This window comes from Flavobacterium frigoris PS1 (assembly GCF_000252125.1).
In the GTDB taxonomy this organism is placed as follows: domain Bacteria; phylum Bacteroidota; class Bacteroidia; order Flavobacteriales; family Flavobacteriaceae; genus Flavobacterium; species Flavobacterium frigoris_A.
The window spans coordinates 57,672-102,198 of record NZ_AHKF01000019.1 but is presented as its reverse complement, the minus strand read 5'-3'; the positions used below and the strand labels follow the sequence as shown (position 1 = coordinate 102,198).

43 protein-coding genes (1 of these 43 running past the window's edge) are annotated in these 44,527 nt (G+C 34.0%); 32 read left to right on the top strand and 11 right to left on the bottom strand.

What is annotated here, in order from left to right; all coding sequences use genetic code 11:
- Positions 1-137: 137 nt before the first annotated feature.
- The 4 genes from HJ01_RS12580 (at position 138) to HJ01_RS12565 (ending at position 3,626) form a co-directional block, all read left to right on the top strand.
- Positions 138-674 (top strand): hypothetical protein, encoded by a 537-nt coding sequence (locus tag HJ01_RS12580; RefSeq protein WP_007138821.1) that lies wholly within the window; start codon positions 138-140, stop codon positions 672-674.
- 242 nt (positions 675-916) lie between these two features.
- Positions 917-2,440, top strand: coding sequence for a carboxypeptidase-like regulatory domain-containing protein (locus tag HJ01_RS12575; RefSeq protein WP_007138820.1), 1,524 nt, complete (start codon positions 917-919; stop codon positions 2,438-2,440).
- A gap of 5 nt (positions 2,441-2,445) precedes the next feature.
- Entirely contained in the window at positions 2,446-3,081 is a 636-nt protein-coding gene (locus tag HJ01_RS12570; RefSeq protein ID WP_007138819.1) for a hypothetical protein, read from the top strand.
- Between the two features lie 95 nt (positions 3,082-3,176).
- On the top strand, positions 3,177-3,626 hold the full coding sequence (locus HJ01_RS12565; protein WP_007138818.1) for a hypothetical protein: 450 nt from the start codon (positions 3,177-3,179) through the stop codon (positions 3,624-3,626).
- A 37-nt stretch (positions 3,627-3,663) separates the two neighbouring features.
- Here the strand turns inward: HJ01_RS12565 and HJ01_RS12560 are convergent, their stop codons facing one another.
- Positions 3,664-4,143, bottom strand: coding sequence for a hypothetical protein (locus HJ01_RS12560; protein ID WP_007138817.1), 480 nt, complete (start codon positions 4,141-4,143; stop codon positions 3,664-3,666).
- A 335-nt stretch (positions 4,144-4,478) separates the two neighbouring features.
- Here HJ01_RS12560 and rlmD point away from each other — a divergent pair, with 335 nt between their 5' ends.
- From rlmD to HJ01_RS12545, 3 genes are all read left to right on the top strand, one after another.
- The gene (gene rlmD / locus HJ01_RS12555) at positions 4,479-5,894 is read left to right on the top strand and encodes a 23S rRNA (uracil(1939)-C(5))-methyltransferase RlmD (RefSeq protein WP_007138816.1); all 1,416 of its coding nucleotides are present in this window, start codon (positions 4,479-4,481) and stop codon (positions 5,892-5,894) included.
- An 80-nt stretch (positions 5,895-5,974) separates the two neighbouring features.
- Positions 5,975-6,496: a DUF6452 family protein gene (locus tag HJ01_RS12550; protein WP_007138815.1), complete on the top strand. Its 522-nt coding sequence runs from the start codon at positions 5,975-5,977 to the stop codon at positions 6,494-6,496.
- Positions 6,480-7,304 (top strand): DUF6048 family protein, encoded by an 825-nt coding sequence (locus HJ01_RS12545; protein ID WP_007138814.1) that lies wholly within the window; start codon positions 6,480-6,482, stop codon positions 7,302-7,304. Before HJ01_RS12550 ends, HJ01_RS12545 begins: the two co-directional genes overlap by 17 nt.
- Before the next feature lie 80 nt (positions 7,305-7,384).
- On the opposite strand, the gene HJ01_RS12540 is transcribed toward HJ01_RS12545, so the two are convergent.
- Together HJ01_RS12540 and HJ01_RS12535 are read right to left on the bottom strand one after the other, a co-directional pair.
- A complete protein-coding gene (locus HJ01_RS12540; protein WP_007138813.1) occupies positions 7,385-7,621 on the bottom strand; it encodes a hypothetical protein in 237 nt (78 codons plus the stop codon).
- Between the two features lie 120 nt (positions 7,622-7,741).
- Positions 7,742-8,941, bottom strand: a complete 1,200-nt coding sequence (locus HJ01_RS12535) for a class I SAM-dependent RNA methyltransferase (RefSeq protein WP_007138812.1) — start codon at positions 8,939-8,941, stop codon at positions 7,742-7,744.
- A 160-nt stretch (positions 8,942-9,101) separates the two neighbouring features.
- Between HJ01_RS12535 and HJ01_RS12530 the strand changes: the two genes are divergently transcribed.
- The 8 genes from HJ01_RS12530 (at position 9,102) to HJ01_RS12495 (ending at position 14,532) form a co-directional block, all read left to right on the top strand.
- The gene (locus HJ01_RS12530; RefSeq protein ID WP_007138811.1) at positions 9,102-9,866 is read left to right on the top strand and encodes a class I SAM-dependent methyltransferase; all 765 of its coding nucleotides are present in this window, start codon (positions 9,102-9,104) and stop codon (positions 9,864-9,866) included.
- 81 nt (positions 9,867-9,947) lie between these two features.
- Positions 9,948-10,619, top strand: coding sequence for a ZIP family metal transporter (locus tag HJ01_RS12525; RefSeq protein ID WP_007138810.1), 672 nt, complete (start codon positions 9,948-9,950; stop codon positions 10,617-10,619).
- A gap of 355 nt (positions 10,620-10,974) precedes the next feature.
- Complete coding sequence (gene murQ / locus HJ01_RS12520) at positions 10,975-11,793, top strand: N-acetylmuramic acid 6-phosphate etherase (RefSeq protein WP_040473941.1); 819 nt, start codon at positions 10,975-10,977, stop codon at positions 11,791-11,793.
- A 53-nt stretch (positions 11,794-11,846) separates the two neighbouring features.
- Positions 11,847-12,068: a DUF6095 family protein gene (locus tag HJ01_RS12515; RefSeq protein ID WP_007138808.1), complete on the top strand. Its 222-nt coding sequence runs from the start codon at positions 11,847-11,849 to the stop codon at positions 12,066-12,068.
- The gene (locus HJ01_RS12510) at positions 12,068-12,640 is read left to right on the top strand and encodes a pentapeptide repeat-containing protein (RefSeq protein ID WP_007138807.1); all 573 of its coding nucleotides are present in this window, start codon (positions 12,068-12,070) and stop codon (positions 12,638-12,640) included. The genes HJ01_RS12515 and HJ01_RS12510 overlap by 1 nt, the downstream gene beginning before the upstream one ends.
- A 2-nt stretch (positions 12,641-12,642) precedes the next feature.
- Positions 12,643-13,221, top strand: a complete 579-nt coding sequence (locus tag HJ01_RS12505; RefSeq protein WP_007138806.1) for a DUF1572 family protein — start codon at positions 12,643-12,645, stop codon at positions 13,219-13,221.
- A gap of 109 nt (positions 13,222-13,330) precedes the next feature.
- Positions 13,331-13,705 (top strand): hypothetical protein, encoded by a 375-nt coding sequence (locus tag HJ01_RS12500; protein ID WP_007138805.1) that lies wholly within the window; start codon positions 13,331-13,333, stop codon positions 13,703-13,705.
- A gap of 53 nt (positions 13,706-13,758) precedes the next feature.
- Complete coding sequence (locus HJ01_RS12495) at positions 13,759-14,532, top strand: TerC family protein (RefSeq protein WP_007138804.1); 774 nt, start codon at positions 13,759-13,761, stop codon at positions 14,530-14,532.
- Positions 14,533-14,586: 54 nt separating this feature from the next.
- Here the strand turns inward: HJ01_RS12495 and HJ01_RS12490 are convergent, their stop codons facing one another.
- From HJ01_RS12490 to ychF, 5 genes are all read right to left on the bottom strand, one after another.
- On the bottom strand, positions 14,587-17,226 hold the full coding sequence (locus HJ01_RS12490) for a DNA gyrase/topoisomerase IV subunit A (protein ID WP_007138803.1): 2,640 nt from the start codon (positions 17,224-17,226) through the stop codon (positions 14,587-14,589).
- Positions 17,227-17,277: 51 nt separating this feature from the next.
- Positions 17,278-19,140: a DNA topoisomerase IV subunit B gene (locus HJ01_RS12485; RefSeq protein WP_007138802.1), complete on the bottom strand. Its 1,863-nt coding sequence runs from the start codon at positions 19,138-19,140 to the stop codon at positions 17,278-17,280.
- Between the two features lie 192 nt (positions 19,141-19,332).
- The gene (locus HJ01_RS12480) at positions 19,333-19,854 is read right to left on the bottom strand and encodes an NADPH-dependent FMN reductase (RefSeq protein WP_007138801.1); all 522 of its coding nucleotides are present in this window, start codon (positions 19,852-19,854) and stop codon (positions 19,333-19,335) included.
- 173 nt (positions 19,855-20,027) lie between these two features.
- The gene (locus tag HJ01_RS12475) at positions 20,028-21,062 is read right to left on the bottom strand and encodes an MBL fold metallo-hydrolase (protein ID WP_007138800.1); all 1,035 of its coding nucleotides are present in this window, start codon (positions 21,060-21,062) and stop codon (positions 20,028-20,030) included.
- Positions 21,063-21,240: 178 nt separating this feature from the next.
- A complete protein-coding gene (gene ychF, locus HJ01_RS12470; RefSeq protein WP_007138799.1) occupies positions 21,241-22,335 on the bottom strand; it encodes a redox-regulated ATPase YchF in 1,095 nt (364 codons plus the stop codon).
- 407 nt (positions 22,336-22,742) lie between these two features.
- Between ychF and HJ01_RS12465 the strand changes: the two genes are divergently transcribed.
- The 4 genes from HJ01_RS12465 to HJ01_RS12450 all read left to right on the top strand — a co-directional run bounded on the left by HJ01_RS12465 (position 22,743) and on the right by HJ01_RS12450 (position 30,085).
- Positions 22,743-25,376 carry a TonB-dependent receptor domain-containing protein gene (locus HJ01_RS12465; protein ID WP_007138798.1) on the top strand — a complete coding sequence of 878 codons (2,634 nt, stop codon included), beginning with the start codon at positions 22,743-22,745 and terminating at the stop codon, positions 25,374-25,376.
- 382 nt (positions 25,377-25,758) lie between these two features.
- Positions 25,759-28,518 carry a TonB-dependent receptor gene (locus HJ01_RS12460; protein WP_007138797.1) on the top strand — a complete coding sequence of 920 codons (2,760 nt, stop codon included), beginning with the start codon at positions 25,759-25,761 and terminating at the stop codon, positions 28,516-28,518.
- Between the two features lie 168 nt (positions 28,519-28,686).
- Positions 28,687-29,433, top strand: a complete 747-nt coding sequence (locus HJ01_RS12455; protein WP_007138796.1) for a class I SAM-dependent DNA methyltransferase — start codon at positions 28,687-28,689, stop codon at positions 29,431-29,433.
- Positions 29,434-29,551: 118 nt separating this feature from the next.
- A complete protein-coding gene (locus tag HJ01_RS12450; protein WP_007138795.1) occupies positions 29,552-30,085 on the top strand; it encodes a hypothetical protein in 534 nt (177 codons plus the stop codon).
- A 72-nt stretch (positions 30,086-30,157) separates the two neighbouring features.
- Here HJ01_RS12450 and HJ01_RS12445 read toward each other — a convergent pair whose 3' ends face one another.
- Positions 30,158-30,508: a 4Fe-4S dicluster domain-containing protein gene (locus tag HJ01_RS12445; protein WP_007138794.1), complete on the bottom strand. Its 351-nt coding sequence runs from the start codon at positions 30,506-30,508 to the stop codon at positions 30,158-30,160.
- Between the two features lie 134 nt (positions 30,509-30,642).
- Here HJ01_RS12445 and HJ01_RS12440 point away from each other — a divergent pair, with 134 nt between their 5' ends.
- The 6 genes from HJ01_RS12440 (at position 30,643) to HJ01_RS12415 (ending at position 35,246) form a co-directional block, all read left to right on the top strand.
- Positions 30,643-31,701 carry an acyl-CoA reductase gene (locus tag HJ01_RS12440; protein WP_007138793.1) on the top strand — a complete coding sequence of 353 codons (1,059 nt, stop codon included), beginning with the start codon at positions 30,643-30,645 and terminating at the stop codon, positions 31,699-31,701.
- A 93-nt stretch (positions 31,702-31,794) separates the two neighbouring features.
- The gene (gene serC, locus HJ01_RS12435; RefSeq protein WP_007138792.1) at positions 31,795-32,865 is read left to right on the top strand and encodes a 3-phosphoserine/phosphohydroxythreonine transaminase; all 1,071 of its coding nucleotides are present in this window, start codon (positions 31,795-31,797) and stop codon (positions 32,863-32,865) included.
- Positions 32,866-32,983: 118 nt separating this feature from the next.
- Positions 32,984-33,934, top strand: coding sequence for a D-2-hydroxyacid dehydrogenase (locus HJ01_RS12430; RefSeq protein ID WP_007138791.1), 951 nt, complete (start codon positions 32,984-32,986; stop codon positions 33,932-33,934).
- 99 nt (positions 33,935-34,033) lie between these two features.
- Entirely contained in the window at positions 34,034-34,189 is a 156-nt protein-coding gene (locus tag HJ01_RS17665) for a hypothetical protein (RefSeq protein WP_007138790.1), read from the top strand.
- 281 nt (positions 34,190-34,470) lie between these two features.
- Positions 34,471-34,905 carry a DUF6146 family protein gene (locus HJ01_RS12420; protein WP_007138789.1) on the top strand — a complete coding sequence of 145 codons (435 nt, stop codon included), beginning with the start codon at positions 34,471-34,473 and terminating at the stop codon, positions 34,903-34,905.
- 32 nt (positions 34,906-34,937) lie between these two features.
- On the top strand, positions 34,938-35,246 hold the full coding sequence (locus tag HJ01_RS12415) for a DUF6787 family protein (RefSeq protein WP_007138788.1): 309 nt from the start codon (positions 34,938-34,940) through the stop codon (positions 35,244-35,246).
- A gap of 5 nt (positions 35,247-35,251) precedes the next feature.
- Here the strand turns inward: HJ01_RS12415 and HJ01_RS12410 are convergent, their stop codons facing one another.
- Both HJ01_RS12410 and msrA read right to left on the bottom strand, forming a co-directional pair.
- The gene (locus tag HJ01_RS12410) at positions 35,252-35,545 is read right to left on the bottom strand and encodes a hypothetical protein (RefSeq protein ID WP_007138787.1); all 294 of its coding nucleotides are present in this window, start codon (positions 35,543-35,545) and stop codon (positions 35,252-35,254) included.
- A 46-nt stretch (positions 35,546-35,591) separates the two neighbouring features.
- Positions 35,592-36,140: a peptide-methionine (S)-S-oxide reductase MsrA gene (gene msrA, locus HJ01_RS12405; protein ID WP_007138786.1), complete on the bottom strand. Its 549-nt coding sequence runs from the start codon at positions 36,138-36,140 to the stop codon at positions 35,592-35,594.
- A gap of 147 nt (positions 36,141-36,287) precedes the next feature.
- On the opposite strand from msrA, the gene HJ01_RS12400 reads away from it, so the two are divergent.
- From HJ01_RS12400 to HJ01_RS12365, 7 genes are all read left to right on the top strand, one after another.
- Positions 36,288-36,950, top strand: coding sequence for an ABC transporter ATP-binding protein (locus HJ01_RS12400; RefSeq protein WP_007138785.1), 663 nt, complete (start codon positions 36,288-36,290; stop codon positions 36,948-36,950).
- Between the two features lie 58 nt (positions 36,951-37,008).
- Positions 37,009-37,773 carry a TIGR02757 family protein gene (locus tag HJ01_RS12395; RefSeq protein WP_007138784.1) on the top strand — a complete coding sequence of 255 codons (765 nt, stop codon included), beginning with the start codon at positions 37,009-37,011 and terminating at the stop codon, positions 37,771-37,773.
- Positions 37,774-38,526: 753 nt separating this feature from the next.
- Positions 38,527-38,895 carry a response regulator transcription factor gene (locus HJ01_RS12385; protein WP_007138782.1) on the top strand — a complete coding sequence of 123 codons (369 nt, stop codon included), beginning with the start codon at positions 38,527-38,529 and terminating at the stop codon, positions 38,893-38,895.
- Between the two features lie 30 nt (positions 38,896-38,925).
- The gene (locus HJ01_RS12380; protein ID WP_007138781.1) at positions 38,926-40,029 is read left to right on the top strand and encodes a HEAT repeat domain-containing protein; all 1,104 of its coding nucleotides are present in this window, start codon (positions 38,926-38,928) and stop codon (positions 40,027-40,029) included.
- Position 40,030: 1 nt separating this feature from the next.
- Complete coding sequence (locus tag HJ01_RS12375) at positions 40,031-41,467, top strand: glycosyltransferase family 2 protein (RefSeq protein ID WP_007138780.1); 1,437 nt, start codon at positions 40,031-40,033, stop codon at positions 41,465-41,467.
- Between the two features lie 25 nt (positions 41,468-41,492).
- A complete protein-coding gene (locus HJ01_RS12370) occupies positions 41,493-43,931 on the top strand; it encodes a sulfatase-like hydrolase/transferase (RefSeq protein WP_007138779.1) in 2,439 nt (812 codons plus the stop codon).
- Positions 43,928-44,527, top strand: the start of a protein-coding gene (locus HJ01_RS12365; RefSeq protein WP_007138778.1) for a YaiO family outer membrane beta-barrel protein. Its footprint extends 666 nt past the window's final position; only the first 600 of its 1,266 coding nucleotides appear in the window; the start codon lies at positions 43,928-43,930; the stop codon falls past the right edge of the window. Before HJ01_RS12370 ends, HJ01_RS12365 begins: the two co-directional genes overlap by 4 nt.

Below are 44,527 nucleotides of genomic sequence, written 5' to 3'. Positions count from 1 at the left end.
CAGCTGTTTTGATATAGCTGGAGTTTAGTGGAATTGCCGTTTCGCATCAAGTTTCCGTTAATCCGAAAATTGAGCGGTTACGAACTTCCAGCCATCTCAAAGCAGCGAAACGTTAGCAAACATTTCAACGTATTAATATGAAAAAAAAACTATTTTTTCTTATCTCTATTTTGGCACTAAGTTGTACCAAAGATGAAACTAATAATTCAACTGATAAGGCTGCCTTAAATTTAGTGACTGGAATTAATTGTAGACAAACACTAGATCAAAACGAGATCGTATTAAAACTTGGAAACCCGAATATTTTAGTAAATAACAAGTTTAAAATTTACCCTAATCCAGCTAACGAATCAGTTTACATTTTAGCACAAGAAAATGTTACTGATGTATGGTTTGTTTCAGCAAAACCAGAAAAAATTCATCAAGAATTAAATTTTAGCAGCATTTTGAATACAAATCTGTATAGTGAACAGACAATTAGTTCAAATTCTAATTTTTCACTTAATGGACAATCCTCTAGTAATATTGGAGTGAACATAGGAACTCTTACAAAAGGATATTATAAAGTATTCGTTAAAATCGGTGGAGAAATATATTGGGATAATTTATACAAATATGAAAATCAAGCTAATAACGAGGAACAATTTAACAAAATAAATGATTTTTGGAATTAAATTATAAAAACTTTTGCTAACAGCCTTTTGGCGAGATTGCGGTTTTAGGCTGAATTTAAAGATGGTTTTGTACTTGGAAAAGTAGTATTTAACTAATAAAATCCCCGCTACCGCAGAAATATTTTCGTGTCTAAGTAGTCAATGACAGATAAATTGTCATTCACTTATATACTATTCTTTAATCAAAAACTTTGTAACAAAACCCACTTCTCTTCGTCTTGTTTATAATAAACATCCCCTCTATGAAACCTAACTTACTATATACTTTTTTTATCCTGATTTTATTCCACACAGGTTTTGCCCAAAACATTAGGGGAAAAATTATCGATTCTAAAACTGGGGAAAGTATTCCCTATGCAAACATTCGAGTAAACGAATCGGAAAACTTAGTTTCTAATGGGGAAGGTTATTTTACCTTATCTGAGAGCAACAGTCAGGAAGAAACAATGCTTGTAGTTTCCTATTTGGGTTTTGTTAATCAGCAATTAACTGTAGGCGAATTGAAAAAGCTCGATTTTACGATTAAACTTATAGCTGGTATTTACGAGCTTGATAATGTTGCGGTGTCTAACCTAAAACCAAATCCTTACGAGATTATGGCAAATGTAAAAGCCAACTTAAGCCGTAATTATACAACTGGCGAAAAAGGATCAAAGGAAATGTTCTTTTTTAGAAAATCAAATTATTTCAATCCTTCCATAATTGATGTCGAAATTAACGAATCAACTGGCTTTAGCAAACAAGCATTATTAAAAGTCAACAACGATTTGCAGTCTTTTTCTACTAAATTAATTTCGAAGCCGCCTGTGTCATTTACTGATGTTCTTTGTAATTACTATTCCGTTAAAACAAAAAAAGCAGAGAAGTTTGTGTTTACCTCCAAACTAGATGTTTTAAAAGCTACTATTTTAAAAAATGAAGGAGAATCGACATCCTTAGACGATCTCGAGAAAACAGCTAAAAATTTAATGCTACAACATCTAGACACTACTAAATATTACCGCTTCAAAAGTGGACTTGTAGGATCACGCGATACAATATCATTACGTAAAGACTTTAATACAAAACCAGGGAAAGACAAAGAAGTAAAGAATCAATTAACAGCGACAAAAATTAATTTGAACAGCTTCATGTATGAAAACAACTTTTTAAAGAACAAGAGATTCGATTTTATACAAAAACCGGAGCTCTATGACTATACTTATGAAGGGACGACTTACACCAGTCAAAATGAATTTGCTTATGTCCTTACTTTTAAACCTAGAAAAAGAAAAGCGATGTATGTAGGTAAACTATATATTTCTGAAACTGATTATGCTGTCCTAAGAGCAGATTATGTCCTTGACGACGGCGAAAAGCTGAGTAATTTTAATATGAAATTTCTTTTAGGAATTAAAGTGTCCGAGAATGTGAGTAAAGGAACCATCATTTATAAAAAAAGAGCGGAAGACGATAACTATTATATGCAGTATGCCGCTACAGAAAGTGGAAATTACTTTTATCTCAATCGCCCATTGAAACTGATAGAATTAGCCAAGGGAGAAAAAGATGTTTTAGCACTTGATTTTAAAATAGAAGCCAATATGCGCAATAAAACAGAGTTTCTAAATATCTCCCGCTCTGAAACAACAGCAGCAGCAATTGCAAAAGTTAAGGAAGAAGATTTTAAATATATAAATATCAAATCCTATAATCCTAAGATATGGAAGGATTACAATGCCATAGAACCGTTGCAAGAAATGAAGCAATTCAAAGCCATTAATTAAACAAAATGAGAAAAAGCAATCTGTTTTTAATTCTATTTATTACCGTTAGCATTTCGTTTCTTTCTGCGCAAAAAAAAGAAGTGTATGTAAACGATGATTTAGAGTATATCAGTAAACAAGAATACGACCGCAATTCGGGGGATGATTATCTGAATTTAAAATTTGATGCAGATTCTGTTTACTTAAATGTGAGCGCTAAAAGAATTAAAAAAGGAAAAATAAGTAACAGTCAACTTAATGCACTAAAGTCAGATTTAGCCATTACAGCCTATTTTCATAAAGAAGATAAAATAGTTATCTATTATTATCCTGGTCAGGATGCCTGTAATAGCAGTGGAGACAAGGAAATGACGAGAATAAATTATCAAGAGTACTTACAAAAGCTTAAAAAGCACCAAAATATCAAACAGTTTTTTGTCTATAAATCACCCGAAGGAACAGCAGCTTACGGCAATATTAACTGGATTAAGGATAAAAACAAATTAATAGAATCCCTTTTTTTTCCTGTGCATTATCCTTGTAATAGCATCGTTATAATAGATGCTTATGGTAATTATTATTCGCATCGCGGAGAAAACAACATTAGTCAAGTTTTTAAAATTTTGAAAGACAAAAAAACATTTACAAATAAGGCAAACTAAATTATAACCCCTTCCTTTAAACAAGTCGGTTTTTCATCTTCCTATCCCCCAAATTAGTCTAATTTTGCTTTTCCTAAAAACAGCAACATACTATTATGCTTTCCAAAGTACAGTTTAAAGAATGGTTTGATCGTTATAAATATGCCGAGTTAGCTGCTACGACTGCGGCTTTGTTGGGCTCGCAATTTAGCAGGGTTTTTGATGGTTTGACAACGGCCTACTTGATTACGTTTATGGAGTATTTTGCCTTTTATGGGGTCATTATCAGCATGGCTTACCTTCAACTTGCCAAAAAAAACAAAACTCTAAAACAAAAGACTTCTTTAAATGATCTTTTAAGAATTGTCAAAAACTTAGTATTGGAGTTTGGCTACCCTGCCCTTTTAGACATTTTATTGGTGCGTCCTTTTTGTATGTACTGGTTGCCTATTTTGACGGGAAATGCAGTAACGGGAATCATGGCGGGAAAACTCTGCGCTGATTTCCTTTTTTACTTTCTATCGATCGTAAACTACGAATGGATGAAGCGCAAAAATCATTTTTGAATACAACTACAATTGAAAGTGATAACAAGAATTGCAATTATGCTTTTGTATTTTTTATAAAATCTCCATCATTAGAGAAAACTTGTACCACATATTGGTTATCAATATAAATTCCTATTTCATAAGTAACCACTTTTTCATTATCAGTAACCATTAAGGCTTCAATAATTGGAAAAGAAGGATACATTTCTTTCATATAATTACGGGCTCCTTCAGGCAATTCATTGTAGTCCACCGTAGCCGCAAAAACAATTTGATTGCCATTGAAATCATATACTGATTTACAATATCTGTTTCCCAATATAAATTTAGCTACATAAACTAATTCTTGATTATCCTTGCCCTGATATCTAGTAAACCAGACTGGGTCTTTGGCAGAGAAAACAGCATTAAATGATTCGATTACAACTAACGGGACATTTCTTTCAATTCTTGAAGCGCCATCATTTTGTGCTTGAGTAGCAAATCCATAAATGAATAAAACGAATAGAAGTGTTCTTTTTAAAGTAGTTTTCATAATTATCATTTTATTAAAATTACGTCCTTTATCTGGAAATCAAAAATATTCTCTTTGGTTTAGCTAAATATTATGATTTTATTTTTTTATCCAATCGCAATTATAACCGAAAATCCCCTGCCCCAGATTGCAGCAAAAAACCCGCAGTTGCAACAGCCTACAAAGCCGTGCAAGAAAAGAGCCACCGTAGCAAGCTCCTTTTATGGCCGGATATGGGCTGTCGAAACGAGGATTTGTAGCAGAAAGCGGGATTTGGCCTAAATAAAAAACACTTCTTTTTGAAAATATTTGCCAAATTGAATTTATAAAAGTTTACAAACGCTTATTTTTGCGCCATGGCTAAGAAAAATACAGACAAAGTTGTCTTTCATCAGATAAAAGTCCTTGATGCAGGTGCAAAAGGCGTATCAGTTGCAAAAGCTCCTGATGGGAAAGTAGTGTTTATCCCAAACGTGGTTCCGGGTGATGTGGTTGACGTGCAAACGTTTAAAAAACGCAAGTCCTTTTACGAAGGAAAAGCAGTACATTTTCACGAATACTCAGAACATCGTACTGAACCTGTTTGCGAGCACTTTGGTGTTTGTGGAGGTTGTAAATGGCAAAATATGAAGTACAGCCAACAGTTGTATTACAAGCAAAATGAGGTTTTGAACCACTTGCAACGCATAGGAAAAGTAGAACTTCCTGAATTTGAACCAATCTTAGGTTCTGAAAAACAGTTTTTTTACAGAAACAAAATGGAATTTTCATTTTCTAACAGCCGTTGGTTGACCGAAGCAGAAATAGGAAGCACTGAAGATTTAGGAAACAGAAATGCACTTGGTTTTCATATTCCGAAAATGTGGGATAAAATCCTGGACATCAATAAATGTCACCTTCAAGAAGATCCTTCAAATGCGATCAGAAATGAAGTGAGAGATTTTGCTAATGCAAACGGTCTGACTTTCTTTAACCCAAGAGAACATTCTGGTTTATTGAGAACATTGATGTTACGTACGTCTTCAACTGGTGAAATCATGGTTTTGATTCAGTTTTTTGAAAATGACAAAGCAAACAGAGAGTTAATCCTAGATCATTTATACGAGAAATTCCCTCAGATTACTTCATTACAATATGTGGTGAACGCTAAGGCGAATGATACCTTATATGATACAGACATTAAACTGTACAAAGGTCGTGACTATATCCTGGAAGAAATGGAAGGTTTGAAATTTAGCATTAATGCCAAATCTTTTTACCAAACCAACTCTGATCAAGCATACGAATTATACAAAATAACACGTGATTTCGCCGGATTGACTGGAAACGAAATCGTGTATGATTTATACACTGGAACAGGTACTATTGCTCAGTTTGTTTCTAAAAAAGCAAAAAAAGTAATAGGTGTAGAAAGTGTTCCTGATGCCATTAAAGATGCTAAAGCGAATGCGGTACGCAATGAAATCACAAATTGTGAGTTCTTTGTAGGAGACATGAAAGTAGTGTTTAATGATAGTTTCATTGCGCAACACGGACATCCTGATGTAATTATTACTGATCCACCAAGAGACGGAATGCACAAAGACGTGATTGAACAAATCATGAAAATTGCTCCAGACAAAGTGGTGTATGTAAGCTGTAACTCAGCGACACAAGCCCGTGATTTAGCCTTGATGGACGAGAAATACAAAGTAACACGAGTGCGTCCTGTAGATATGTTTCCGCAAACGCATCATGTGGAAAATGTAGTGCTGCTTGAAAAAAGAAAATAGTAGTCAGTTTGCCCTTTTTAGTATTCAGAACATCTATTTCTGAATACTAAAAAGGAACACTGAACACTGAATATTATTATATGAAAAAGACATTTTTGTTGTTATTGGTTCTTGCCTTCACTTTCTCCAGTTGTGAGAAAGATGATATTTGTGATGCCAATACCATCACTACTTCGCGATTGGTCATTTCCTTTTATGACATAAACAATTCATCTGTTTTAAAAAACGTGACTGATCTAACCATAATTGGAGAAGGAAAGACTGAAGGAATCACTTTTAACGGAAGTACTTTAATTAATGCTAGTACCGTTTCGATTCCGCTAAAAACGGATGCTGATGTAACAAGTTTTCGTTTTATTTTAAATTATGGAAATACAAATCCAGCGGTAGTCTATGAAGACATTTTAAAATTTAATTATTCTAGGACTGATGTTTTTGTATCTAGAGCCTGTGGATTTAAAACCGAATATACTTTAGATCCTCTAACGCCTTATGTCAATACAGCTTCAGATGTAGCTGTTGAAAAATGGATTCAATACATCGCAGTTAAAAACAGTATTATAGCTAACGAAAACGAAACACATCTTGAAATATATTTTTAGTATTTGCCTAGTTTTATCTTTATTTTTAGCTCAGGCGCAAGAAACCACTACTCTGAAAAATGTAGCTGACAGCACAAGTTCTAAAGCTATCATTCCTGACAATGGTAATTTAAAGACCGTGAAATTGCCCGATGAGAAACAAGAAGCAGTGGTTCCTGCCAAAACTAATCGATACGGATTGCGTGTAGGTGTTGATTTATATAAACTGACTCGCGGTTTGTATGATAGTGACTATAAAGGAATCGAATTTGTGGGAGATTACAGGTTGACCAAAAAATATTTCTTAGCTGCCGAATTAGGTAATGAAAATAAAACCACTGATGACACTCGATTGAATTTTACCACCAAAGGCTCTTACCTAAAAGCAGGTTTTGATTACAATGCCTACGAAAACTGGTTAGACATGGAGAACATTATCTCTATTGGTTTGCGATATGGTTTCAGTACTTTTAACCAAGAGCTTAACAGTTACAAAATTTATAATGCCAATCCTTATTTTGGAGAAATACCGGCAATTGCATCTGGAGAAAAATTCAACGGATTAACAGCAAGCTGGATCGAAGTTGTGGCGGGTGTTAAAGCAAAAGTATTTGACAACGTATTTATGGGTTTCAGCCTGCGTTTAAACCGATTGGTTTCAAATAAAAAACCAGGGAATTTTGACAATTTATACATCCCAGGATTCAATAGAACTTATGATGGTGATTTTGGAGTAGGATTCAACTATACCGTTACCTATTTCATTCCTCTATATAAAAAGAAAGTAGAAGCTATTGTCGTTCCCACAAAAGCACAGCCAAAAAGATAGATTTTCTAATCTATAGAAAAGTAAAAAGGAGCTAATTATAAATCTATAATTAGCTCCTTTTTTTATGTTGCGATAACAAATTATCCTATTTCTTTCACCCCTTTGGCAAAAATCCATTTCATAAACAATCGCTCACCATCTTTGGTTTTTACCGCCTGAAATTTTGGAGATAAAAGTGTACCTACAACAAATGCAGTACCCGGAATCCACAATCCAGTTAATTCAGTATAATGTTCCACTAAGTAGCGTGCTGAGATGAATAATATTGCGAAACAGCCTAGTTGGTATAAAAATGCTCTTATTTGTAATTTTGTCATTGTTTTTTAGTCTTAAAGTTTTTAAAGTCGAAGGTCAAAAGTCAAAAACAGCTTCTAGCGACAATTGATATGCAATAATCGACACCTCTTGCATCCTCTCTATTCTTTTCTCTCTATTCTTTATTCTTCACTCTCTTTTTTCTCTACTTCACTTTCCCCTTCAGTCACTTGAAATTTTGTTCTTTTACTTCCTTCGTACATTTCATATTTCACTAAACGTGCTTCAATACTTGCATTAAAAAGTTTGATTTTTCTTGAAGGTTTCAATCCTACAAATTTCAAAGCTTCTAGATTTCCAGTGATAAACCAAGCGTTAGTTCCAGGATAGTTTTTCTTAAGCGTATCTCCAATGTTTTTGTAGAATTCTTCCATATGAATATCCAATCGCTCATCATACGGCGGATTGAAAACCATGTGCAGTTTCCCTTGAGTAGTTTTTTCAGTATCAAAAAAGTTTTGCTCTTCAATAGTGATGTATTCATCAAGATTAGCATTCTTGATATTATCTTTGGCTTTTTGAACGGCAGATGGCGCTTTGTCAAAACCTTTTATCGTGTAATGAAATTCACGCACTCTTTTTAGCAAACTGTCTGTGATATTGTCAAACAATTCGTTATCCCAGTCATGCCATTTTTCGAAAGCAAATTCTTTACGGTTGATGTTTGCCGGAATGTTACAGGCAATCATAGCCGCTTCAGCAAGAAAAGTTCCAGAACCACACATAGGATCTAAAAAATCACCTTGACCGTCCCAACCTGAAAGCAACAAAACTCCTGCTGCCAAGACTTCGTTGATAGGTGCAATATTAGTTGCCGTCCTGTACCCACGTTGATGCAATGAATTCCCTGAGGTATCTAATGCAACTGAAACTTGGTCTCTGTCAATATGAATGTTGATTCTTAAATCAGGATGTATCTTATCGATACTTGGACGTTGTCCTGTTCTTTCTCTAAATTGATCAACAATCGCATCCTTACATTTCTGTGAAACAAATTCAGAATGATTAAAGCTATCCGAGTGAACGGTCGCATCAATCACAAAAGTTTGATTGGCATTAATATATCTTGACCAGTTTACACCAGAAATTCCTTTATATAGCGCTTGTTCGTTGTTTGCCTTAAAAAAATAAATAGGTTTTAAGATTTTTAATGCCGTACGCAAAGATAAATTTGCTTTGTACATGAATCCTTTATCCCCTTTAAAACTTACCATTCTTACTCCTTGCTCCACGTCTTGCGCGCCTAACATCAGTAATTCCTTTGCTAATATTTCTTCAAAACCAAAAAAGGTTTTGGCAACCATCTTAAAATTATTTTCCATCTTTTTGTGTCAATTACAACAAGCATTTTCTAATTAAATTTCTGCCTGCAATAAAAATTTTAGTATTTGTTACGAGAATGTCCTTGTATATACCCGTATTCGTTATTTTTCAGCAAAAATACACTAAATTTGCCGGATAGAATAAATTGAAAAAGAATAAATGTCTGAAGAACAAAAACCAACGATAATAAACCAGGATCAACCAACTCAAACTTGGTTCAGTTCATGGTTCGATACACCTTACTACCACATCCTTTACAAAGACCGTAATTATAGGGAGGCGCAGATTTTCATGGATAATCTAACGCACTACCTCAACCTTCCGGAAAAAGCAAAAGTGCTTGATTTGGCCTGCGGAAAAGGACGCCACTCTATTTACCTTAATCAATTAGGGTTTGATGTTTTGGGTGCTGATTTGTCAGAAAATAGCATAGCTCAAGCAGCTAAAAATGAAAATGACACTTTACAGTTTAAAGTGCATGACATGCGTGAACCATTTGAAGAAAAATACGATGCCATTTTTAATTTGTTCACTAGCTTCGGCTATTTCGAAAATGACGAAGATAATCTCACCACACTAAAAGCCATCAAAGAAAGTTTATCTGAATACGGATTTGCCGTTATTGACTTTATGAACGTGGCTCAAGTGGTAAACACATTAGTTCCTGAAGAAACAAAAACCGTTGATGATATTGATTTTTATATTAAACGCTACTTGAAAGACGGTTATGTCTTTAAAGAAATCGACTTTGAAGACAAAGGACAAAAATTTCATTATATTGAAAAAGTAAGAGCCTTGACCTTACAAGATTTTGAAACCTTAATGGAAGAAGCCGGAATCTATTTGTTGGACATTTTTGGAGACTACAAATTGAAAAAATTCCACAAGACGGAAAGCGAAAGATTAATTATGATTTTTAAATAGTTTAAATGGGATTTTTAAATTTGTTTAACAAAAACAAATTGCCAACGAAAGTCTCATAGATTAACCCATTCAATACAAGAGATGAATTATCTTTTACCGTTACTTTCCGTATTATTAGGATATAGTATCGCATTGGTTTTAAAACCAAAAAACAAAACTAACCTGAAGCTATTGTTAGCATTCAGTGGTTCTTTTTTACTTTCCTTGACCGTGATGCATCTCTTACCAGATGTCTATGAAAGCCATGATGGTAACACTGGTATCTTTATAATGATGGGAATTTTATTCCAAATTATTTTAGAGTTTTTCTCGAAAGGCGCAGAACACGGACATGTTCATGGACATGATAACATGAACCATATCCCATGGCTATTGTTTGTCAGTCTTTGTATTCATGCTTTTCTAGAAGGTTTTCCTGTAGGACACCATCATGACAATCTAGCAATTGGTATCGCTATTCATCACTTGCCTATTGCCATTATTCTGACCACTTTTTTTATTAATTCCCAATTAAATAAAAAAGCCATTTTTGCCTTCATGATTACCTTTGCAATTATGACTCCACTAGGAACCTTCGCGTCTGATTATTTACCTATTCTAAATCAATATACAACACAAATCACGGCCATTGTTATTGGGATATTATTCCATATTTCATCGACCATTATTTTTGAAAGCAGTGAAGGACATAAATTCAATATTGCCAAAGTTTCTATGATTATTTTGGGTATCATATTGGCCTATTTTTTATGATTTTGGGCGTGACCCCACTTCCACTCTCGTTTCAGTGTGGTCGGGCTATTCGCTACAAATGAAATTCACCGGGTTCCGAATAAAATAAAAATAAAATGAGGTAATCTTTTTATTAAAAAAAACAAAAAGGATTTACGCTGCTATCCCTTACGCAATAGTTGAAAATTTCAAAATTCATTTTTTAAAATTGAATATTCAAAATTTTTATAAATCTACTGATTCGATTCTTATTACCTATTGAAAACCAATGTTGAATGTTCAATAACGAATGTTCAATATTGAAGTTTTAAAGCAACAATTTTTATGTCATTGCCCGAAAAAAGTTTAATTTTGGGCAAGTTTAATTACGATAAATATGAATTTCACCAAAACCACGGAACAATCCTCCAAGTATGAACATCTAGAAACGATGTCTATTACTGAATTGTTGACTAATATCAATCAGGAAGACAAAACTGTTCCTCTTGCCGTTGAAAAAGCCCTGCCGCAAATTGAAACCTTAGTGACGCAGATTGTCGCTAAAATGAAATTGGGAGGCCGACTTTTCTATATAGGTGCAGGAACTTCAGGAAGATTAGGCGTTGTGGACGCATCAGAATGCCCGCCTACTTTTGGCGTTCCTTTTGATATGGTTGTAGGTATTATTGCCGGTGGTGACACGGCGATTCGTAGAGCTGTTGAAAATGCAGAAGACAACGCTACCCAAGCTTGGAAAGATTTACAAGAATATCACATAAATGAAAATGACGTTGTAGTAGGAATTGCAGCCTCAGGAACAACTCCCTATGTGATTGGCGGATTGCAGGCCTGCAATAAAAATAAGGTGATCACTGGAAGCATTTCCTGTAATGCAGAAAGTCCACTTTCGCAAACAGCAAAATTTCCTATTGACGTAGTTGTTGGACCTGAATTTATAACTGGAAGCTCCAGAATGAAAGCAGGAACAGCACAGAAAATGGTATTAAACATGATTTCGACAGCTACCATGATTCAATTAGGAAAAGTAAAAGGAAACAAAATGGTCGATATGCAACTGAGCAATAGCAAACTCGTTGACCGCGGCATAAAAATGATTATGGGAGAAATTCCAGTAAGCTATAAGGAAGCCGCTGAATTGCTAGACATGCACAGAAATGTTAGAAAAGCAATCGACTTTTATAATACTAAGCAGTAAACTGTTTTTGCGTTAAAAAACAACATGAAACTTTAAACTTCAAACTCAATACAATGGCAACAAATAAAAAAGTGTTATCTAAAGGAATAAAATATTTATCCGGTGCGTTACCTTTAATGTTTATTGGCCCCTCGTTGATTTATAATGCATTTATGAATAAGCAAAACGTATGGCATTATCTTGTTTTAGGAATTGGAATTATTGCTTGCCTGTCTGCTATGATTCTAATGTATTTAGGTTTAAAAACAATTATGAAAAGTTTATTTAACGACTAATGGAAGACCTAATACACATTCAAAAGACATTCGAAAAAATTGTTTTCATCGATAAGAGAGTAAACAATAGAGAATTTGAGGATTGCATCTTTAAAAACTGTGATTTCTCTAACAGTGATTTCTCTAACAATACCTTTATGGATTGCGAGTTTATCGATTGCAACCTTTCGATGACACAATTGCTTGGAACAAGTTTGAAAACGGTCAATTTTACCAACTGTAAATTAATGGGAATTCAATTTCACAGTTGTACTGATTTCTTGTTTGGCGTGAATTTTCAGGATTGCGTTCTGGATTACTCTTCCTTTTCCAACAAGAAAATGCCTAAAACAAAGTTCAACAACTGCTCAATGAAAGAGGTTAGTTTCATAGGAACTATCCTTACCCAATCGGTTTTTGACAACTGTAATTTAGAAGGAGCCATTTTTAACGACACTCAACTAAAAGAAGTTAATTTCTTAACGGCTTATAATTATAAAATTGATCCCGAGTATAACCCAATGAAAAAAGCACGTTTTTCGAGCCAAGGAATACCGGGACTATTGGATAAATACGACATCAAAATTCAGTAAAAATGGATATCAATCAACACTATCTTGACAGCGTAAAAAAACAAATGCACTATTATAAGGCAATTGGCGAAAAAGCAATAGAGCAATTGGAACCAAACCAACTTTTTATTGCCACAAATGAAGCTTCTAACAGCATTGCGACAATTATAAAACACCTTTCAGGTAATATGTTATCTCGATGGACCGATTTCTTAACTACCGATGGTGAAAAAGAATGGAGGATTCGTGATATGGAATTTGAAAAGGAAGAGCAGACCAAAGATGAAGTACTGGCAACATGGAATACGGGTTGGAATTGCTTTTTTGAAGCAATTGATTCCCTGCTTCCTGAACAACTTTTACAAATAATTTATATCAGGAATGAGGGGCAAACAGCAATGGATGCAATAAACAGACAATTAGCCCATTATCCATATCATATTGGTCAAATTGTACTTTATGCCAAACAATTGAAACAGGGTGATTGGGAAAGTCTATCGATTCCCCAAAATAAATCGGTCAGTTACAACGCTGATAAATTTGCACAGGAAAAAAGGATCAAAAACTTTACTGGTGACGAGTTAAAAAAGCTAAATAAATAAAATAACACTAATACACTAGCCCTGATAGCAGTGAAAATCCTTTCTAGAGCTGAATTTTTTTCAGCTCTAGAAAGATTGAAACGAATAGCAGGGTTAAGCTCCAAAAAATATGAAAAAACTATTATTACTCCCAGTCCTTCTATCGATTGTGTCCTGCTATAATGTGGAACACAACTGCAAAGATTTTAAAACCGGCAAATTCAGTTTTGAATACGAAGTCGATGGCGAAAAAAAAATAACACTTTTTGAACGAAATGACAGCATCGAAATTGAAACTTTTGAAGGTAAAACTGATACGGCTTCCATACGATGGGTAAATGACTGCGAGTATATTTTGAAAAAATTACATCCCAAAAACATGGCGGAAGAAAAAGCAATCGGTATGAAAATTTTATCAACATCAGGAAACACCTATATCTTTGAATTTGGAATGGTAGGCGTTGCACAAAAGCAAAAAGGAACCGTAACAAAGCTCTCAGACTAAAGCCTAAATCTGTATTGCAAAACCTCTAATTAATAAATTAATACCTTACTAAAATGGAAGTATTTTTAAATCCTGATGCTTGGATCGCCTTGGTAACATTAACATTTCTTGAAATTGTTCTAGGGATTGATAACATTATTTTCATTTCGATTGCAACGGGTAAGCTTCCTGTAGAAAAACGTAAAAAAGCGACTAAAATAGGGATGTTTTTGGCCATGTTCATGAGAATTGCACTTCTATTTGGAATTAATCTATTAATCCAAATGAAGGAACCTTGGTTCACAATTGACCTTAGTTGGTTCTCTGCCGGAATAACGGGACAAAGTATCATCCTACTCTTTGGAGGTCTATTCCTGATTTATAAAAGTACCAGTGAAATACGTGAGAAAGTAGACGAAAAAGGACTTGAAGAAAAAGAATTAGGCAAAGCCGCGACAAAATCATTTCAGAATGTATTATTGCAAATCATTATGATTGATTTAGTTTTCTCTTTTGACAGTATTTTAACCGCCGTAGGTATGACTAATGGTGTTGAAGGCGCCTTATATATTATGATTACAGCTGTTGTAATCTCTGTTTTAATTATGATGCAGTTTGCAGTTCCTGTAGGGAATTTTGTAAACAAACATCCTTCTATCCAGATTTTAGGACTTTCGTTTTTGATATTAATTGGCATGATGCTACTTACAGAAAGTGCTCATTTATCAAACGCTCTTATCTTTGGTAGTCATGTAACACCAGTTCCGAAAGGCTACTTGTATTTTGCCATTTCATTCTCCTTATTTGTTGAAGTATTGAATATGAAGTCTACTAAAAATAAGAAATAGTATAAAAATACAGCATCAATAAAAAAGCTTCCGCATGACGGAAGCTTTTTTTATTTAGAATAAGATGATTTGCCCATCTTCATCGCGTTGTACATCAGGATCATCACCATCTGACTCTACTTTAGCACGTACTTCTTTAACTTCTACAGGAACTTCGTAATGCAAAGGCTCTAAAAGATTTACTTGTTTTAATTTATCAGTTGTCAATTGATTCCCCATTGCTTTAAATCCTTTTACGGCAATAAAATCTTCAATATCAATCGTCATACTTTCTTTTTGTACTCCCTTAATTTTCGGAAAAATCAGTTCAGCTACCGGACGGTAATCAGTTGATACAATCTCTAATTGCGAATTAGGGTGTTCTGTGATAAAAGCCTCTTCTTTATTTTCAGCTTCAACTAGGAAGCGCTTTATGTAGTAGCGCGCTTTTTCTCCATCATAATAAATGGCAGAAATTGGTTTCTTAGGAACCCATTTTTCTAACACTACCATATCTTCTTCAAAATGCGTAGATAATTCAGGCGTAATCACTTTCAGTTTCCCTGATTGATGGATGATCAAAATTTTATCACTTGGTCTGAATTCACCCAGTAACTCCCCTCTTTCATCAACGTTCAATCGTTGTATCGTATCATCATACCACACTTTACGTGGTAACAAAGTTGAAATTCCTTTTTCCTTGATTTCGATTTTCTTGATTGGATATTTAGAAGCCAAATTCCCTTTGGAAGCACGGCCTTTAATTGCTAGCTTGGCAAAGTCAATATCAAATTTCAATTTTTTGATCGTACCCACCTGACGCAATATTACCGTAATCACTTCGGCTTCTCCGTTTCTATTACAGGTAAAATAAAGGATTTGAGATCCTTTGGCACCATTAGTCAAATCATATAATTTATCTCGGGTTACACCAGAAACATTAAATCGCTTGATATAGGAAGGTCCTGACTTACCGTCACGATAAATCACATTATAAATGGTGCGTTTATCACTTTTGTCAAAAATAGCAATGTGAATAATGTCTTTCCCGACAAAGGTTTTGGCATCGACCTTGGTCACCATCATATTTCCGTCACGCAGAAAAACAATCACGTCATCAATATCAGAACAATCCGTAACGTACTCGTCTTTTTTCAAACTTGTACCTACAAACCCTTCTTCTCTATTTACGTATAGTTTTGTATTTCTTAAAACTACTTTTGTAGCTTCGATATCATCAAAAATACGGAGCTCAGTCTGGCGCTCACGCCCTTTTCCGTACTTCTCTTTTAGTTTAGCAAAATAGGCAATTGCAAAATCAATCAAATGCTCTAAATCGTGTTTAACCTGCTCTATATTTCCTTCCAGAGCTTCAATCTTATCTTGTGCTTTATTGCTGTCAAATTTAGAGATACGCATGATTCGGATATCCAATAATCGCAAAATATCTTCTTCAGTAATGTCACGCTTTAAATGCTTAATATGCGGTCTTAAACCATCATCAACTGCTTGAATTACATCTTCTCTTGTCGTTTTTTCCTCAATATCACGATAAATCTTGTTCTCGATAAAAATACGTTCCAAAGACAAGAAATGCCATTGTTCCTCGAGTTCGCTCAATTGAATTTCAAGTTCACTTTTAAGTAACTGAACGGTTCTGTTAGTCGAAATTTTCAACATATCAGAAACTCCAATGAATAAAGGCTTATTGTCCTCAATCACACAACCCAGCGGCGCTACCGATGTTTCACAAGCTGTAAAAGCAAACAAGGCATCAATTGTTTTATCTGGCGAAACACCAGGAAAAAGATGGATTAGAATCTCAACATTGGCGGCAGTATTATCTTCAATTTTTTTAATCTTGATTTTCCCTTTTTCATTGGCTTTCAAGATACTATCAATCAAGGTAGTTGTATTAGTAGAAAACGGAATTTGGGTAATCACCAAAGTGTTTTTGTCTAATTGCCCTATTTTCGCTCGCACACGAACACGACCACCGCGCAAACCATCATTATAGTTAGACACATCAGCAATACCTTGCGTCATGAAATCAGGGTAAATAGTGAACGGTTTCCCCTTCAAAATTTTTATCGAAGCATCAATAAGTTCGTTAAAATTATGTGGCAACACTTTCGTTGAAAGTCCTACTGCAATTCCCTCAGCGCCAGAAGCGAGTAATAACGGAAACTTTACAGGCAGGTTATTAGGTTCTGCTCGTCTTCCGTCATAAGACATTCCCCAATCTGTAATTTTTGGGCTGTACAAAACTTCCAAAGCAAATTTAGACAAACGCGCTTCAATGTAACGAGAAGCTGCGGCGCTGTCACCAGTAAGAATATTTCCCCAGTTTCCCTGGCAGTCAATCAGTAATTCCTTTTGGCCAATTTGTACCATGGCATCACCAATACTGGCATCACCGTGAGGATGATACTGCATGGTGTGACCTACAACATTCGCTACCTTATTGTAACGGCCGTCATCTAGCTCTTTCAGTGAGTGCATAATTCTGCGTTGTACTGGCTTAAAACCATCTTCAATCGCGGGAACTGCACGCTCTAAAATAACGTAAGAAGCATAATCCAAAAACCAGTCTTTGTACATTCCTGTAACTTTGGTAATGGTATCCTGCTCCCCTTCTTGATTATCGTAAAAATGTCCTTCAGGCTTCTTTTCTTCTTCTTGCCCTTCTGGATTTATATTTTCTTCTTCGTCCATGTATCTTTTTTGGATTGTGTAAGAACTGTTCTTATCAACTATATTCTATTTTTATACTGCTTCAGCCACATCCAATTCCACCTTCAGGTTCTTAATAATAAACTCTTGACGATCTGGTGTGTTTTTTCCCATATAGAAAGACAACAATTGCTCTACAGAAGTATTTTTGTCCATCATAACGGGATCCAATCGAATGTCTTCGCCAATAAAAAACTGAAACTCATCAGGGGATATCTCCCCTAAACCTTTAAATCGGGTGATTTCTGGCTTTGGTTTTAATTTCTCAATCGCTGCTTTTCTTTCGTCATCAGTATAACAGTATATCGTCTCTTTTTTATTTCTAACCCTAAAAAGTGGTGTTTGCAAGATGTACAAATGTCCTTCTTTTATTAATTCAGGAAAAAACTGCAGGAAAAATGTAATCAGCAATAACCGAATGTGCATTCCATCAACATCGGCATCCGTTGCGATTACGATATTATTGTAACGTAATTTTTCCAGTCCATCCTCAATATCTAATGCCGACTGTAATAAATTAAACTCCTCATTTTCATAAACAATTTTCTTGCTCATTCCATAGGAATTCAATGGCTTTCCACGCAAACTAAATACGGCTTGTGTATTCACATCCCGAGATTTAGTAATAGAACCAGAAGCCGAATCTCCTTCCGTAATAAAAAGAGTACTCTCTAGATTCCTTGGATTTTTAGTGTCTGGTAAATGTGCACGACAATCTCTTAATTTCTTGTTATGCAAATTTGCCTTTTTGGCACGATCAGTCGCTAATTTTCTGATTCCTGATAATTCCTTACGCTCTCTTTCGGCTTGCAGAATTTTTCGCAATAATGCATCCGCAGTTGGAGGATTCTTGTGCAAATAGTTATCTAATTTCGTTTTCACAAAATCATTTACAAAAGTTCGTACTGAAGGCATTCCAGGTTCAGAACCAATATCGGTAGAACCTAATTTGGTTTTGGTCTGTGACTCAAAAACCGGTTCCATTACTTTGATACTAATGGCTGTAACGATAGATTTTCGAATATCAGAAGCTTCGAAACTTTTATTGTAAAACTCTCTAATGGTTTTTACAATCGCTTCTCTATAGGCAGCTAAATGCGTCCCTCCCTGTGTAGTGTTTTGTCCATTTACAAAGGAATGATACTCTTCGCTGTATTGTGTTTTACTGTGTGTTAAGGCTATTTCAATATCCTCCCCTTTCAAGTGGATGATTGGATATTCCAAATCTTCAGCACTAATGGTTTCTTCTAATAAATCTTTCAATCCATTTTCAGAGAAATATTTTTCACCATTGAACAATATTGTCAACCCATTATTTAGGTAACAATAGTTCTTTAGCATTTTAATTATGTACTCAAAACGAAACTTGTAATTTTTAAAAATTGCCTCATCCGGAATAAAAGTCACTTTAGTTCCTTTTCGCTTTGTGGTATCAATAATGTCTTCTTCGAGAACTAAATTACCTGCTGAGAACTCGGCGGCCTTTTGTTTCTCATCACGAACAGATTCCACGCGGAAGTAATTAGATAATGCATTTACTGCTTTTGTTCCCACTCCGTTCAAACCAACTGACTTCTTAAAAGCCAAAGAATCATATTTACCCCCAGTATTCATTTTAGAAACTACGTCAATCACTTTTCCAAGTGGAATTCCACGTCCATAATCCCTAACAGTAACTGTTTTATCTCTTATGGTCACTTCGATTGTCTTACCAGCTCCCATAACAAATTCATCGATACAGTTGTCCAGCACCTCTTTCAGAAGAATATAAATACCATCATCAGATGAAGAACCATCACCCAATTTCCCAATGTACATACCGGGACGCATACGGATGTGTTCTTTCCAATCGAGCGAACGAATATTGTCTTCGGTATATTGATTTTGATCTGACATTTTGAATTTTAACGATTTGTTGCTAATGTAGTATAAAATGATAAAAATTAAAAGAGGATCACATCAAAGTTATTAAGAATAATATTGACATTTTTTTTTAACACTAATAAAGTCACAGAGACTCAAAGTTACAGAGGATTACAAACAGCGTTAATTGATATTATAAATAACTTTATTTCTTTGATTTTAAACCTAAAACCCTTCAATAATTTCTTTCAACTCATTATCTAATTCGGGATTAGAAATCTGTACTTTTTCAACATCAAAATTCTCGTAAAAAACAGGAAATGAATATATTGCTTTTATATCTGCACCATAACGTGGAAAAGCATTTTTACCAATTTCAAGAACATTTGCACCTCCTCTTTTTCCATCGGAAGCGGCCATAAGTAGCATGGGTTTACCTTGAAATACTTTACCGTTTATTCTAGAACACCAATCGAAAACATTCTTGAACGCTGCAGAATAATTCCCATTATTCTCCGCTAGAGAAACCACCAAAAAATCAGCTGTAGCAATTTTATCTAAAAAGGCTTGTGCCAAAGAATGCTGACCAATCTCTTTTTCGATATCCACAGTAAATATGGGCATTTGGTAATCATTTAAATCCAGCACTTCGACATCAGAATTATCAAATAAAGATGCGGCATATGTGGCTAATTTTTTATTTATTGAATTTTTACTCGGGCTTCCGGCAAACGCTATAATCTTCATAGTTTTAGTTTTTTATAAAAATAGTTAAAAAGGATTTAATCACAATGGAACAAAGCAAGCATTAATCCCTCTAAGAAAATGAACTGATTTTAAATATCGAAAATTCGCAAATTATTTTTTAAAAAAAACTTTTTAAGAACACCAAATTTAAAGATTTGAAAACTTCAAAACTTCTAAAAACCAGCCCACCATTTTAAACTTTCGGTCGTTTTTGAGTTAAACAACGACCCAATTGCAGGAACAATAAAATTAAGCTTTTCACTTTCTGCTTTTTCAACAAATCGTTCAACTGGTTCCTTCCAAGAATGTTGCGCTAATGCAAATCCAGCCCAATGTACAGGCATGCAATTTTGAACTCTTGCATCTAATGCCGCTTGTACACTCTCCTCTGGATACATATGAATTTGATGCCAATTCTCGTTGTATTGCCCACATTCCATAAAAGCAAAATCGAATGGACCTAATCGATCACCAATTTCTTTAAAATGAGTACCATAACCGCTGTCACCGCTAAACCAAATATTTTCGTCGTTTGTTTTCAAAACCCAACCGCCCCAAAGTGATTTGGCTCTATCCCTTAGTCCTCTTCCAGAAAAATGGCGCGTAGGTGTAAATGTGATTGTTATATCATCAAAAACCTCCTCTTCCCACCAGTTGAATTCGGTTATAATTTCTTCAGCAATTCCCCAAGAAACCAAATGCCTTTTTACACCTAGTGCGACATAAAAATGCTTCGTTTTTTGTTTAAGTTTCAAAATACTATCATAGTCGAGATGGTCATAATGGTCATGAGAAATCAGCACCAAATCAATATCAGGAAAGCTGTCGATTACCTCTAAAGAGTTTGGGCTAAAACGCCTAACTTTAAACGGCGCAATAGGTGCTGCATCTGAGCCAAACATTGGGTCAATCAGTATCTTTAAATGATCGAATCGCATAAAAATCGCCGAATGTCCATACCAAATACTTTGCATGGATTGATTTGAAGCTTCAAAGGCTGCAGTATCAAATGGAATAATAGGCAAAGACTGTGCTTCTCTACCATTCTTTTTAAAAAATTGTCTGTTCAGAAACTCAGGCATTTTTGACCAAGAAAAATCCATATTGGTTTCTTCTAAATTTTTAAAAACATTACCATTCCAGTAGCGCGATTTTGAATATTTTTCTAGTTCTATTTTTGATGGTCTTGCCCCAAACTGTTTTCTCATATTATCTTAATTCTGCGCAAATAAATTCTGCAAACTAAACTTATTAAAAAATAAGGTTATTAATACTGAACTTGCGCTTTTTTAAATTTAAAATAGTTCATAAAAAAACCTGCAAAATGACTCTTGCAGGTTTCTTCTATATTCTATTCTCTTTATTCTATTATTCTCAAAACAAAAATTACACATTAAAACGGAAATGCATAACATCACCATCTTTAACAATATATTCTTTACCTTCTACTTTGAATTTTCCAGCTTCTTTAGCTTTTGCCTCAGATCCGTAATGAACGAAATCTTCATAAGCAATTACTTCAGCGCGGATAAATCCTTTTTCAAAATCAGTATGAATCACTCCCGCAGCCTGTGGCGCAGTTGATCCAATATCGATTGTCCATGCACGAACTTCTTTTACTCCTGCAGTAAAATACGTTTGTTGTTTTAATAATTTGTAAGCCGCACGAATAAGAACTGAAGCACCTGGCTCAGTTAATCCCATATCCTCGAGAAAAACTTGACGCTCTTCGTAGCTTTCTAATTCTGTAATATCAGCTTCTGCACCAACAGAAAGTATAATAACCTCTGCGTCTTCATCTTTAACTAGTTCACGAACTAGATCTACATATTTATTTCCTTTAACAGCTGAATTTTCATCTACATTACACACATACAAAACTGGTTTTGCAGTAATTAACTGAAAGCTTTCCATCAACACTTCCTCATCGTTACCTTGAGGAACAATAGTTCTAGCTGATTTAGCTTGAAGCAAAGTCTCTCTAACTCTGTCTAAAAGTGCTTTTTCGGTCTGCGCTTCTTTATTACCAGTTTTAGCAGCACGATTTACTTTTTCAAGACGTTTTTCTACTGTCTCTAAATCTTTTAATTGCAATTCGATATCAATAGTCTCTTTATCACGAATTGGGTTTACATTACCATCAACGTGAACAATGTTATCATTATCAAAACAACGCAATACATGAATGATAGCATTACATTCTCTAATGTTTCCAAGAAACTGATTTCCTAAACCTTCGCCTTTACTTGCTCCTTTAACTAAACCAGCAATATCAACGATATCTACGGTAGCCATTTGCACACGTTCTGGTTTTACTAACTCCTCTAATTTTTCAATTCTTGGATCAGGAACGTTTACAACTCCTATATTAGGTTCAATTGTACAAAAAGGAAAATTTGCGCTTTGCGCTTTTGCATTTGACAAACAATTAAATAATGTTGATTTTCCAACATTTGGTAACCCTACAATTCCTGCTTTCATGATATTTATGTTTACAAACAACGTTTTACCGCAATTCGTTTTAGTATGTACTTTAAAAGTTTGCAAATATAAGATATAATGCAACTAATCAGCAATTTTTGAGGAGCCCTTTTCAATACAAAACCCATGTTTTAAAAAAATATTTTCTTCCAAAGACAAATTACCGATTTTAAAACACCAAACACATCCGTTTTCCACTTATCGACAATACGCTAAATATGTTAAATATTTCCTTATTTATAAAGAATATCTTATTAAAAAATACAAAATTATATGGTAATCGTATTTATACTTAATTCACTTTTTTTTAATATTTTTTAAGTTAAGTTTGTTAAAATCTTTATTCCTTTAAGTTATATTTATGATTATTTAAACCACAAAATTAAAAACCACCAAAATCTTTAACTATGAAAAAATTACTTCTATTGCTAATTTTGCTAAATTCGACCTTTCTTTTTGCACAAAAGGAAATTTCGGGAATAGTAAAAGACAACACTGGATTTGCCCTACCTGGAGTTAACATTATCGAAAAAGGAACAAACAACGGTGTTTCTACAGATATTAATGGAGTTTACAAAATAAAGGTAAATGAGGGAGCTACTTTAGTTTTTAGTTATATCGGATTCTCTAAAGTAGAGAAGTTAGCAACCAGCCCTAAATTAGACATTGAATTATCTCATGAAGGTGGCCAACAACTACAAGAAATTCAAATTGTAGGTTCAAGGAACACAAAAAGAACTGTTATAAATTCTGCAGTTCCTATTGATATCATCAATGTAAAAGAATTAACAACACAAAGCGGAAAACTAGAAATCAATGAATTACTACAATACATTGCACCTTCTTTTAACGCCAATAAACAATCAGGCTCAGATGGTGCGGATCACGTTGATCCCGCTTCACTAAGAGGTTTAGGACCAGATCAAACATTAGTTTTAATAAACGGAAAAAGAAGACACCAATCTTCGCTTATCAATTTATTTGGAACTCGTGGAAGAGGAAATACAGGAACCGATTTAAACGCAATACCAGCAGCCTCAATCAAAAGAATAGAAATTTTGAGAGATGGAGCTGCAGCACAATATGGTTCTGATGCAATAGCAGGTGTAATCAATATCGTTCTGAATGATAATGTTGATGAACTGACCGGCTCTATTACCTACGGTACTTACAACACTAATGCCAAAGGAGATTTCCTACCAGGAACGCCTAATAGTGATGGTTACCGATTAGACCAAAATGGCAATGGAAATTCTACCACTAAAGACCAACCCCTTGATGGAGGTTCGTTAAAGGTATCTGCAAATTACGGTGTCGCTATTGGCGACAAAGGTGGTTTTGTAAATTTCACTACAGAGTACTTAAGTAAAAACAAAACTTTGCGCCCTGGATATGGATTCAGGAAGGGTTTTGGAGAAGCAGAAATCCAGGGAGTGAATTTATTTGCTAACCTTGCCATTCCAGTTTCTGACAAAACCGAGTTTTATGCCTTTGGAGGTAGAAATTATAGAGATACCGATGCCTATGCTTTTACAAGAAATAGTGGTGGTAGAGTTGTAGAATCAGTATATCCTGGAGGTTTTACTCCCAGAATCACTTCAAATATTCTAGACAATTCATTCGCAGCAGGTTTCAGAACAGAAACTGCGAGTGGATGGAAAATTGACATTAGTAACTCTTTTGGTAAAAACCTTTTCCATTATTATATCAAAGGAACTATCAACGCTTCGCTTGAAGAAGCGTCTCCTTCAGAATTTGACGCAGGTGGACATAGTTTAAGTCAAAATACAACTAATTTTGATTTCTCTAAAAACTACGATTCGGTATTGGAAGGAATGAATATTGCCTTTGGAGCTGAATTCAGAACAGAAAAATTTAACATTTTTGCAGGAGAAGAAGGTTCGTACGCAACTTATGATACAAATGGTTTAGTAATCACTGATCCGGCTAATCAATCTGCGCCGGTAGACCCTATTTCTAATGAAGTACGACCTGGAGGATCACAAGGTTTCCCTGGCTACAGCCCTGCTAATGTAGTTGACAAAAGTCGTACTAACGTGTCTCTGTATGCGGACAGCGAATTTGACATTACAAATGCGCTTTTAGTAAGTGCAGCAGTACGTTTTGAGAACTACAGTGACTTTGGAAGTACATTAAACTGGAAAATAGCATCTAGAATAAAAGCGTCAGAGAACTTTAATATTAGAGGTTCTGTAAGCACAGGATTCAGAGCGCCTTCATTAGCTCAGGTTTATTACAATTTACGTTTTACTAATTTCAATGGAGGCGGAGCAACTGAAGTTCTTCTCTCACCAAACAACAGTCCAGTTACAAAAGCGTTTGGTGTCAATAAATTAAATGAGGAAACTGCCGTTAATGGTTCATTAGGGTTCACTACAAATTTTGGTGATTTTACTGCTACGGTTGATGGATACTTAATAAAAGTGAAAGACCGAATTGTTTTAACAGGCTATTTTGATGCCACTGCATTAAATATTGGAGTTTCAGAAGCGCAATTTTTCACCAATGGAGTTGACACAAGAACCGCAGGATTAGACATCGTTTTTGCTTGGAAAAAATCATTTGGAGCTTCTAAATTTGGAGCTACTTTGGTAGGAAACATTAACGACATGAAAATTGAAAATGTAAAAAACGGGGCTTTAGACGAGGGTACTTTTTTCGGAAAACGTGAAAAAGCATTTTTATTAGCTTCAGCACCAAAAAATAAATTTGGTCTGAACCTTAATTATTCTAAAAACAAGTTTGATGCAGGATTAGCTTTTACACACTTTAGTAAAGTCGTTTTAGTAGATTACTCTAATGCGGATGACGTCTATACCGAAAAAACAATAACTGATTTAACCCTAGGATACAAACTGACAAAACAATTAAAACTAAGTATTGGTAGTAATAATCTATTCAATATTTATCCAGACAAACAAGATGAAGCTGGAGATACTGAAGCAGGTGGATATTGGGATTCAGTACAAATGGGATTCGGTGGCGCTTATTACTATGCAAGACTTGGATTTAACTTCTAATTTATTAATATAAAATACAAGTAAAAGGGTTGCCGATATGGTAACCCTTTTTTTATGCGATACACTACCGTTAAAACAAAAACTAAAATAACCACTACCTTATAATATCCTCATTTATCACAGTATAAAACAAAGATTAAACTTCTTTTTAAATCATCAATGAAATAAACCTAATGACTAAATTATCACTGATATCTCTTAAACGTTTTAATAATAAAACAACAATTCTTACAAAAATTTACATTTAATATTATTTTAATACCAAATTATAAGTTTATACTATTAATTTTTAGAAATACAGTTAGTATATTAATATTATGTTAAAAAAAAATATATCTTGCGGCATAAATTAAACCAACCAAAACCAAAATTCAATTTAATTATGAAAAAAATCACATTATTATTTTTACTGCTGAACGTCAGTTTTCTTTTTGCACAAAAAGAAATATCAGGAGTAGTAAGGGACAATGCAGGATTACCGCTACCTGGTGTCAACATCGTAGAAAAAGGAACCAGTAACGGTGTCTCTACTAATATTGATGGAGCATACAAAATAAAAGTTAACGAAGGTGCTACAATTATTTTTAGTTACATTGGTTTTACTAAAGTTGAGAAAGCAGCTACTAGTGCAAGAATTGATGTAGTTCTATCTGAAGAAGGTGGTCAATCATTAGATGAAATTGTAATTGTAGGTTCCCGAACAGCTCCTAGAAGTAACACCACCTCCGCTTTACCGATTGATGTAGTATCTGCAAAAGATTTAGCTTCTACAGGTCAAGCGACTTTTGACAAAGCTTTACAGTACAAAATCCCCTCTTTTAACACGGTTCAAACACCAGTAAATGATGCAACTTCATTACTTGACCCTTATGAAATTAGAAACATGGGACCAAGTAGAACACTTATACTTATCAACGGAAAGCGTAAAAACATGAGCTCATTGGTCTATACGCAAACATCTCCCGGACGTGGTGAAACTGGTGCCGACATATCTGCAATACCAACTGACGCTATCGAAAGAGTAGAGATTCTTCGTGACGGTGCATCTGCACAATACGGATCTGATGCGATTGCAGGGGTAATGAACATTATCTTGAAGAAAAGCACTACTGGAGGTTCTGTTACTATAAGAACAGGAATAACAGGAAAGGGAGATGGAGAAATGTACGGTATTAGTATTAATAACGGAACAAAAGTTGGTGAAAAAGGCTTTTTGAACTATACTGTTGATTTCTCTAAGACCGCATTGGCTAATAGACCAGGTATTTTGAGCGCTACTGACGAAGCTGCTTACTGGGGAGTACCAGTAGCAACTACACAAGCCTATTTAAGTTTAAAACCAGACGGTGGTAACGTGAATGGATCTCCTGAAACAGCTGCTGCAAAATTTGAAATAAATGGAGGAACACAATTAAGCGAAAACGCTGAATTGTACTATAATGCCGCATATATTTTCAAAAAAGTGAATTCATTTGCAAATTATAGAGCTCCATATTGGAGAACAGCATCTTCTTTCCCATACCTACCTTCATTATTTGGCAACGGAACGCTTTCATCATACCAAGGATATGTTCCAACATTTATTGGAGATTTAAATGATTACAATGCAACATTAGGTTTTAAAACAAATAAAAATGGATGGACTACCGACGCAAGTGTAACTATAGGTGGAAATTCACAAACTTATACAGTGACTAATTCTCACAATAGATCTAAATACAGCGATCTAAATCCCGAACAATTATCTGCTGTTGGTGGATTAGGAAGTCATGCATTAACTGATTTCGTTTACACTGATGCAGCTCAAACTACCTATTCAGGACAAAACACATTTAAACCAGGTGGAACATCTTTCAACCACATTGTTGGGAATTTAGATATCACAAAAGAGCTTTCAGATAATGTCTCTGTAGGTTTTGGATCAGAAGTTAGAACTGAAAATTTCTCAATTTTACAAGGTGATTTTCAATCTTATGCAGGTGTTGGAGCAGATTCTTTTCAAGGAAACACTCCTGCAAACTCAGGAACTTTCAATAGATATAACATTGGATTTTACGGAGATATTAGCGCAAATATTGTAAAAGGATGGTTAGTAAACGGAACTGCAAGACACGAAAATTATAGCGATTTTGGTTCTGCTAACGTTTGGAAAGTAAGTACAAGCATTAAAGCAATTGAAGATGACAAATTAACTTTTAGAGGTTCCGTTTCTACAGGTTTTAGAGCACCATCATTACACCAAATCTATACTGAAAAATCACAATCAACTTTCGCCGGTGGAGCAATTGCAGTAACTGGAATTGTTAACAATGTTTCTACTACAGCAAGAGGTTATGGTGTTCCTAAATTAACACCTGAAAAATCTACAAACTTATCTTTAGGTTTTGGAGCAAGACCTATTAAAAACCTAAGCTTAACAGTTGATTATTATACAATTAAAGTTAAAGACAGAATCGTTTTAGGTAATCTAGTAGATTTTGGAACAGGTGGAAATGCATTTTTCGTAAATGGTATTAACTCTATAACATCTGGAATTGATTATGTTGTTGAATATAGAAACATTAATTTAGGTAAAGGTAAATTAGGATTTAATTTATCTGGTAACTACACAATCGAAAATAAAATTGATGGTGCAGTAAATAACCCGGCAAGTGTAACTGCTTTAACCGGGCCTTTAGCTGGTCAAACAGTATTCAATGCAACACAAGACGCATTGATGTTTACATCTAGACCAAAATTCAAAACTATTCTTGGAGCGAATTATGAAATTGGAAATTGGGGTGTTTCTTTAAACAATACCAGTTTTGGAACTACTAAATTCAAACAAGCCGATTTTACTAACGGAGGTTTATTTACAGAATTCAAAACTGCTCAAGTTACAGATTTAGGAGTTACTCTTACTGCAACAAAATCAGTAACGATAGCACTAAACATCAATAACATATTTGATGTACTTCCTAAATTTACAATCAAATCTGATGGTTCAGCATCAGCAGATGCAATCGTAAACAACCCTACATTACTTAAAAACGAATGGAACAACATCACCTTTGATGGTCGTTACCCTGTCACAAGTTATGATGGATCTCAATTTAGCCAGCTTGGAAGACTATTCAGTCTATCTATGAACTATAAATTCTAATTTGATTATCGAATAATTCAAAAGGGCTATCCATCGGATAGCCCTTTTTTTATAAGCTATTTTTTCTTAAATTTATAAAACATTTTTAACCGATTCTATTTTTGTATTACCGCCTGCATTACAATATCTGTTCGAACATCAGTAATGTATACCTCTAAACCGAAAATTATGGCAACTCTTTATCACGGAAAAATGGCTGCAATATACGATGCCATGTATCAGACCTTTGTTGATTATGATGAAGAGTATGAATTCTACAACAGCTTTATCCAAGAACATAATTGTAAATCCATTCTGGAAATAGGCAGTGGAACAGGCAACCTTGCTAAACGATTTAAAGAACACCACCAAGATTATACAGGACTAGATTATAGTGAAAGCATGATTGCAATTGCTCGAGAAAGAAATAACAACGTTACTTTCATTCAAGGGGACATGCGGGATTTTAATCTTGAAAAACAGGTTGATGCTATTATTATTACCGGGCGTTCCACTAGCTATCTGACAACAAACGAGGATATCAACGAAACTTTAGCTTCCCTATTCAACAACATCTCAGACGAAGGCATTATTGCATTTGATTTCATAGACGCCAACAGGTTTATCCCCTATATCAATAAAAATCAAAAAATCATACACCAAGCACAGCACGAGGGAATAAACTACACCAGAGAAAGCCACTGGGAAACGACTACCGCAGATAATTTTATGGTGGATTGGACGGCAAAATACTACACCAATTTAAATGGTAAAAAAGACCTAATAGCAGATGATTTTTCTACAGTCCGCGTTTTTACACTAAACGAAATACAACTGTTCCTCTATATAAATAATTTTGAAATCATAAAAACCGTAGACCGAAAAACATATGCCTATGACACCTACGTCATTGTTGCACAAAAAAAGAAATCTTAAAAAATTAGAAGTCTAATTATTTTTAGTGTGAATAATGCAATAATTAATGAAAATTGTGTAATAAATTAAAAGCCATGTAGTTGTAAATTTGTAAAGTAAATCATTAAAATCAAATATCATGAAAATTATAGTTTTAGGAATGGCTGCTTTTTTATTTTCCTTAAATATTCAAGCACAAAATAAGAATGTAAAAACAGAAGTCAAAACCAATATTACGACAATCAAAAATTCTCAGGGGGAAAAGAAATTAGTTGAAACAAAGGAAATTAAAGAGGTTCAAAATTTAGAACTAAATGATGCCGATTCAAGTATCTTAAATAAAGACGTAAAAGAAAGTCCAGTTGAAGTGACAGCAACCACTAAAATTACAGCAGACGGAGTTACTAAAGTAATTGACGTGGACAGATCTGCATACTATGAACTAGACGGTAAAAAATATCAAGTATCTAGCGATAAAAAAGGATATTCAGTATTCATGCCTGATGGAAAAAAATCTGCCGTGCTAAGAAAAACATCTAACAACAACTATATTTACAAAGCTGGAAACGTAACTTCATTTGGTCATTTTAATTCTGATGGCAATATGATACTAGAAACCTATGATGACAAAACAGATACTATTACAATTACAACATATCATATTGAAAAGTAATTCAAAGTAGATTTAAGCATAAAAAAAATCCTGAGTTAAGAACTCAGGATTTTTTTGCTTTATATCTACAAGCTATTCGTTGTGTAAAAACGCTTGTCTATTCAGTAAAGTTTCCTCTGTCTCTACGTGATTATCATCAGGAATACAACAGTCTACCGGACAAACTGCAGCACATTGTGGCTCGTCATGAAAACCTTTACATTCTGTACATTTTCCCGGAACGATGTAATAAACTTCGTCTGAAATTGGTGTTTGGGCTGCATCAGAATCCACCTCAGTTCCATCAGGTAAAACTACTTTTCCTGCCAGTTTGGTCCCGTCTTTATATCTCCAATCGTCTGCTCCTTCGTATATCGCAGTATTTGGGCACTCTGGTTCACATGCGCCACAATTAATACATTCGTCTGTTATTATAATTGCCATTTGCTATATTATTTGTTATTCGGGTCAAAAAAAATCCTATTAAGTGACTTTTGACTTTAAGACTTTTGACTTTCGACTTATTAAAGCTTATTTTTGTACAAAATTACAATCAAAACAATTCATAAGCAAACATAATGACATTAGAAACAAAAAAAACTGTTTTTGTTGAATTAGGAAGATTTTTAAGTCAATTTTCTGAAGACAACAGTTCAAAAAAAGAAACTGTTCTGCACAACGATCTGTTTTTTGACGATTTCATCAAATTAATAAAACTATCCCAGTCTCATAATGGATGGTATACTCCTGAACAGGTATACTTTTCTATTCAATCGTGGGCCAAAGCGCTGAAGCGAGAAAACTTAGACATATGGTTGTCTGGTTATAAAATTGACGCCGTGAAACCAAAAAACATTGCGTTAATCTTAGCAGGGAATATTCCATTAGTTGGTTTCCACGATTTCTTGTCCGTTTTGATTACTGGTCACTCTGTACTGGTGAAAACATCTTCAAATGACCAACATTTACTTCCTTTTCTGGCCAAATACATAATAGCCGTTGAACCCAAATTTGCTGATAAAATCACATTTGTTGAGGGAAAATTAGAGAATTTTGACGCCGTTATTGCAACCGGAAGTAATAACACAGCCCGTTATTTTGAATACTACTTTAAAGACAAACCGTCCATAATTAGAAAAAGCAGAAACTCAATAGCCGTATTAAATGGTACCGAAACTAAGGAGCAGCTAAGCGCTCTAGGTGAGGACATATTTAGATATTTTGGCTTGGGATGTCGCAATGTATCGAAGCTTTTTGTACCAAAAGACTATACATTTGACAGCTTTTTTGAAGCTATTTTTGAATACCAAGATGTAATTCATTATGAAAAATATGCCAACAATTACGATTATAACAAAGCTGTGTTTTTAATGAGTAATTTCAAGTTATTGGACAACGGATTTTTAACTTTAAAAGAAGATAAAAGCCACGCCTCTCCTATTTCGAGTGTGTTTTACGAATTTTATGATGACATCGTAGATCTACAGACTCGTTTAAAGTCAGAAGACGAACAAATACAGTGCATCGTTAGTAATAATCTGATTGAAAACAGTATTATTTACGGAGAAACACAAAATCCTCAATTATGGGATTATGCAGATAATGTCGATACTATAACGTTTTTGTTAACAATATAGGTTAAAAATGTTTTATTTTTCCGAATTATTTAACGCTTTTTAAAGTCCTAATGTCGAAATTTGCGTTTTAATTTTTCGGACATAAACTACACCATGAAAAAACACAACTACAGCGCAGGACCATGCATTTTACCACAAGAAGTTTTTGATAAATCAGCACAAGCTATTTTAAATTTTAATGATTCCGGCTTATCCATTTTAGAAATTTCGCACAGAAGTAAAGATTTTGTTGCAGTAATGGATGAAGCGAGATCACTTGCACTTGAACTATTAGGACTGGAAGACAAAGGATACAAAGCTCTTTTCCTTGCTGGTGGAGCAAGTCTTGAATTTCTAATGGTACCTTACAACTTAATGAAAGAAGGTGGTAAAGCTGCTTATCTTGATTCAGGAACTTGGGCCAGCGGAGCGATAAAAGAAGCTAAATTTTTTGGAGAAACTGTTGTTGTCGCTTCCTCAAAAGAAGAAAACTACAATAATATCCCAAAAGGATACAGTGTACCTGCTGATGCAGATTATTTTCACTGTACAAGTAATAACACCATTTTTGGTACACAAATGAAAGAATTCCCATCGCTTGACATGCCAATTGTTTGCGATATGAGTTCTGATATCTTTTCTAGAGTATTAGATTTCTCTAAATTTGATATCATCTATGCGGGAGCACAAAAAAATATGGGCCCTGCAGGAACTACTCTTGTAATTGTTAAGGAAGAGATTCTTGGGAAATCAGGAAGAATTATTCCAAGTATATTGGATTATGAAAAACACATTAAAGCCGAGAGTATGTATAACACTCCTGCTGTTTTTCCAGTTTATGCTTCATTATTAACTTTACAATGGTTAAAAAAACTAGGTGGAGTTGCAGCAGTTGAAAAATTGAATAACGCAAAAGCTGAGTTACTTTATAACGAAATAGACAGAAACCCATTATTTAAAGGAGCTGCAGCAGTTGAAGATCGTTCAAACATGAATGCCACTTTCTTATTGAATGATGCAGCACACACAGAGACTTTTGATACTATGTGGAAAGCAGCAGGAATCTCTGGAATACCAGGACATCGTTCTGTAGGTGGTTACAGAGCTTCTATGTACAATGCAATGCCAATAGAAAGCGTTCAAGTATTGGTCGATGTAATGAAAGCTTTAGAAAAAGCAATTTAAAAATTAAAATATTGAATGATTTAAGTATTTGAAAAGTCAATTTATAATCATTCATAACACTAAATAATAGATTGAATCTTTAAATTTTTAAATTTTCCAATCGTAAAATATAAATAAAATGAAAGTACTAGCAAACGATGGAATTTCAAAAAGTGGAATTCTTGCTTTAGAAAAAGGTGGATTTGAAGTAATAACTACAAAAGTAGCACAAGAACAAGTAGCTAATTATGTGAACGAAAACAACGTAAGCGTAGTTTTAGTGCGTAGTGCAACTAAAGTTCGTAAAGATATAATTGACGCTTGCCCAGGTCTAAAAATAATTGGTCGCGGTGGTGTAGGAATGGACAACATTGATGTTGACTATGCAAAAAGCAAAGGGATTCATGTAATCAATACGCCTGCATCTTCATCTGAATCAGTAGCAGAATTAGTTTTTGCTCACTTATTTTCTGGTGTTCGTTTTTTACATGACTCAAACAGAAATATGCCTCTTGAAGGAGATTCAAACTTTGATGGTTTGAAAAAAGCGTACGCAAATGGTGTTGAATTAAGAGGAAAAACATTAGGAATTGTAGGAATTGGACGTATTGGTCAAGCTACTGCAAAAATGGCTCTTGCCTTAGGTATGAAAGTAATTGCAGCTGATAGTTTTATCCCTACAGTTGATGTAAAAGTAGAATTCTTTGACGGACAGTCAATCACAACAACAATCGTTTCTCAATCACTTGAGTCTTTATTCAAAGATGCAGATTTCATTACTTTACACGTTCCTGCCCAAGATGGTTATATCATCGGTGAGAAAGAATTAGCTATCATGAAAGATGGTGTAGGTATTGTAAACTGTGCTCGTGGTGGTGTTATTGATGAAGTAGCATTAGTAAAAGCACTAGACAGCGGAAAAGTATTATTTGCAGGATTAGACGTTTTTGAAAACGAACCAACTCCTGAAATGACTATTTTAATGAATCCTAAAATTTCATTAACTCCGCATATTGGAGCTGCAACTGGAGAAGCTCAAGATAGAATTGGAACAGAATTAGCTTCACAAATCATTAGCTTGATTGGGTAAATAATTTAATTTTCAGCTATATACACGAGTGGGTTTGTTAAATTATTTTAACGAACCCACTTTTTTTTGTAAATTATAAGCCGAACTACGAAGTGTAATATGTTTGAACAATTAGAACAATTTGGAATTAATGATATAGGTACATCTGGAGTAGCCTCTAAGCTAATCCCACAAATATTCAGAGCATTTGTTGGAAAGGCTAAATGCCCGAATGATTCCAGTTTTAAAACATCTGATATTATTAGCGTTATTTAGGGTGCCGCTGATAACGCAAGTACTGTGCATGCTAATTCTAAGTGCATAGGGTAAATTTTGTTTAGACCAAAATGTTCATGAAAAAGTAAATCTAAGTGATGCGATGGATACTGTCAACAAAAAAGGTGGTGGAATTCGCGGAATGCTAGCTAGTTTATTTGGAAAATAATACATTCAATAATACTAATATAAATCATTTACTGGTCGCAAATGATTTATTTTTGCTAAAACACTAATAACCAAACATTAATTTTTGTAACTTTAATTCTAATTTTTCAAACATGAAAAAAAGTTTCTTCATCTTAACTATCATTATAGTTTCTTTTTATAGTTGTAAAACTTCCAACACAACTATAGCTAAATCAGATAATCCTATCGCCACACAAAACGATACGGTCCGAATCGCTAATGATGAATTAGAATATGAGGTGATCATTATTGACATCGGTTTTACAAGCTGGCTGGCTTCAAGAGCTTTTCCCAGAGGGTATCATTCCCAGAGTTATATGGCAAATAAAAACAGCCTTTGGATTAACGAATGGAATAATCGCGTTTTACAACCTTTTCGATATAATCCCGATTTATATGAAATGACCATCGCCTACGACTCGAATATTGATTACGGATATGAAGTCAATTATTTAATTTATAATTATTTGGTTTATTTTCAAAATACATACAAACAAAAACTTTTTGGTTATGTTCCTGCGAGATAATGTCACTATATTTGTATTCATTATAAATAAAAATGAAGGCATTAAAAAAACGTTGGGGCATTGACTCAAATTTCCAACTGACAATTATATTTATCGTTTTTGCAATTACAGGGTCCACATCAGCGTGGTTGTCAAAACCTGTCTGTATTTGGTTGGGTATCCTAAAAGAAGACTTCGGCTTTTGGCACACACCAGCACGATTGCTTATCATTTTTCCGCTATACCAAGTTTTATTAGTATTGATTGGATTTCTCTTTGGACAGTTCAAATTCTTTTGGGCCTTCGAAAAGAAAATGCTAAAACGTATGGGATTGGGTTTCCTTTTTAACGAAAAAAAATAGCTTAACTATTGGCTTTTCTTTATCACATAATTATAAATCCAAGTTAGCGTAAAGGATGGTATAATATCCGTAAAGGGAATAATTTCTTCTAGAAATGTAACTACTCCCCCCACTTTTCCAACAGTCCCTTTATACATCCTTGTCATTAAATAAGCCGCTGTTGGCGCCCAAATCACATCGGAAAACTCGCCAACCATTGGTACGGTAAAGGACAGCATACCAATCGCGTCAAAAAAAACCCCTAAAATTAGATTTCTATTTTTAACACTTTTATCATCTACAATAGTTTTCCTTTCCATTTTAAAGTAAAATTTTATTACCTCTAATAAAGCAAAAGTAATGCCACTACGCTTTTAATTTATCCTGAAAATACTTCTTAAGCTTATCTATCTTTGGTGTAATAACGTAAGAACAATATCCCTGTGTTTTATTTTCATTGTAGTAATTATTATGATATTCTTCTGCCTTATAAAATATAGAAATTGCTGAAACCTGAGTTACGATAGGTTGACCAAATGTATTTTCTCTTGACATTAAAGAAATATACTCTTCAGATATTTCCTTTTGCATTTCATTGTGATAAAATATTTCACTTCTATATTGAGTTCCCACATCATTCCCCTGACGATTTAAAGTAGTTGGATCATGCGTTGCAAAAAACACCTCCAATAGTTCCCCAAATGATATTTCATTAGAGTCGTATGTAATTTGAATTGCTTCTGCATGTCCCGTTTCGCCGCCACAAATCTCTTTGTAGGTAGGATCTATTGTTTTTCCGCCTATGTATCCCGAGACAACACTTTTAACGCCTTTTAGCTCTAAAAAAACTGCTTCTGTACACCAAAAGCAGCCACCAGCAAACGTTGCCACTTCTGTTCCTTCTTGTAAACCCATTTTAATGTTTTCTTTTAGTTAATAAAAATTCTACAAATTCAAATTTAGGGTATTAAATACACTAGGCCGATTCTTATTAACTAAATTTTATTATTTGCCCATTATATAATCCTAAAAATCTTTGTTTCTTTGTACAAAATGCCTCTAATGATACATGCAAAAAATTTACATAAATATTACGACCAACTTCACGTTTTAAAAGGAGTCGATTTGCATATTCAAAAAGGAGAAATCGTTTCTATAGTAGGAGCTTCTGGTGCTGGTAAAACTACGCTATTGCAAATTCTTGGAACTTTAGACAAACCTACTCCCGAAAATGAAATCATGCTGCGCATCAACGATGAGGACATTTTGACGATGAACGACAAAAACTTATCCAAATTTAGGAATTTAAACCTTGGATTTATATTCCAATTTCATCAACTTTTGCCTGAATTTACGGCTCTAGAAAACGTGTGTATACCTGCTTTTATTGCTAACAAGCCAAAACAGGAAACCGAAACGGAGGCTAAAAAATTATTGGACTATTTGGGACTTTCTCATCGAATAAATCACAAACCAAATGAACTTTCGGGCGGTGAACAGCAAAGAGTCGCTGTTGCGAGAGCGTTAATAAACAAACCTGCTATCATTTTTGCCGATGAGCCTTCAGGAAACCTTGATACAGCATCTGCAGAAAATCTACACCAATTGTTCTTTAAGCTACGTGATGAGTTAGGACAAACTTTTGTGATTGTTACCCATAATGAAGAGTTAGCCAATATGGCCGATAGAAAATTAGTAATGATAGACGGCTTGATTAGTAACTAAATTATTTTAAGGTTCATTTGCAACGAGAATCACTTTAAAAATTACCCACTAAAAAAAAATGAATCATTCTGATCTCAAATCCTTCCTTGACGAGAAAGTCATTCAATACAATACCCTAGATTTTATAGCAAGTGATCCCGTGCAGATTCCGCATTTATTTTCCCAGAAAGAAGACATCGAAATTGCGGGTTTCCTGAGCGCTACAATAGCTTGGGGCAATCGAACAATGATTATCAGAAACTCTCATAAAATGATGGATTTAATGGGGAATGCTCCATATGATTTTGTGATGTCTCATACGGAAGAAGATTTAGAAAGACTAGAATCATTTGTCCATCGTACTTATAATGCACAAGATTTTGCTTTCTTTATAAAGAGTTTAAGAAACATTTATCAAAACCATAATGGGTTAGAAGCTGTTTTCGCAAGCAAACAAGAATTCCAAACAATGCAACAAAGCATTTCCGAGTTCAAAAAAATATTCTTCGAAATTCCGCATCAATATCGTACACAAAAACATGTTTCTGACCCCATGAACAATTCTGCGGCTAAACGAATCAACATGTTCCTGAGATGGATGGTACGCCAAGATAATAAAGGGGTCGATTTGGGAATTTGGAAAACCATATCTCCAGCCTCGCTTTCTTGCCCATTAGATGTCCACTCCGGAAATGTGGCGCGAAGACTGGGATTAGTGACCAGAAAACAAAATGACGGAAAAGCCGTAGCTGAATTAGACATTAAACTTCGTGAATTTGATAGTATAGATCCTGTTAAATATGATTTTGCACTCTTTGGTTTGGGAGTATTTGAAGGATTTTAAAAGAGCAAAAAGTTAAATTATTGTCAATGTGCCTTTTTATTTATATTTTTGTGCCTTAATATTTTAAGTTCTTACTTCCCTGTTTACCTTCAGTTTCAGTGATTAAATTTCTTGATATTACCCCCAAATACCCAAAAAGAATGCCTACTTACAACTATGTTTCAAATAGAAACTTTTATTTTTCAACAAATAAAGTTTTGCCACATTTTAATATTGATAATTTTACTATTATCATATTTAAAAATTGGTATAACCTAGGATATTCAGCTACGGTCTTATTATATCGTTTTCTAAACTTCACGACATCACCCAACAATCATTTAAGTCAGTTTTCGAAATTCGTATTTTTGCGGAAAAGTTATTGCTATGAGCATAAAAAAAATGTAGATAAAAAAATTCCGAAAACAGCTACCTTTTATCGAAAAATCCGCCATAATTTTTTCATCAGTAAAAAAAAATGTGGCGATTAAGATTTTTTTATTATAAAACAATGTATTTCAATACATTAACACGAAGTCAAACCGGAGTAATTAATGCTTGTTAATATTGAAATAGTCAATTTCGAATATTAATTTAGAATAAAAAACATTGAGGCAACATTAGTCATAAATAAAAACCAGCATCAATCAAATTACGTAGATTAGGGAACACCGAATAGCTAGAAAATATAAAGATTAAAATTTACTATTCAATAGAACAAATAAGAATAAATAATTACACATCGGGAGTTAACTGATCAAACTAGAATACATTATGAGTGAACTGCAAAAAATTGTTTTGGCCGAAGACAATTCATTACTTTCTTCTTTACTGAAATTCCGATTAGAAAAAGAAGGGTACAAATTGTTAATAGCTGACAACGGTAAAAAAGCTATTGAACTAATTGAAGAACATAAACCCGAGTTGATTTTGACGGATATTATGATGCCTTTTATTAGCGGATTGGAAGTGATTAGTCATGTAAGATACAAATTAAATATGCTAACCCCTATAATTGTTTTTTCTGCAGCCGGACAAGAAGAAATAGTTTTAAAAGCTTTTAATTTGGGTGCCACTGACTTTATGAGTAAGCCCTTTAGCCCCAATGAATTGGTTATTAGAATAAAAAGACTACTTAGGTAATCTCTCAAATAACTACCTGAAGTAAACTCGATGAATAACGAACAATCATTTTTTGAATATCTACAAAATTCTCCACCTATCATTGAATTGGTCTGGTTGATGATTAGTATTTTTCTTTTGTCTATTTTTATTTCAATCATTTACTTAAAATATTTAAGAAGCCATTTGAGAAATAATGAAAGAATACGTGGTACTTATCAAATGAAATATGAGTTAAACCTTATCACCTATTTGTATTCTGGGAATGAGGACCAAGAAATCAGTCCCCAGCAACAAATCATTATTAATAAATTAAAAAAGGACCTCTCTGACCCCTTTAAAAGAAGTATTATTGTTTTAACACTACTCAAATTAAAAAATGAAATATCTGGAGAACTAGACGAATCAATTCAAAAACTTTATTTTCAAACTGGACTTATTAATTTTGCTATATCTAAACTGAGAAGTAAAAAATGGTATGTAGTCGCCAAAGGTGTCAGAGAACTAACACAATTTCATATAAAAGAAGTTCACGATGAAGTTATTACCTTGATTAACCATCCCAAAAATGAAGTTCGTAAAGAAATGCAATTATATTTGGTGAATTTATTTAGTTTCAAAGGGCTTGATTTTTTAGATCTGTTACAAACTCCATTATCTGAGTGGGATCAAATTCAATTACTTGAAGTGCTCCAGCGTTTTGACGACCAACAAGTTTTTGATATTAAACCTTGGTTGAAATCTTCAAACGACACAGTAGTCATTTTTGCCTTAAAGCTTGCTGACATTTACATCCAGTTTCAAGCGAAAGAGGATCTTATTGAACTATTAGCTCACAAAAATGAAAAAATAAGAATCGAATTACTTAATGTTTTAGGGAATTTGAATATCATAGTAGCAAAAAGTATTGTAATGAGCAATTTTAGCGAATGTAGTCAAGAAGAACAAATCGCCTTTTTCAAAATGATGGAAAAAATGCCTGAAAGTGATGATGAACCATTTTTACTTGAATATATTCACCATGAAAATTTTGAAATTAAGCTGTCCGCTTTAAAAAATTTGAAAATGATCAATTCAAGTACATTCAATATTCACAAGCATTTAGGAACAGATCCAGATTTTATTAGAATTGTTGAATTTTTAGAACACAACTAATATGGAAATCAATACTATTGAAATTTTTCTTGTAATTCGTTATATATTTTTTGTTTATGCCATTACAACAATAGGCTCGTACATTGTTTTGGCAATAATTTCTGCGACAGAAACCATAGCATATATGAAAAAAAATAGCTTTGTTAACTACAAAGAAATATTATCTTCTACTATAGCACCTTCCATCTCAATTATAGCGCCGGCTTACAATGAAAGCTTGAATATTATTGAAAACGTACGTTCGTTATTATCTAATCATTATGTAAATTATGATGTAATTATAGTAAATGACGGAAGCAAAGATGACAGCTTAGAAAAACTAATCAAAGCTTATGACTTGATAAAAGTAGATTTTCTTGTTAATGAACAAATCCCAACAAAACCACTTAGGGCAGGCATTTTTAAATCCACGAATCCGGCATTTGAAAAATTGATTGTCGTAGATAAAGAGAATGGTGGAAAAGCAGATGCATTAAACACAGGCCTAAATTTAAGTAATAATAAGTATGTCGCTTGTATAGATGTAGATTGTTTATTGCTCGAAGAGGCACTTCAAAAAATGGTAAAACCATTTTTAGAATCTACAGATACCAAGGTAATTGCCGCGGGAGGAGTAATCCGAATCGCAAATTCCTGTATAATCAAAGATGGTAAATTAATAGATGTTAATCTGCCAAAAAAAATGCTCGAAAAGGGCCAAATTCTGGAGTACATACGCGCTTTTTTATTAGGCCGAATGGCATGGAGTAGACTTAATGGATTACTAGTTATTTCAGGAGCCTTTGGCATGTTTGACAAAAAGATAGCCATTGAAGTTGGAGGCTACGATACAAAGACGGTTGGAGAAGACATGGAGATTATTGTTCGAATGAGAGGATTTATGGAGGAGCAAAAAGAGAAATATAAGGTAGCATATATTCCTGACCCCTTATGCTGGACAGAAGCCCCCGATAATTATAAAATATTCATTTCTCAAAGAAACAGATGGACCCGAGGTACAATTGAAACACTCAGAAAACATCGAAAAATTGGGTTTAATCGTAAATATAGATCCATGGGTCTTTTAAGTTATCCATATTGGTTGTTTTTTGAAAGATTAGCACCGTTAATCGAAGTCCTAGGATTATTGTATTTTGGGATTCTTGTCGCACTTAAACAAGTAAGGTGGGATTATACGGCTGCGTTTATCATTATGGCCTATTTGTTTACAGTCTTATTTTCCATTGTTGCCATTTTATCGGAAGAACTCACTTACCATCAGTATAAGAAGAAAGGAATAGGATTTAATTTATTAAAGATCGCTTTCTTAGAACCTTTTGCTGTTCATCCCTTTATTGTCTATTCCGCTGTTGTAGGAAACATAGACTACTATTTTAACAAAAAGAAGAAATGGGGAGAGATGACAAGAAAAGGAATGACAAATACCGAAAAAAAATAGACGAAAGAAAACAAATATCCATGCCATGAAAATTAAATTATCTTTTAATACTACTTCAAATTATATTTATTTAACACTCTCGCTAATCTTTACATTTTGGCTGATTACTTTATTTGAAATATATTCTATTGCATCAAATGGTATAGAAGTAGAAGTTGCGACCACTTTAGCATATAAATTAATTAATGATTTCTGGACTGGACTAATTATTGGTTTATTGCTTTTACCTCTGTATGTAGCCTTTCTTTTTATCAAAAAGCCATACAATGATATTGCTATTAAAATACTATTTTGTGTAATTATAATAGGTCAATTTGCCCTGGTAAAATACAGTCTTACCACGCTAATAAACCTTGGGGCTGATATCCTAGGATATTCTATGGGGGATATGTACACAACCGTTACCGCTTCAGAATCATTGTCCTATCTGTATTTCTTTCCTTTTATTCTATTTCCAGTTCTTTACTTGGGCATCAATTTAGGAGTAAACACTGTTTTGATGAGCGATCCGAATGAGCGAAAAATTTATATTATTTCGGGTTTAGCGATACTCACTCTGGGCAGTTTAAAGTTTATTATTCCTGAAGTTTCAAATGCTCCTTATCAAAACAAGTTATCCTTCTTTACTGCTGATATCATCCGCTTTCAAAATGATAAGAACTTAACCAATTCAGCAAGCCTATTTTATAAAAAGGACTATCCTCTAGTCCAGTCTTTTAAATCATCTGAAGATGTCTTGTCTCCTTTTTTTGAAATACATGAAGAGAAGCCAAATATAGTAATGATCATCGTAGAAGGATTAGGAAGTGAATTCACAGGCAAAAATGCTTACAGAGGATTTACACCTTATCTCGATTCCTTAATTCCAAAATCATTGTATTGGGAAAATTTCGTCAGTAATGCTGGTCGGACTTTTGGCGCTCTCCCTTCCTTAATAGGATCATTACCATATGGAGAAAAAGGTTTTTTGGAATTAACCCCCTTACCCTCTCATGTTTCACTAATCAGTGTTTTAAAAGCCAATGATTACACTACTTCGTATTACAGCGGTGACGAATCTAGTTTTGATAGAAAAATTAATTTCTTAGAGTACAATGGAATCGATAATGTTATCGACATCAATAAATTTGGTCCTGGTTACGTAAAAACAAAAGAAAATTCTGGAGGATTTTCATGGGGCTACCCAGATGCTGAAATCTTCAGAAAAACATTGTCAGAAATTGTTGGTAAAAAAGAGCCGAGATTGGATATTATTATGACGCTTACCAATCACGAGCCTTTTGATTTCCCTTCAAAAAATGCTTATTTAAAAAAGGTAGACAGCATTGTGAATTCCAACAAGAATCTAGGCGCTTCAGCATCCGAAATAAAAGCGTACAAAGATATTTTTGCTTGTTTACTTTACACGGATAATTCCATCAAAAACTTTATGGAATCCTATGCTAAAAGACCCGAGTTTAAAAATACAATTTTCATTATTACAGGTGATCACAGACTGATTCCAATACCCCAAAGAGATAAATTAAGCCGCTTCCATGTTCCGTTTTTCATTTATAGTCCCATGCTAAAAAAACCGGAAACATTTAAATCCGTTTCATCACATTGGGACGTTACCCCTAGTTTACTTTCTTTTTTAATGAATAACTACAAGTTCAACAAGATGGAGAAAACTGCCTGGATGAGCCAAGGATTAGACACTACAAAACAATTTCGAAATATGCACCACATCCCTTTAATGCGCTACAAGGGAAGTATTAACGATTATATTTACAAGGACTATCTCTATTCTGATGGAGAATTATTTAAAATAAACTCCAATTTCAACATTAGCAAAATTGAAGACGCTGCTGTTTTAAAAACGGTTACCGACTCTTTACAAGAGTTCAAAAGATTAAATGCCTACTTAACACAGAAAAACAAAATCATCCCGAATTCTTTAAATATATACACACAACCTGCTTTTGAATTTTCAGCAAAAGAACTAGTTGTTATTAAAAAATTGACAAAAGATTTGAATTTTGACGAGACATTCTTGTTAGCCAGAGAATTTGCTTTTAATAAAGAGCGAGAAAAAGCACGATTACTTTGTAATTATATTTTAAATGAATTACCTAATTATGGCGATGTAAGAACATTAAAAGCACGAACATTAGCTTGGGATGGCGATTACAAAAATGCCGAATCCGAATTATTGAACGTAGTAAAAAGAACTCCCTTTTACAATGACAGCTACCTCGCTTTAATGGACGTATATTGGTGGTCTGGCCAAAATGAAAAAGGAATTGCAATTGCTAAAAAAGCAATGAAAAATGATGTAAAAACACCAGAACTCGCACTTAAATTAGCCCAGGCTTATAAACGAACAAACAACATTTCAAAATCAAATAAAATCATTGATAGTATCATAAAAAAATATCCTAAAAATGATGATTTCCTAAATTTCAAAAAATCCCTAAAAGAATGATTTCAAAAACAGTAATTAAGCTCAGTTTTATAGTTGCCTTTGCTTGCGTGTTCCAAACATATGGACAAGGAAAAACCTATAATGGTAATCCAGACACTTCTTTTGAGACTGCACGTCAATTGGCGTTCAATGACCACAGGAAGCAAGCTCAAGATACTCTATTGTCTATTTTGACAAAATACCCAGACTATCATGATATTCGTTCTTTTTTAGCCTCTACCTATTCTTGGGATAGTGAATACAAAAATGCACGAAAAGAATTTGCTTATGTATTAGAGAAAGATCCTCAGAACAAAACTACATGGATTGCTGCAATAAAAAATGAAATCTGGGGAGAAAAACCGTACACTGCCTTAGAAATGACCACTGAAGCATTGAAACAATTTCCAGATGATGCCGAGATATTATATTTGAAAGCAACAGCACAAGAAAATACAAAGAACCCTTTAGAAGCTTTCAGTACAGTAGAATATATATTAGACAAAAACCCCGAAGACCAAAAGGCTAAAGACTATAAAGCTAATTTAAGTACAACGCTTAGAAATAATACAATTGGAATTATAACGGCAGTAGATTTGTATTCAGAAGTCTTTGAT

What these genes read in the sequence shown, in the direction of transcription:
- HJ01_RS17665 (WP_007138790.1), top strand. Translation starts at nt 34,034, where the DNA reads ATGTTTGAACAATTAGAACAATTTGGAATTAATGATATAGGTACATCT.
- HJ01_RS12575 (WP_007138820.1), top strand. Translation starts at nt 917, where the DNA reads ATGAAACCTAACTTACTATATACTTTTTTTATCCTGATTTTATTCCAC.
- HJ01_RS12480 (WP_007138801.1), bottom strand. Translation starts at nt 19,854, where the DNA reads ATGAAGATTATAGCGTTTGCCGGAAGCCCGAGTAAAAATTCAATAAAT.
- HJ01_RS12460 (WP_007138797.1), top strand. Translation starts at nt 25,759, where the DNA reads ATGAAAAAAATCACATTATTATTTTTACTGCTGAACGTCAGTTTTCTT.
- HJ01_RS12500 (WP_007138805.1), top strand. Translation starts at nt 13,331, where the DNA reads ATGAAAAAACTATTATTACTCCCAGTCCTTCTATCGATTGTGTCCTGC.
- HJ01_RS12385 (WP_007138782.1), top strand. Translation starts at nt 38,527, where the DNA reads ATGAGTGAACTGCAAAAAATTGTTTTGGCCGAAGACAATTCATTACTT.
- HJ01_RS12510 (WP_007138807.1), top strand. Translation starts at nt 12,068, where the DNA reads ATGGAAGACCTAATACACATTCAAAAGACATTCGAAAAAATTGTTTTC.
- HJ01_RS12450 (WP_007138795.1), top strand. Translation starts at nt 29,552, where the DNA reads ATGAAAATTATAGTTTTAGGAATGGCTGCTTTTTTATTTTCCTTAAAT.
- HJ01_RS12490 (WP_007138803.1), bottom strand. Translation starts at nt 17,226, where the DNA reads ATGGACGAAGAAGAAAATATAAATCCAGAAGGGCAAGAAGAAGAAAAG.
- HJ01_RS12455 (WP_007138796.1), top strand. Translation starts at nt 28,687, where the DNA reads ATGGCAACTCTTTATCACGGAAAAATGGCTGCAATATACGATGCCATG.
- HJ01_RS12415 (WP_007138788.1), top strand. Translation starts at nt 34,938, where the DNA reads ATGAAGGCATTAAAAAAACGTTGGGGCATTGACTCAAATTTCCAACTG.
- HJ01_RS12540 (WP_007138813.1), bottom strand. Translation starts at nt 7,621, where the DNA reads ATGACAAAATTACAAATAAGAGCATTTTTATACCAACTAGGCTGTTTC.
- HJ01_RS12485 (WP_007138802.1), bottom strand. Translation starts at nt 19,140, where the DNA reads ATGTCAGATCAAAATCAATATACCGAAGACAATATTCGTTCGCTCGAT.
- HJ01_RS12465 (WP_007138798.1), top strand. Translation starts at nt 22,743, where the DNA reads ATGAAAAAATTACTTCTATTGCTAATTTTGCTAAATTCGACCTTTCTT.
- HJ01_RS12445 (WP_007138794.1), bottom strand. Translation starts at nt 30,508, where the DNA reads ATGGCAATTATAATAACAGACGAATGTATTAATTGTGGCGCATGTGAA.
- HJ01_RS12380 (WP_007138781.1), top strand. Translation starts at nt 38,926, where the DNA reads ATGAATAACGAACAATCATTTTTTGAATATCTACAAAATTCTCCACCT.
- HJ01_RS12400 (WP_007138785.1), top strand. Translation starts at nt 36,288, where the DNA reads ATGATACATGCAAAAAATTTACATAAATATTACGACCAACTTCACGTT.
- HJ01_RS12550 (WP_007138815.1), top strand. Translation starts at nt 5,975, where the DNA reads ATGAAAAAGACATTTTTGTTGTTATTGGTTCTTGCCTTCACTTTCTCC.
- rlmD (WP_007138816.1), top strand. Translation starts at nt 4,479, where the DNA reads ATGGCTAAGAAAAATACAGACAAAGTTGTCTTTCATCAGATAAAAGTC.
- HJ01_RS12430 (WP_007138791.1), top strand. Translation starts at nt 32,984, where the DNA reads ATGAAAGTACTAGCAAACGATGGAATTTCAAAAAGTGGAATTCTTGCT.
- HJ01_RS12565 (WP_007138818.1), top strand. Translation starts at nt 3,177, where the DNA reads ATGCTTTCCAAAGTACAGTTTAAAGAATGGTTTGATCGTTATAAATAT.
- msrA (WP_007138786.1), bottom strand. Translation starts at nt 36,140, where the DNA reads ATGGGTTTACAAGAAGGAACAGAAGTGGCAACGTTTGCTGGTGGCTGC.
- HJ01_RS12495 (WP_007138804.1), top strand. Translation starts at nt 13,759, where the DNA reads ATGGAAGTATTTTTAAATCCTGATGCTTGGATCGCCTTGGTAACATTA.
- HJ01_RS12580 (WP_007138821.1), top strand. Translation starts at nt 138, where the DNA reads ATGAAAAAAAAACTATTTTTTCTTATCTCTATTTTGGCACTAAGTTGT.
- HJ01_RS12530 (WP_007138811.1), top strand. Translation starts at nt 9,102, where the DNA reads ATGTCTGAAGAACAAAAACCAACGATAATAAACCAGGATCAACCAACT.
- murQ (WP_040473941.1), top strand. Translation starts at nt 10,975, where the DNA reads ATGAATTTCACCAAAACCACGGAACAATCCTCCAAGTATGAACATCTA.
- HJ01_RS12420 (WP_007138789.1), top strand. Translation starts at nt 34,471, where the DNA reads ATGAAAAAAAGTTTCTTCATCTTAACTATCATTATAGTTTCTTTTTAT.
- HJ01_RS12570 (WP_007138819.1), top strand. Translation starts at nt 2,446, where the DNA reads ATGAGAAAAAGCAATCTGTTTTTAATTCTATTTATTACCGTTAGCATT.
- HJ01_RS12410 (WP_007138787.1), bottom strand. Translation starts at nt 35,545, where the DNA reads ATGGAAAGGAAAACTATTGTAGATGATAAAAGTGTTAAAAATAGAAAT.
- HJ01_RS12515 (WP_007138808.1), top strand. Translation starts at nt 11,847, where the DNA reads ATGGCAACAAATAAAAAAGTGTTATCTAAAGGAATAAAATATTTATCC.
- HJ01_RS12475 (WP_007138800.1), bottom strand. Translation starts at nt 21,062, where the DNA reads ATGAGAAAACAGTTTGGGGCAAGACCATCAAAAATAGAACTAGAAAAA.
- HJ01_RS12525 (WP_007138810.1), top strand. Translation starts at nt 9,948, where the DNA reads ATGAATTATCTTTTACCGTTACTTTCCGTATTATTAGGATATAGTATC.
- HJ01_RS12560 (WP_007138817.1), bottom strand. Translation starts at nt 4,143, where the DNA reads ATGAAAACTACTTTAAAAAGAACACTTCTATTCGTTTTATTCATTTAT.
- serC (WP_007138792.1), top strand. Translation starts at nt 31,795, where the DNA reads ATGAAAAAACACAACTACAGCGCAGGACCATGCATTTTACCACAAGAA.
- ychF (WP_007138799.1), bottom strand. Translation starts at nt 22,335, where the DNA reads ATGAAAGCAGGAATTGTAGGGTTACCAAATGTTGGAAAATCAACATTA.
- HJ01_RS12370 (WP_007138779.1), top strand. Translation starts at nt 41,493, where the DNA reads ATGAAAATTAAATTATCTTTTAATACTACTTCAAATTATATTTATTTA.
- HJ01_RS12535 (WP_007138812.1), bottom strand. Translation starts at nt 8,941, where the DNA reads ATGGAAAATAATTTTAAGATGGTTGCCAAAACCTTTTTTGGTTTTGAA.
- HJ01_RS12505 (WP_007138806.1), top strand. Translation starts at nt 12,643, where the DNA reads ATGGATATCAATCAACACTATCTTGACAGCGTAAAAAAACAAATGCAC.
- HJ01_RS12440 (WP_007138793.1), top strand. Translation starts at nt 30,643, where the DNA reads ATGACATTAGAAACAAAAAAAACTGTTTTTGTTGAATTAGGAAGATTT.
- HJ01_RS12395 (WP_007138784.1), top strand. Translation starts at nt 37,009, where the DNA reads ATGAATCATTCTGATCTCAAATCCTTCCTTGACGAGAAAGTCATTCAA.
- HJ01_RS12375 (WP_007138780.1), top strand. Translation starts at nt 40,031, where the DNA reads ATGGAAATCAATACTATTGAAATTTTTCTTGTAATTCGTTATATATTT.